Raw genomic sequence first — 57,671 nt, forward strand, 5'->3', positions numbered from 1 at the left:
AGTGGGGCATCACCAAGCCAGCGTTTGATGAGCTGTGGAACTACCTGCCGTTCGCGGTCGGTTTCCCGGATGCCAACGTATTCCTCTACGCCATTCCCACGGCCGTGATCGCCTATGTGATTGCCTTCGGCGACATCGTGGTGGGCCAGTCTCTGATGAACCGGGTTGACCACCTGCGTAAAGATGAAGACATCGACAACAGCATCGACCGGGTGCACCTGGTAACCGCCATCCGCAATGGTGGCCACGCTTTCTTTGCGCCATACCCGGGCCTCGCCGGGCCGATCTGGACGGCCGTCACAGCCACCATGGCCGAGCGTTACAAGTACGGTCGAAATGCCATGGACTCTATCTACAGTGGCGGTGGCACTTTCTGGATTACCGGCTTCATCGCCCTGTTTGTGCTGCCCCTGGTCAGTTTCTTCCAGCCCGTGCTGCCTATCGCCCTGTCACTGACCCTGCTGTTGACCGGCTATATCTGTCTGATGGTGGGGCTGGAGCAGCTGGAGAATAACACCGAGCGTGGCATTGCCGGCACTATGGGTGTGGTCCTGGCGGTCTACGGAGCAGGCTGGGGCCTGGCCACCGGTGCTGTCCTCTATTTTCTGATTGAACGTACCAAATTGCTTGGCTTTACGGCCGACCCGGAAGCGCCGGGCGTGAAAGCCGCAGAAGAGCACTAAACCTGCGTCTTCCGGCTCTGCACCGGGAGACGCTGACCCCCTGTGTGTCCTTGGGAGGCCTCGTGCCTCCCTTTTTTATGCCTTCTATTTTTTCTCGAAGTCCGGACGTTGACAGAATGTCATTTCGTGACAATTTGTCCAATTTTTCCTTCTGAAGTATTCCTTCCGCCTGGTTTCCGGGTTTAAACTGCTCTGACTGATGAATTTTTGTCCGCTGTTCATTGCTGATAACAACACTACAAAAACAGGAGGCAGTCATGACCATCAGCTCCACACCCGAGGGTGTGTCCGTTGAGCCGAGGCATCTGCGGTTCGATGTCAGTGAAGACCTGAAAACGCTCTGGCATGGTAACGACGCCTTTCGGACAGCGTTTTTCAACGCGCTCTCCCTGCAGTTTCCAGACGGCGAACAGCAGTTCATTAACGCGGTGCGCCTTTATCGGGATCAGATTGAGGATCCCAAGCTGAAAGCGGAGATTCGCGGCTTTATTGGTCAGGAAGCTCTGCACAGCCGTGAGCACAAGGACTACAACGAAGCCCTGAAGGCCAGGGGGTACGATATTGATGCCCTGGACCGGCGGTTCCAGAAACACATGGAGTGGGTGGGCAACCTGCCGCCGAGCCGCCAGCTGGCGGGTACCTGTGGTGCCGAGCATTACACCGCGGTTCTGGCCAACGCCATACTGAGCCATCCCGAGTGGATGGAGGGAGCCACGCCGGCCATGGCGAAACTCTGGCGCTGGCATGCCATTGAAGAAACCGAACACAAATCCGTGGCCTTCGATGTTTATCGGGAATGTGTTGGCAACGAACGGCTGCGCCGGATTGTCTTCCTCTTCGTGACCTGGAATTTCTTCAAGTACACCTTTCTCAACACCTGCAGCCTGCTGAAGGCCGATGGCAAGCTCTGGAGCCTGCGCACCTGGATTGGCGGGCTCAATTTCCTCTGGGGCAAGCCCGGCGTGCTTCGCAAGTGCCTGCCGGAATTCCTGGCCTATTTCCGTAAAGGCTTTCATCCCTGGCAGCAGGACAACCGCGAGCTACTCGAACGAAATCTTCGTGAGCTGGATATGACATCGGCTGCACGATAAAGCCGGGTTGCTGAAATTCTGACCGCGGTGTGTAAAACTGTGCGGCATAAAGAATAACGACAATAAAGGGGGCTTCCGGTCGAGAAGCTGCCCGGAGCTGGAGGCCCACCATGCGAGTTGGTTTGATCGTCGATTCTGCGTGCGACTTACCCTATGAATTCAGCCGCAAGCACGACCTGTTCATCCTCCCGGTAACCGCTGTAATCGACGGCCAGACCTACATAGACGAACACGACCCGGTTCGGACCCAGGAGTTTTACCAGAGTGGTCTGCTACAAAAAGGTCATCAGGCTGAAACCCGTGCCTTCACCGCCGAACAGATCCACGATCTGTTCATGGAGAAAATCGTCACCCAGTTTGATGTCGCGATCTGCGAGACCGTCACAAAAACCCGAAGCCTGATTTTCCAGAATGCCACCGAAGCCATGAACAGTGTTCTGGCGAATTATGAAGGGGCGCGGCAGGCCGCCGGGCGCGATGGCCGCTTTTTTATGCGGGTGATCGACAGCAAGCAGATCTTCGCCGGCCAGGGCCTGCTGGCTGCTCACACCCTCAAACTGATTGACCAGAAGGTTTCCAAGAACGCCCTGCGCCATGAGGTTGAAACCTTCAGCGACAAGATCTACACCTGCGTGATTCCGCGGGATTTGCATTACATCCGTGAGCGGGCAAGGCGTCGTGGTGACAAGAGTGTGTCGGCATTGGTGGCTTTTCTTGGCAAGGCACTGAACATTACCCCGGTAATCTTCGGACAGGGGGCTGAAGGCCAGCCGGCGGCCAAAACCCGAAGTTTCGATGTGGCGGTGGAAAAGGTGATGAACTATGCCGCTGCCCGTGTGGAAGCCGGGCTCCTGACGCCCTACGTGAGTCTTTCCTGTGGCCTGACCTGGACCGAGATTGAGGATCTGCCCGGGCTCAACCGTCTGCGGGATGCCTGCGAGCGCAACGGTGTCGAACTTCTGCTGTCCCAGATGGGTATTACCAGTAGTATCTACGTTGGCCCCGGCAGTCTGTGTCTGGCTCTCGCCGCGGAACCTCACAGTTTCAACGATTTTCAGTGATGTTCGAACAGAGTTCGCGGCTGAACCGGACTGGCCCGGCCGCAGCCTCCCGCCTGTAGTTTTGGCAAACCTGCCAGCCTGTACTTCGTGTTAGCCTCTGGTCAGTGTGTTTCATTTCAACAACAGGACAACTGACGCCATGACCCAAGGCAAAACGGATCTCGCCAACCAGCTGCTGGAACAGCACGTCAAGCATGAACTGGCCTCCCTCAAGGGCGCGAAGCTGCGCAAATTTCTGGAGCAGGAGCTGGATGAGCTATGGGGCTATGCCGGTGAGATTACCCTGAACCGGATCACATCCGAAGAGCAGGTGATGGGCGTTATCCAGCGCATTGTTATGGATATGGAGCTGGATGCAGGTATTCCCGAGCTGGCCGCCGAAATGGCAACCGAGGTGCTCAATGCCGATGTGCAGTCACAGACCACCCTGGGCGAAATCATCACCCGCGAACAGGCCACCGGCTTTCTGGAGGAGGTTCTTGAACTCCGGCAGCAACGGGAGCGGGTGATCAGCGAAATCATGGCACACCCGGTTTATCAGGAGCTGGTGTCCAATGTGGTATACCACGGGTTGGTGAATTACCTTTACGAGGATAACCTGATCACCAAGTCTGTTCCGGGCGTCGGTTCAATGATGAAGTTCGGTAAGCGCATGGCCAACAGGGCCGTTCCGGGGCTGGATGAAACCTTTGAACGCCGCCTCAAGGCCTGGCTGTCTGACAGCCTTCCCGGCCTGATTAGCCGCAGTGAGCAGTTCCTGCATAGCGCCCTCTCAGACGAAGAGCTCCGGGATAGCGTGATGGCGGCCTGGGTGTCACTGGAGGACCGCACGATCTCCGAGCTGCACGAGGGGCTCGGCGACGTCGAGCTGCAGGAGTTTGTCGTGCTCGGTTATGAGTTCTGGTTGCAGTTCCGGAAGACTCCTTACTTCGAGGGCTGCGCGAGGGCAGTGGTCTCTCACCTGTTCGACAAATATGGCGAACGTCCGCTCACAGATCTGTTGGGCGATATGGGCGTAAGCCGTGAAGTTGTCATGGCGGAGATCGACGCCTACGCAATTCCGGTTATAGACGTATTGCGTGAAGAGGGCTATGTTGAGGCCTTGATTCGCCGGCGACTTGCACCGTTCTACAAATCCGCCGCCGCGCGCAAGATTCTCCAACAGGAGGCCTGAACTCATCCTTGGCAGTCGGGGCTCTGAAGGGTTTCGTTGAAGAGTTTTTGAGGGGATGATTTTGATATCGGATCTGTTCTGGGCCTATCTCATGGCCATAACCCTGCTTACTATCACACCGGGTGTGGATACCCTGCTGGTGATGCGCAATACCGGCCGGGGTGGTTTGCGGGATGGCTGTGTCACCAGCGTTGGTATCTGTAGCGGGCTGTTCATCCATGCCACGCTCTCGGCTCTGGGCATTTCTCTTCTTCTGGTGGAAACCGCCTGGGCGTTTTCCGCCCTCAAGTGGGCGGGCGCCTGCTACCTGGTGTGGTTGGGTGTCGGTTCACTGCGCCAGGCCCTTCGCCGGGGTAACGCACCCGAGGTCAAAGAGGAAAAGGTTGCTCGCAGGAAGGTCACCATGCTGGCGTCGTTCCGTGAGGGGCTGTTGTCCAACGTTCTGAATCCGAAGACAGCGCTGTTCTATATGGCCCTGCTACCACAGTTTGTGGATCCTGCCGGCAACGCCTTTCAGCAGTCTCTGATGTTGGCAGGCGTTCATTTTCTGCTGGCCATGCTGTGGCAGTGCGGCCTGGCCTGGGTGGTCGTCACCTTCCGGAGTCTTGGCATGAACGCGCGGACGAAGCGGATGCTCAACGGGCTGACCGGCGGGTTCTTCGTGGCCATGGGTGCCAAGCTGGCCAGTACCTGAGGCCACCCGGTTACCTTCAGGCAAAGAAAAAGGGAAGCCGCAGCTTCCCTTTTCTGATCCCAGCTCTGAAGTCTTACTTTTCCAGATACTGCAGCTTGTTCGGCTTGCCATCCCATTCTTCGGCGTCTGGCAGCGGATCTTTCTTTTCGGTGATGTTCGGCCATTTCGCGGCCAGCTCGGCATTCAGCTCCACAAACTGGACCTGGTCGGCAGGCAGCTCGTCTTCCGAGAAAATGGCTTCGGCCGGGCACTCTGGCTCGCACAGGGCGCAGTCGATACATTCGTCCGGGTCGATTACCAGAAAGTTCGGTCCTTCGTAGAAGCAGTCTACCGGACAGACTTCCACGCAGTCTGTGTATTTACACTTGATGCAGTTATCAGTAACGATAAACGCCATAGTCAGATCCCTGGTCCAGTGGTCGGTCAGTCTCATCAGGAGCGCCGTCTGGCGCCGCCGTTATATTTTAGTGCGCGATATTGTAGGGAGCGACCCGCACAGCCGCAAGCGTTCGACTGCTATAACCTTATTACACAGATCAATTCTTAGCTATTTCTTCATCAGCGCCTTCAGCTCGTAAAGCTGGTTCATGGCTTCCCGGGGGGTAAGCCCGTCGAGGTCCATCTCTTTAAGGGCCTCTTCCACGGCGCTGGGCTCAAGGCTTGCGAACATGTCGCCCTGATAGACGGTTTCATTAACCTGGGGCGCGGGTTTGGCCCGGGGGGAATCTTTGTCCCGGGTTCCGGCCGTGGCTGCGGGCGCAGCAGGTGATGCACTGCCCTCAAGATGTGACAGCTGGGTCTTGGCGTTACGGATCACATCCTGGGGTACGCCTGCCAGTTTGGCCACTTGAAGCCCGTAGCTCTGGCTTGCCGGGCCATCGTGCACGTTATGCAGGAACACGATGCTGTCGTCGTGCTCGGTGGCCGTGAGGTGCACGTTAACGGCATGCTGCAGCTCATCGGCCAGTTGAGTCAGCTCGAAATAGTGGGTGGCAAACAGGGTGTAGCAGCGGATCTCCCGGGCCAGGTGCTCGGCTGTGGCCCAGGCCAGGGACAGGCCATCAAAGGTGCTGGTGCCGCGACCCACCTCGTCCATCAGTACCAGGCTGTGTTCGGTGGCGTTGTGCAGGATGTTGGCGGTTTCGGTCATTTCCACCATGAAGGTGGAGCGGCCGCCGGCAATGTCGTCCGAGGAGCCCATACGGGTGAAAATGCGGTCCACGGGGCCGACAACCGCCCGGTTGGCGGGCACGAAGCTGCCAGTGTAGGCAAGCAGAGCAATCAGTGCGGCCTGGCGCATGTAGGTGGACTTACCGCCCATGTTGGGGCCGGTGATCACCAGCATGCGGCGCTGGGTGTCCATTAACAGATCATTGGGTACGAAGGGCTCATCCAGCAACTGTTCAACGACCGGATGGCGGCCCTCCTCGATGTCAAAACCCGGGGATTCGCTGAATTCCGGCGCCGAAAAGCGCAGAGAAGTGGCCCGTTCTGCAAAGTTGCTGAGCACATCCAGCTCGGCCAGTGCCTGAGCGGCATCTTGAAGGGGCGCCAGCTGGCCCGCTACGGTTTCCAGCACTTCGTCATACAGGCCTTTTTCCCGGGCCAGCGCCCGGCTTTTGGCGCTCAGTGCCTTGTCTTCGAACTCTTTCAGTTCCGGTGTAATGAACCGCTCGGCATTTTTCAGGGTTTGCCGGCGAATGTAATCTACCGGCGCCTGGTCCGACTGGGCCCGGCTGATTTCGATGTAATAGCCGTGGACCCGGTTGTAACCCACCTTCAGGGTGCTGATGCCGGTGCGGTCGCGCTCCCGGGTTTCTACGTCCAGCAGGTACTGGCCGGCGTTCTCGCTTATGTTGCGCAGTTCGTCCAACTCTTCGTCGAAGCCTTCCCGGATAACGCCGCCATCGCGGATCACCACCGGAGGATTGTCGATGATGGACCGCTCCAGCAGGTCGGCCAGTTCCGGGTATTCGCCAATGATGGTGGCCAGTTTGACGACATGATGGGAGTTGACCGGTTTCAGGGCTTCCTGCAGGTCTGGCAGGGCCTGGAAAGCATCGCGTAGGCGTGCCAGGTCTCGAGGGCGCGCTGACCGAAGGGCGACGCGGGCCAGTACACGCTCAATGTCGCCAACGGTTTTCAGAAGGTCATGTACTGGCTCGTAGTGAAACCCGTCCAGGAGCGCCGAAACCGCCTGTTGGCGTTGACGGACAATCTCCACGTCGCGCAGCGGGCGGTTCAGCCAGCGGCGAAGCTCTCGGCCACCCATGGCCGTGGCGGAGCGGTCCATGACCCAGGCCAGGGTGTACTGGTGGCCGCCCATCAGGTTCGTGTCGATTTCCAGATTGCGTCGGCTGGCGGCATCCAGGATCACCGCCTCATCCCGGCGTTCGCGGGTCAGCTTGCGAATATGGGGCAGGGCGGTGCGCTGGGTTTCTTTGGCATACTGGAGCAGACAGCCGGCGGCGCAGACGGCCAGATTGAGGTCTTCGCAGCCAAAACCGGTCAGATCCCTCACCTGGAGTTGCTGGGTGATCACCCGGCGTGCCGTATCAGATTCGAACAACCAGGGGCCCTGACGGCGAATGCCTGTGAAGCCCTCCAGAATGTCTTCGTAGGGAAAATCCTCGCTGATCAGAATTTCCGCAGGGCGCAGGCGTTGGAGCTCCCCCTGCAGGGCTTCCAGATTTTCCAGTTCTGAAACGGCAAAACGGCCGCTGGAAATATCGAGCGAGGCAAAACCGAACTGCTCCCGGTGGTTATAGATGGCAACCAGCAGGTTGTCCCTGCGATCCTCCAGGTAGGCATCGTCACTCAGAGTACCCGGTGTGACGATCCGTACCACCTGGCGCTCAACCGGTCCCTTGCTGGTGGCCGGGTCACCGATCTGTTCGCAGATGGCGATGGATTGACCTGCCCGAACCAGCCGGGCAATGTAACCCTCAGAGGAATGGTACGGGATACCGGCCATGGGGATCGGGTTGCCCCCGGACTGGCCCCGGGCCGTGAGGGTGATGTCCATTAGCTCGGCCGCTTTCTTGGCGTCTTCGTAAAACAGCTCGTAGAAATCCCCCATGCGGTAGAACACCAGTTCATTGGGGTGTTGGCCCTTGATCTTCAGGTATTGCTGCATCATCGGGGTGTGCTTGGAAAGATCGGTCTGAGCTGCTGACATGAACGGGTCCGGTAGCCTTGCTTTGGATGAAGGCGTGAATTGTAAGAAAATAACCGCCGCGATGAAATGAAGGAGGTCATTATGCTGGCCAGCGATCAGGAATTGGAAGAGGCAGGCAATCGCCTGGGTGAACGTCTGCTGCGAACCGGTCGTACGGTGGCTACGGCAGAGAGTTGTACCGGCGGCTGGGTTGCCAAGGTGCTGACCGACCGGGCGGGGTCCTCGGCCTATGTGCTTGGCGGGTTGGTAACCTACAGCAACGAAGCCAAGCAGGGTTTGCTGGGCGTGACCCGAAAATCCCTGGATGAACACGGAGCGGTCAGCGAACCGGTGGTGCGGGAGATGGTCGCTGGCGCCCTGGTGGCAACAGATGCTGACGTTGCCGTAGCCATCAGTGGTGTGGCCGGGCCCGGCGGTGGCAGTGAAGACAAGCCTGTGGGCACCGTCTGGTTTGCCTGGGGCAGCAGCCCGGCCTCCACCGTGGCCGTGGTGAAACACTTTGAGGGCGACCGTGATCAGGTTCGCCGGCAAGCCGTTCTCTTTGCCCTTCAAGGGGTTAGCGATTTCGTGGGCGAAGTCTGACGGCTTTCACATCCGGAGGGGTTGGTCTCCTTTGCGGGTTATGTTTTAATACTGTTCAAATATACAGGGAATTGGCTGGTCAAGCTGTACGGATTCCCGATCCACTATTTCGCTGCCGTCCTCTTTTGAGGCCGGCGGCCCGGGCGACAGAGGGTTTGCACTGATGGAAGACAACCGCAAGAAAGCATTAAGCGCAGCACTTGGGCAGATCGAGCGCCAGTTTGGCAAGGGCGCTGTCATGAAAATGGGCGATCAGCCCCGCGAAGCCATCCCTGCGGTATCCACCGGTTCCCTGGGCCTGGACGTTGCCCTGGGTATTGGTGGTCTTCCTTACGGTCGAATCTGTGAAATCTACGGTCCGGAGAGTTCCGGTAAAACCACGCTTACCCTGCAGGTGATTGCCGAGGCACAGAAGGCGGGCAAAACCTGCGCGTTTGTCGATGCCGAGCACGCCCTCGACCCGGTGTATGCCGAGAAGCTGGGCGTGAATGTGGATGATCTGCTGGTTTCCCAGCCGGACACCGGTGAACAGGCCCTGGAAATCGCCGATATGCTGGTGCGTTCCAATGCGGTTGACGTGATCATCGTTGACTCCGTGGCGGCCCTGACGCCGAAAGCGGAGATCGAGGGTGAAATGGGCGACAGCCACGTTGGCCTCCAGGCGCGTTTGATGTCCCAGGCGCTGCGGAAACTGACGGGTAACGTCAAGCATGCCAACTGCCTGATGATCTTCATCAACCAGATCCGTATGAAGATCGGCGTCATGTTCGGCTCGCCGGAAACCACCACCGGCGGTAACGCCCTGAAATTCTATTCCTCCGTTCGCCTTGATATCCGCCGCATCGGTTCCGTGAAAGATGGCGATGAGGTGGTGGGTAACGAGACCCGCGTGAAAGTGGTCAAGAACAAGGTGTCCCCGCCGTTCAAGCAGGCCGAGTTCCAGATTATGTACGGCAAGGGCATCTACCACATGGCCGAAGTGCTCGACATGGGCGTCAAGGAAGGCTTCGTGGACAAGTCCGGTGCGTGGTACGCCTACAACGGCGACAAGATCGGCCAGGGCAAGGCGAACGCCTGCAAGTTCCTGGAAGAAAACATGGACATTGCCAATGAGATTGAAGCCAAGGTCCGCGAAAAGCTGATGCCCAAGCCGGTCTCAAAGAAAGAGGCTGAAGAGGCGCCCGCAGAAGCGAACGGCGAGCTGCTCTAAACCTTCCTCAGCGATGTCAGGGGCGGCAGGTGTAGATCCAGACCTGCCGCGCCATCGCTGCCTTTGGCTTTCCTTTTGGATATCAGTCTTTTTTCCAGCTCTCTTCTGAAGTGGCCCGGTTCGGCACCGATATCGGTTTCCAGGCGCCTGAGGTAATCTGCGCCGCCGGCCTGCTCCAGTTGGCTTCTGATCCACCTCCTGTATTTCATTTGACGATAGAGAGTCTGCAGTTTTTTGCTGTTGGGAAAACGCATCGATTTCTCCTCCTTTGACTGTCCAGTCCATAGTAAGCAGGAGTCTTTGCAGGGTATCCGTTCAGATGGTTTAAATGTTCTCGTAACAGATCTCTTAATTTCGTCTCTGTGCTGCTCAATTAGTGATCATCTGTGCTTGCTGCCCGTTCCTCTGGTTTGAGGTGGTGCCACAATGAATTCATACTCTGTGAGTACTCGGTTTCTTTGCTCTTCAGATACACATCAGAGTCGGTATGGAAGCAAAAAAGAGATTATTGATCGTCGCTCATGTCCCTTCCCCGAATACTCTCAAGCTCAGGGAAGCGGCTGAGCAGGGCGCCCGCCATGAAGACATCGAAAGCGTCGAAGTCAAGGTAATGGCACCTCTGGACGCGGGGCCTGAAGACATTCTGGCCTGCGACGCTATCATTCTGGGCACCACTGAAAATCTCGGGTATATGAGTGGGGCCCTGAAGGACTTCTTCGACCGCAGCTACTACCCCTGCCTCGAGAAAACCCAGGGGTTGCCCTTTGCTTATTACATCCGGGCCGGCCATGACGGCACGGGCACCAATCGGGCAATTGAAAGCATTACGACCGGTCTGCGCTGGAAGCTGATACAGGAGCCTCTGATCTGTAGGGGTGAGTACCGCGATGAGTTTGAAGATCAGTGTCGTGAGTTAGGGATGTACGTCGCTGCCAGCCTTGACGCGGGGTTGGTGTGAGCCCGTAGCCCGATCAGCTGGCAAACCGGTTGTAGAAGCCTTCGATGCGGGAGAGAGCATTGTCGACGGTGCGCGAATAGCCTTTTTTGTCCCGGCAATAGCTGAACTGGACGCTGACGCGATACCCCGCCTGGTAAGGTTGACACTCCACCACCCGGGCGCAAACCCGCGATTCGCTGATGTATTTGCCGTCGAAATCCATGAACAGGCGGGCCCCGGGTTCCACCGGTCTGGGGCAGAGAACAGCCATACCGTAGCGGTTGAGGTCCAGGCAGGTTACTGGCGTGGGCTGCTTGCCCCGACCAAAGAAGCCACGCTCCCGGAGCTGAACCTTCAGGCAGGAGGCGGGGTAACGATCCTTGATTCTGCGTTCGGCGGAATCACTGGTCATACGCTGGCGTCCGTTGCGTGCATTGTATTTATGGTTGGGAGATGAAGTGTAGTTCCGGAACGGCTGGTTGAAAAATGAACGGCTACGGATTTGTGAACTGCCTAACAAATTCCTGCGCGCTGTGCGCAACTCCAGAAATCTTCGTGCCGAACGCGACAGAGCCGACCGCAGAATCTACAATGACCGGCCAATGTGTTAACCGTTACAGGACCAAACCTTGAAGTCACTGTCTCTGCACCAGCTTTACAAAGCCTGTGTTCTGAAAGATCTGCCGTTCAAAACTACCAAGCAACTGGAGCCTCTTGCTGAAATCGTCGGCCAGAACCGCGCCCAGGAAGCCGTGCGTTTTGCCCTGGCAATGCCCCATGGCGGCTACAACGTCTATGCCGTTGGCCGAAATGGCCTGGGCAAGCGCACCATGATGTTGCGCTACCTTGAGCACCATGTGGACACGGATCAGCAGAGCCATGACTGGTGCTATGTGGCCAACTTCGAGGAGCCGCGTATTCCAAAGCTGTTGCAGTTGCCGGCGGGAAAAGGCACCCAGCTCAAGCAGGATATGGAAAAGCTGATGAGTCGCCTGGTGAAGGTGATTCCTCAGACCTTTGACAGCGACAGTTTCCTTGAGCGCTCGGAACAGTTGAAGAACGAATACGGCAAAAAGCAGGAAGATGAGCTCGAGAAAGTGGCAGCCCAGGCGCGACGCAAAAAGGTCAGCCTGACGGTCACCACGCCGGGTGGTTACCGGCTGGTGGCCATGAACGGTGACGAGCCCCATACCGCAGAATCGTTCCAGGCTCTTACTGATGAGCAACGTGACAAATTTGAAGACGCGATCAACAAGCTTGAGAAAAAGCTTCGCCAGGCCCTGCGCAAACTGGCGGACTGGGAGCAGGAGTATGCCGATAAGCAACAGGCGCTGAACCAGGAAACTCTCGAGAGTATTTCTGGCCACCAGATTGATGAGTTGATCGAGAAGTACAAGGACCTGCCGGATGTGGTCGCCTACTTTGAGGCGGTTCGCGCCGACCTGGTGGAGAACCTGGAGATATTCCTCGATGACAATGAGGAGCAGGCTGCCATTGCCTACGCCTCGCTCGACAAGAAAATGCCGCGCCGTTATCTGGTTAATGTACTGGTGCACCAGAAGACGAACGAGGTGCCCGTGGTGGTGGAAGACAACCCCACCTACCACAACCTGTTTGGCTACGTCGAAAACGTTACCTACAAGGGCACGGTGTTCACGGATTTCTCCCTGATTCGCCCCGGCAGCCTGCACCGGGCCAACGGCGGCTATTTGCTGATGGATGCTATCAAGGTTCTGGAACAGTCCTTCGTGTGGGACGGCCTCAAGCGTGCCCTGCGGTCGAAGTCCATACAGATAAATTCCCTGGAACGGGAACTCACGCTGTCCGGCACTATCTCAATTGAACCTGAGTCGGTTCCCTTGGACGTCAAGATTGTTTTGTTCGGTGATCGTGAAACCTGGATGTTGCTGCAGGAATACGATTCCGAGTTTGCCGAACTGTTCCGGGTCACAGCGGATTTCGAGAACGAGATGTACCGTTCCGATGACAGTCAACTGCTCTATGCCAAGTTCATTGCCAGCCTGGTGAGTGAGAAGAAACTGCTGCACTGCACCAATAAGGCGGTTGCCCGGGTCATTGAGCACAGCGCCCGAATGGCCGACCATCAGGATCGGTTGTCCCTGCATGCGGCCGATATTGCCAATTTGCTGCGGGAATCCGATTTCTGGGCCCGGCAGGCTGGTGCGAAGCTGATTCAGGATCTGCATGTGGAACGAGCGCTGGAAAGTGCGAAGTACCGTAGTAGTCGGATAAGGGATCAGTTCTACGATTCCATCCGTGATGGCTCGACGCTCGTAACTACCAGTGGCAAGTGTGTTGGCCAGGTCAATGCGCTGTCGGTACTGTCCACGGGCGGGTTCGAATTCGGCCTTTCCAACCGTGTCACGGCTACCTGCTATTATGGAGATGGCGCGGTGATGGATATAGAACGTGATGTGAAGCTCGGCGGCAATATACACTCCAAGGGCGTGATGATTCTGAGCTCGTGGCTCGCCTCCCATTTTGCGGTTAACGATCCAATGCATCTGTCGGCCAGCCTGACTTTCGAGCAGAACTATGGAGAGGTTGATGGTGACAGTGCCTCTCTGGCGGAGTTGTGTGCCCTGGTGTCTTCCCTGTCCGGTATTCCGGTGCGCCAGGATCTTGCGATTACAGGGTCCGTCAACCAGTTCGGGGAGGTTCAGCCCATCGGCGGTGTGAATGAAAAAGTAGAAGGCTTTTTCAGTACCTGTCAGCTCAAGGGCGGTCTATCGGGCACTCAGGGTGTCATTGTGCCAGCCACCAATGTGCAGAACCTGATGCTCGACAGTGAAGTGGTGCAGGCAGTGCGCGCGGGGCAGTTCTCGGTGTACGCGGTTGCCCGCGTTGAAGAGGCCATTACCCTCCTGCTTGGCAAGCCGGCGGGCAAGGCCGATGACAAAGGCAGGTACCCGAAGCAGAGCGTTTTTGGCATTATCCAGCAACGACTTGAAAAAATGCGGGAACACGAGCGCCAGGAACACGCCCGTGACGACCATAAAGACCCGTCAATTCACTGACCGGCGATGATAAGAAAACGGACAGGAGAGAACACACCCATGACTGATATCCAGCAAACCGTGTACGTTGTAGAGGACGATGAAGCAGTCCGCGATTCCCTGGAGCTGCTGCTGAAATCCGACGGCAAGCCGGTCAAGACCTATGAGAGTGCCACTGCTTTCCTGAAGGATTATTCCGACAAGATGGCAGGCTGCATTGTGCTGGATATCCGCATGCCCGGCATGGATGGTATGGAGCTCCAGAAAAAACTGAACGAAAAGCACTCCATTCTGCCAATCATCTTTGTGACCGGCCACGGTGACGTGCCAATGGCTGTCGATGCCATGAAAGAGGGCGCCGTGGACTTCATCCAGAAGCCATACCGCGAGGAGGCGCTGCTGGAGAAAATCGAGGCGGCTCTCAAGCAGGATCTTGAGCAGCGGAAGTCCCTGGATGAGAAACAGGAGATCATCCGCCGCATCAAGAGCCTGACACCCCGGGAACACGAGATCATGGACCGGATGATTGCCGGCCAGGCCAACAAGGTGATTGCCATTGAGCTGGAGATCAGCCAGCGCACGGTAGAGATCCACCGTTCCCGTGTTATGCACAAGATGGGTACCCATTCCCTGGCACATCTCGTTCGTATGGTCCTGTCCGTAAAGGACCTTATCGACGCGGGGTGATCCCGGCGGCATCATACGGTTACTTTTTTAACCGGCCCGACATTTATGACTGAAGCTGTCAGCGAGAACTCGGAGGTGACGGTTCTGCTCGTGGACGACAACCCGCAGAACCTCAAAGTCCTCTATGAGACCCTGAAAGACAAAGGTTATCGGCTGCTCATTGCCAACGAAGGCGAAAAAGCCCTCGACCTTGCCCACCGCCATCAGCCCGAAGTGATTCTCCTGGATATCATGATGCCAGAGATGGATGGCTATGAAGTCTGCGAACGCCTCAAGGCCGACCCCCAGACGGCAGACTGTGCCGTTGTTTTCCTGTCGGCGCTCGATGACCTGCAGGCGAAGGTAAAAGGCTTCTCTCTCGGAGGCGCCGACTACATTTCCAAACCTTTCCAGTCCCAGGAAGTGATCGCACGGGTGAAAACCCACGCCAGTGTGATTCGCCTCGAAAGGGAGCTGCAGGCGCGCAATCGCGAGCTGCAGAGTGATCAGGCCCGGATTCTCAATTCCATCAGCGAAGGCATCTACGGCCTTGATGAGAACGGCGTTATCGAATTTGCCAATCCGGCGGCGGCATCGATTGTTGGCTGTCCGGTGGAGGAATTGATTGGCCGTAATTTCTTTGAAACCCACTTCGCCACGGCCGAAGACAATCCTGACAGCCTCCCGGTAAAGGCTACCTGTAAGCAGGGTGTGGCCGAGAGTCAGAGGGATATCCGAATGCTGCGGGCCGATGGAACCGGCTTTCCCGCAGAGTACCGCTCGACCCCGAAACTGGATTCCGACGAGCTCCACGGTGCCGTTGTCGTTTTCCGCGATATCACCCCTGAACTGGACAACGAAAAGGCGCTGGAGGATGCAAGGCAGCTGGTTCAGGAGCAGCGTGATCAGCTGGCTCATACCTCCCGGCTGACTACCATGGGTGAGATGGCCGCCGGTGTTGCCCATGAGGTGAACCAGCCGCTGACAGCTATTACCAATTATGCCCGCGTTGCCAAGCGGATGATGGCAAAGGAAAACGCGGACATGGGTCTGCTTCAGGAGACTCTGGACAAGATTGAGGCGCAGTCCCATCGGGCCAGTGAAATTATTCGACGGATCCGTCGGTTCATGAAAAAGCCGGCCACGGGGAAGGAAGTGCTGTCGGTATCTGCATTGCTGGAAGATACCCGTCAGTTTGCAGAAGTGGATATGCGCAACAACAAGGGTGCCATTGAGCTGTCGGTGCCTGAGGACATGCCGGACGTTCTGGCAGACCCCGTTCAGGTGCAGCAGGTGGCGCTCAACCTGATTCGCAATGCCTTGGAGGCCACCAGCAGCATTGATTCCAGTGCGCCCGTCGAAGTAAGTGCAAGTGTGCAGGGTGACACCTGTGTGCGAATCCAGGTGCGTGACCATGGCACCGGACTCTCGGAAGACGCTGAAGAGAAGCTGTTCCTGCCGTTCTTCACCACCAAGGACGAAGGGATGGGGATAGGCCTCTCAACCTGCCGTTCCCTGATACAGGCCCAGGGTGGCGATATCGGTTTCGAGCGCCCGGACGATGGCGGCGCCTGTTTCTACTTTACTCTACCCGTTGCCGGCGCCCAGGGGGCATCCTGCGCGCCGGAGGGTGATGCTTCCCAAGGCTAGAGCCAGTCGATGCGCCCTGTCAGATGGGGTGCATCGCCTTTGGCGTTCAATACCTGATAGTCCCAGCCTTCTTCGCCCGTTTGCCAATTGAGCTGGGCTGTGCCGGGCAGAAACAGCGGTTTCTTGAACTGGCAGCTGACGCTCAGAGCGCCGCTTTTCCAGCCTTCCTGTTGCTCCAGTAGTGCCAGTGCGTGGGCCTTGGTCCACATGCCATGGGCGATTGCCCTCGGAAAACCGAATGCCCTGGCGCTCAGGGCGTGCATGTGGATCGGATTGCTGTCACCGGATACACGGGCATATTGCCGGCCAATGGACTCGGGTACTTTCATGTTCTCGGTGTTCGGATAACGCTCTAGCTCCGGCGGCGCCTTCTTTCCGGAAGACTTGCTCTCAGCGTCCGGTTGCCGGAACAGCGTCGTACTGGCTTCTTCCCAGATCAGTCTGCCCGCCGAGTGCGCCTGGGTAATCAGATCGAACTCCACACCCCTGTCGCTTTTCACGGTATTGCCGAGGCTCACCAGCAGGTCAAGGTTCTCTCCGGTGCCGATTGGCCGGTGCTGGGTAATCGTGTTTCGCAGGTGTACCAACCCAAGCAGCGGCAGGGGAAAGCTTTTTTCGGTGAGCAGCTTCAGGTGCAGGGGGAAAGCCAGCACGTGAGGCCAGGTGACGGGCAGATGACTGTTGGCCTTGAAGCCGCAGACCTGCTGGTAGCGCTTGAGGTTCCTGCCGGCGGTACTGACACCGAGCAAGCTCGCCGAGAGTTCCGGGATGCTGATACTGCTACCGGTTTGCTTCTGCTTTGGCAGCAGTGTTCTGCCATACATCGGTAATAGGGCGGGCGGCGTGTTGTGGTAGACGAGAGTCTCTGACATTGGTTTTCTCCTTCACAGCCCGGACCGTGAATCCCGGCATTGCCTGGTTAGAAAGCTTTGTCGCAAAGGGTATGCTTTTTTTTACATTTTGGTACAACTCGGCGTCTGTGGCCTGATATGCTCTAATATAAGACGATTGTCTAACAGGGTGCGATTCATAGGCCCCTGGAGTCTGAAAAACTTCTGGAGTCTGGCAAATCCCTCCAGATCGGGCATTGACCCGGCGTGCCGCGATGGCTGTCGGGAAGGTCACAGCAGTAAACCAATAAAAAGCGGAATCTTATGCAGGAACTTCGTGACGCGGGAGTGATGTTGCGCCTGATTTATGAGGCGATGAAAAAGAAGGGAATCGATACCGATGCCATCTTCACTCGCCTGGGTGTGGATGAGAACTACGTTTATACCGAGCAGCTTCGAACTCCCCACAGCGCCCAGATGTATTTCTGGCAGGCAGTTGAGGACGTTTCCGGGGATCCCGATGTGGGCCTGCACCTTGGACAGTTACTGCCTGCGTACAAGGGACAGGTGCTGGAATATCTTTTTCTTAGCAGCCCCACCTTTGGTGAGGGGCTGCGCCGGGCCCAGAACTATCAGCGTCTGCTGAGTGACGCGGCAAACACCGATTTTTTCATTGAGGGTGACGATGCCTGCATGGTGCTGGATGCGGCGTCTGATGATGTCCGTCGCCTGAGGCATTTCAATGAATGCTTTGTGCTTGGATTGATTACCTTTTTCCGGTCTATCACCGATGGCAATTTCTACCCATCACGCATCGAGTTCGAGCATGAACGTTCTGAGGGCCAGGACCACGTGCGCGAGGTGCTCGGATGTGATGTCACTTTCGGCGCGCCGGAAAATCGGCTTTATTTTCCGGCAAAGCTGCTATCCCATGCCTCACCTCATGCAGAGCCGGAGCTGCTGGATTTGCATGAGCGATTCGCGAGCGAACAGGTCGCCCGACTGGAGAAAAAGGATATCGTTGGTCAGGTGGAACGGATTGTGGCAGAGCTCCTCGATAGCGGAGAGGTCACCCTGGATGCCGTGGCTGAGCGGCTTGGTATCAAACCGCGGACTCTGCGAACCCGGCTTACGGAAGCCGAGACCAGTTTCAATCAGGTGCTGGCGGATTTTCGCTATCGTCTGGCCCGTCAGCTTCTGGCAACGACCGACGAATCCATTGATGAAATTGTCTACCTCACCGGCTTTTCCGAGCCCAGTACCTTCTATCGCGCATTCAAGCGTTGGTCCGGTATGACGCCGATTGAATACCGCAAAACCGCCCAGGGCAAGGATGCCATGGTCGATGCCATGTAACAGGGTGCTTTTTCTGAAATATTTTGAGAAAAAGCGTTGACATGACAGGGCGCCTCTTTATAATGCGCCCTCGTTGTCACAGAGCATTCACTCCGCTGGATGCAAAGCCTTCCAGAGGCCATTTGTGATGACCCGCACGGAGCGGTAGTTCAGTTGGTTAGAATACCGGCCTGTCACGCCGGGGGTCGCGGGTTCGAGTCCCGTCCGCTCCGCCATTTTTCCCTCGTTTAACCTTGTCCTTCGAAGATTCTCTTCAGCTAATACGATTGTCCACAGGCTTCCACTGTCATCGTTTTGTCATCGACAGCTTCTAGGCTGTTCCTGAAAATTCAAAAACAGGAACGCGACGATGCTGGATTACGAAGAAGAGTTGATCGAGAGCCAGTTTGAGGAGTGCGAGGACGATGACGACTGGGACGATGCAACGGAGCTCTAGCCGGGCATTGGACGCAGCTTCGGTCTCAGAGATGCTTGATCTGCTTTCTGTGCTCCCCGGGGCTTAGATCGAACCAGCGCCGGTAGGCCTTGTGAAAGGCCGCAGGGTTGGCAAACCCCAAAAGCCATGCAATTTCCGCCAGTGACGTGTCCGTCTCGCGAATATAGTCTCTCGCCAACTGCTTCCTTGTTTCATCCACCAGTTCCCTGAACCCGGTACCCTCGGCTGCAAGTTGTCTCTGAAGCGTCCATGGCGCAACCCCCAGTTTCATGGCAATGGTCTCCAGGCTCGGTGTCTCGCCCTGGAATAGTGGTGTAAGGAGGTTTTTTACCCGGTCTCCCGTTGTCCATCCCCGTCGGATCTGCTGCAGTTCCCGTTCGCACAGCTCCGTCAGCTTCTCATGCATCGCCGGTTGGGCCTGTTGGCTCGGGCTTTCCCAGATCTCCTGTCGTACTGTAATGCTGTTCTTGGTTGCTCCGAACTGCACCGGGCAGCGAAACCAGCTTTCGAACAAGTCATCCTGGCCTGTGGACCGGTATTCGATGGTGACTCTTTCCAGAACGTCATAGCGGCTGGTTACGGTTCGCAGGAACTGGGTCCAGGCCGCGAGAACAGAATCCACCACGAAATAGTTGAAGTCGTTGTAGGGCCGAATCGAGTAGAACTGTACCTGCCTCGCATCCGGCCGAACCAACGGCACACCGCGGCTGTTGCGGCTGGTTAGCAGGGCGTAGCGAATCAACGTGCTGATTGCCGCCCCGGCAGTGTTGGCGGTTTCTCCGGCAAGCCCGGCAATACCGGCGTCAACAGGGCGGGATAATGCTCCCATTCTCAACCCGAGGACCGGGTTGCCAGTCTCGGTGATCGCCGCGTGCCCCAGGCGCATGAAACGGGGAATACTGATGCGCGCTTCCGGCGACGTCAGTGTCTGATGGTCAAGCTGGAAACGGGATGCCAGTTCTGCACTATTCCCACCTTCGGCTTCGGCTGCCCGCATCAACGCAGATACATACAGGACACTGATGTCTCCAAGAGAATTTCGGCTTTTTTGCGAGGAAGCTTGCTGGGTGTTCATTGAAGCCTTTGTCGGACATGTTATTTGAAGATAATAAAATGTTATCCAGGGATATTGTCGATAGCAAGGAGCGCGGGTAGTTTAAGGCTCAACAATGAAGGAGCCGCCGCTGCGGTGGCCCCGTCGAAGATCACGATGAGGAGACCGAACATGACCGCGAGCACGACTCCAGGCGTTGCCAAATACCCGAACCTGCTTGAGCCGCTCGATCTGGGCTTCACCAGGCTGCGTAACCGCACCCTGATGGGGTCCATGCATACCGGGCTGGAGGAAGCCAAAAATGGCTTTGAGCGCCTGGCGGCCTTCTATGCAGAGCGTGCCCGTGGCGGCGCCGGCCTCATCGTTACCGGCGGTATTGCTCCGAACGTGGAGGGCGGGGTGTTCCAGCACGCTGCCAAGATGACCACCGAAGAAGAATCGGATAAGCACCGGATCATCACCGACGCTGTGCATGAAGCCGATGGCAAGATCTGCATGCAGATCCTTCACGCGGGCCGGTACGCCTATTCTCCGGAACTGGTTGCGCCGTCTGCGATCCAGGCACCAATCAATCCGTTCAAGCCAAAGGAGCTGGACGAGGCGGGCATCGAAAAGCAGATTCAGGATTACGCGGATTGTGCCGCGCTGGCACAGCGTGCGGGCTATGACGGTGTTGAGGTCATGGGTTCTGAGGGGTACTTCATCAACCAGTTTATCGTTTCCCACACCAACCACCGGACGGACCGGTGGGGTGGCAGTTACGAAAATCGTATCCGTCTGCCGATCGAAATCGTGCGTCGGGTTCGTGAGCGGGTGGGAGAGAACTTTATCCTGATCTACCGCCTGTCCATGCTGGATCTGATTGAGGACGGCAGTACCTGGGAAGAAGTTGTGCATCTGGCCAAGGAAATCGAGAAGGCGGGTGCAACCATCATCAATACCGGCATCGGCTGGCATGAGGCCCGGGTGCCCACCATTGCCACGTCGGTTCCCCGCGGGGCCTTTACCAAGGTGACGGCGCGCCTGAAAGGGGAAGTGAGCATTCCGCTGGTCACCACCAACCGGATCAACATGCCGGATGTGGCCGAAAAGATTCTGGCCGAAGGCGATGCCGACATGGTGTCCATGGCCCGGCCGTTCCTGGCAGACGCCGACCTGGTTCTGAAGGCGGCAGAAGATCGCGCCGACGAGATCAACACCTGCATCGGTTGTAACCAGGCGTGTCTTGATCACACGTTCAGCGGCAAGCTGACGTCCTGTCTGGTGAATCCCCGCGCCTGTCACGAGACCGAGCTGACCTACGTGAAGACCGCCAATCCAAAAAGCATTGCTGTGGTTGGTGCCGGTCCTGCTGGCCTGGCCTTTGCCACGGTGGCTGCCGAGCGGGGCCACAAGGTGACTCTGTTTGATGCGGGCAGTGAGATTGGTGGCCAGTTCAATGTCGCCAAACTGATTCCGGGCAAGGAAGAGTTCTACGAAACCCTGCGTTATTTCCGGGTGATGCTCGACAAGCATCAGGTGGATGTGCGCCTGAACACCCGGGTCAGCGCCGAGGATCTCAAGGCCGGCGGCTTTGATGAGGTGATCCTGGCGACCGGTGTGAAACCGCGTACTCCGGAAATCGAAGGAATCGACCATCCGAAAGTGATCGGTTATCTCGATGCCCTGCTGGAGCGCAAGCCGGTTGGCGAGAAAGTGGCAGTGATCGGAGCAGGTGGTATCGGTTTCGATGTCTCCGAGTTTATTGTCCACAAGGGCACCTCAGCCGCCATCGACACAGAACACTTCATGCGGGAGTGGGGCGTAGATCTGAGCGTCGAGCACCGGGGTGGCATTCAGGGCGTGGAGCCCCAAGTGCCGGAGCCTGCACGCGAAGTCTATCTGCTGCAGCGTAAAGCATCGAAAGTTGGCAAGAACCTGGGTAAGACTACCGGGTGGATTCACCGCACTTCCCTGAAGAACCGCCAGGTTCAAATGGTGCCGGGTGTGACCTATCGCAAAATCGACGATGAAGGGCTGCACATAACGGTCACGCCGAAAGGTGCGGAGCAGGGCGAGGATCGTGTGCTGCCAGTAGACACCATTATTGTCTGTGCGGGCCAGGAGCCGCTGCGTGAACTGCAGAGCGATCTCGAAGCTGCCGGCCTGCCGGTGCACCTGATTGGGGGTTCGGATGTGGCCGCTGAACTGGATGCCAAGCGGGCGATCAATCAGGGTAGTCGTCTGGCGGCAGAGCTCTAGGCGCAAACATGATCACAAATCGTTGCACTTTTCTCCTGTGCAGAAACGATTGTCTGGCTAGACTAATAGCTTTGAGTCTGACTGCTTGTCTCTTCTATTCTATTCTGGTTAGGGAGGGCCAGAGTAGAAGGGGCCGGCATCACGATCAGATGGAACATCTTTCGGGATTCTGTCGTGTGGTGTCGAATCGTTGATTTGTGGAGAGCGTGCAATGGTGTCTGCCGACCAGGCAACCGATGGTTATTCGGCGGTATTTTTTGTGGAGGGGAGTCAGGTGGCCCGGGAGATGCGGGCCAGTGAATTCGGGGCCTTCCTGGATGGCTACGTTGGGCTTTCCGATCTCGCCGAAACCGATGTGCGGGCTGTTCTGGTTGAGCTGAGTGCCGATCTTCGGGTTCAGGCACTGGTGTTCTTTCGCATCTGGTTTGATGAGGAGGGCCGGGCCGACAGTCACTGGAACGTGCCTATCGAGGAGCTGGCCAGAATAGGTGCGAAGGGGCCGGATATGGGCGGTGGCGCGATCCGGCTGGTTTGCAGGAGCCAATGCCCCGACCCCAAATTCAAGGAAGATCTCTGGGACCCGGACATGACGCCCGGGAACAATCATTTCCAGGCCATTCGCAAGGCCGTTGAGGCCAACAGCCTCAAGTTCCGGAAAGTGGAGCCGGTTCAGGAAGAGCATATTCCGGTTCTGAGCGAGCAGGCCGAGGATTCGACTGAGCGCGAAGAGGCCGCGGCAGCGGCGGATCGATCCCGGTTGGCGCAGCTGATCCGGGAGCAGCGCCTGCGGATCAAGACCCTCCAGAGTGTTCACCGCGATGCCCTCTCAGACATGCAGCGGGAGCATCGGCTGGAAATCCAGGGGTTGCGTAGTGACATTGCCGATCTCGAGCAAAAATACGAGCGCCAGCGGCTGAGTAACGAGCAGCTCAAGAAGCGTCTGTCGGAACGGAACGAGCAATACCTCGCCATGCAGGAGCAGATGGCCGCAGTTGGTGAGGAAAAGCAGCGTGAGGATTCAAACGCGGGTGCCGAGCTGTTGCTGCTCAGGGAACAGCTCGAACGGCGCCAGCGGGAGCTTGAGCTCAGGGATGACAAGATCGTGGCTCTTGAGCAGGAAAACCACGAACTGCGCAATCGCGAACCGCCAGAGGACTCCATCATGGACCATCTGAAGCGCCAGTCGGTGTTTCTGGTGGCCTACCAGCCGGGCGTCGGACATCTGACGCTGCCCTTCAAAGACATTGAAACCTACTTCAGTAATCCCACCGCCTATGCGGCAGAACGTTGTGGCATGAATGAGCCCGCTTATCGGGAATGGCTGGAACACTACGAAAACCCTGTCTGCATGCATGAAGACGAGGATGGCAAACGTTGTGGTGAGCCCATTCTTCGGGTCAGTCAGCCGGCGGAATTCCGCCCGGGCACCGATGACCGGTGTGAGAAACACCAGGCCTGAGGCCGGAACTTTTTCAGAATCGGTGTGACTTTCGTTAAACTGTACTCCGATTGTCACCGGGGTAACGGTTTCGTTTGTCCCCGCCGCATCCCGACACCACAGGATACTTCATGGATCAGTTCAGGAACATTGGTGTGATTGGTCGTATGGGCAGCGTGAAAGTGGTTGAATCACTGCGCCAGCTCAAACAGTACCTGATTGCCAACAACTACCACGTCATTCTCGAGGAAGACACAGCCAGCATGTTGCCCGGGCATGGCCTGCAGGTGGCGAGCAAGAAACTGTTGGGGGAGATCTGTGATCTGGTGATCGTCGTCGGCGGTGATGGCAGTCTTCTGGGCGCCGCCCGTGAGCTGGCCAAGTCGAAGATTCCCCTGCTCGGGGTAAACCGTGGCAGGCTCGGCTTTCTCACCGACATTTCCCCTTCGGACCTTGAGGAGCGACTCGGCAAGGTCCTTGAAGGCGAGTACATGGAAGAGACCCGGTTTCTGCTGGATGGCAACGTGGAGCGCAACGGTCAGCCCCTGGGGTTTGGTACGGCCCTGAACGATGTCGTGCTGCATCCCGGTAAATCCACCCGGATGATCGGTTTCGATCTGTTCATTGATGGCCATTTTGTCTATAGCCAGCGCTCCGACGGCCTGATTGTCTCCACGCCGACCGGGTCTACGGCTTACTCGCTTTCCGCCGGTGGCCCGATTATGCACCCCAAGCTGGATGCCATTGTTCTGGTGCCCATGTTTCCCCACACTCTCAGTAGCCGGCCGATCGTTGTCGATGGCAAGAGTGAGATCAAACTGGTGATCGGCGAGACCAATGAAACCTATCCGCAAATCAGCTTTGACGGCCAGATGAACATTGCCTGTGCGCCGGGGGATATCATTCGCATCACCAAAAAGCCGTTCAAGATCCGGTTGATTCACCCTACCGACCATAATTTCTATGCCACCTGCCGTGACAAGCTTGGCTGGGCTAGTGAAATATCAGCGAGTTGATCATGGCTGCAACAAAACCGACCGCAAACCGCGGTTATGACATCATTGGCGACATCCATGGCTGTGCGAATACCCTCGCCAGATTGCTGGACCAGATGGGGTATCGCAAGATCAACGGTGTGTACCAGCACCCTCGTCGCCAGGCGATCTTCATCGGCGATATCATTGATCGTGGCCCGCGGATCCGCGAGGCGCTGCACCTGGTGCGGGATATGGTGGAACATGGTTCGGCCCGCATTGTCATGGGCAACCATGAGTACAACGCTCTTGGTTACTGCACCCGGGCCCGTCCCGGCAGCGGCAAAACCTTTTTGCGTGAACACAACGCCCGCCATGACCGTCTGATCCGGGAGACGCTGGAGCAGTTCGAGGCATACCCGTACGAGTGGAACGAGTTTCTCGAGTGGTTCTACACCATTCCGCTGTTTATCGACGACGAGGATTTCCGCGTTGTACACGCGTGCTGGGATGGCGATCTGATCGAAAAATTCAAGCAGGCGCAGGGGAGCGCCTGCATTGATGAGGATTTCCTGCACGCTTCTGCCGCGATTGAGTCCTTTGCCGGGCAGGTCATGGATACCGTGCTTCGCGGGACAGATCTCAGGCTCCCGGAGGGTATGGCCATCACCGGCCGCGATGGTTACGTGCGTGAGTTTTTCCGAACCAAGTTCTGGGCCGATGATCCGCATACCTATGCCGATGTCGTGTTCCAGCCAGATCCACTGCCACCGGAAGTGGCAAGCAGGGTACTGACCGATGACGAGCGCAAACAATTGATCAGCTACCCATTGGATGCACCACCAGTATTCGTGGGCCATTACTGGATGGAGGGCGAGCCGGCGCCGCTCAAGCCCAACGTTGCCTGCATCGACTACAGTGCCGTGAAGTACGGGCGGTTGGTGGCTTACCGGATGGATGGTGAGCGGGCACTTTCCCGGGACAAATTTGTCTGGGTAGATGTGGAGAGGCCGGAGCAGCCGGATTATCCAACCAGCGAAGACAGCGTTGCGCGATAAACCGTGCATCTCAGCTGAACCATTTCCCGAGGCGGAGTAAGCGGTGTACCGAGTCAAGCAGTTGGATACCACAGTGAACCTGGCCAGCTTCAGCCGTTGGCTTAACGGACAGGGTGTTACCCACCGCATTACCGAAGAAGGGGGATTCCAGGTGCTTTGGCTGGAAGACCCGGCTCACGCTGAACCCGTGCTTTCCGCTCTGGACCGCTTCATGGCAGAACCCGAAATCAGGGAAGCTGTGGATCGCCAGAACCGGTCGCCGGTGTTTGTTGGCGGGCGTTGGCAACCTTCACCCCGGCATGCGCCGCTGGTGTTGGGGATCATTGTGTTTGCTGTAGTTATGGTCTGGCTCACGGCCATGGGCCAGAATGAACTGGCGGCCGGCCTGATGATGATCGATCCCCGGGATTATGACTGGAGCACCCTTGCCGGTCGCATTGACGCGTTAACTGCCACACTGGCCAGTGGCCAGATCTGGCGGCTGTTGACTCCGGACTTTCTGCACTTCAGCTGGACCCACATCATTTTCAATTCGGTCATGCTCTGGTTTCTGGGCAGTCAGATCGAATGGTTCGATGGGCGGGCGCGCCTGATCAGCCTGTTCGTGATTACCAGCCTGATCTCGAACGGCTTGCAGTATTTCGTGTCCGGGCCACTTTTCGGTGGGCTATCCGGGGTGGTTTATGGGATTCTGGGCTACTGCTGGCTTAGTCAGCGATCTGCGCCACGGTTCCAGTTTCCGCCGGCACTGGTTACCTTCGCCGTAGCATGGATGGTGATCGGGTTTACGCCGCTTCCCGAAATAATCGGGCTCGGGCGTATGGCCAATGAAGCGCATCTGGGTGGATTTATTGCCGGGCTGGCCCTGGCGGTGCTTTTGCCCGTAAGACGCAGGCGGGGCGCATAAAAAAGCCCCGCCAGAGGCGGGGCATTAAAAGAGCTTTTAGCTCCTGATGAGAGAGACCAAATGATACGACCGTCGTCATTTGGTGAATTAATGATAATCATTATCGTTTGATTCTGTCAAACGGTTCCGCCACATTTTTAATGAACGTTTTTTCAGGAGAGCGGGATGACTTACGAAGAACTGATCGAGCGACTGGATCCGAATGTTTACCGGAGTCTCCGGCAGTCAATCGAACTTGGCAAATGGCCCGACGGCCGCAAGCTGACACCCGAGCAGCGGGAAATCAGCCTCGAGGCGGTGATCTACTACGAAAACCTGCACAACATTCCTGAAGAGGAGCGCACCGGCTATCTGGACAGGGGCAGCAAGGCCGGCACCGCCTGTGATCCTTCAGTTCAGCGCCAGCAGGGTAACGGCAACGTTGATCCGGACCAGTTTGTTGAGGTCAAGTCTTGAGCGAATTGATTGATGTGACCGGCCGGCTGCGCAAAATGCCGGCGGAGGCGGGCGATCCGGTGGCGTACTCCATTGCCGTGGGCGACACTCGCATTCCCTTGAACGATCTGATTGGGCGCCCGTTGCGTCTGGATTTCGATGGGGTGATTCGCTGCATTCACTGCGACCGGAAAACCAACAAAAGTTTCAACCAGGGCTTCTGTTATCCCTGTTTCCGGAAACTGGCAGCGTGTGACAGTTGCATCATGAGCCCGGAGAAGTGCCACTATCATCTTGGCACCTGCCGTGAGCCGGAGTGGGGTGAAACCCATTGCATGGTTGAACACGTGGTCTACCTCGCTAACTCGTCCGGCCTGAAAGTGGGCATTACCCGGGCCTCTCAGGTGCCGACGCGCTGGATTGACCAGGGGGCGGTGGACGCCATACCGATGGTTCGAGTTGCGACGCGGTACATCGCCGGGCTGGTGGAAGTTGCCTGCAAAACCCATGTAGCCGACCGGACCAACTGGCGGGCCATGCTCAAGGGCGATGTGCCCGAGCTGGATCTGATTGAAGAGCGTCAGCGCATGCTCGGGCTGATCGCCGAGGACCTTGAGGCGCTCCGGCAGACCCACGGTCAGGATTCTATCCGGGAAGTTGACGAGCAAGGCCTTGGCCTCAGCTATCCCGTCCAGGTCTGGCCAGAAAAGATCAAAACCCATAACCTCGACAAAACGCCGGAAGTGGAAGGCGTTCTGGAGGGTATCAAGGGGCAGTACCTTATTCTGGATACCGGTGTGATCAACATTCGGAAGTTCACCGGTTATGAAGTCCGTTTCCGGGTCATGGAAGGCTGAAAGCGCCTCGCCCGGCCAATCTTTCCATGTCTGCGGCCGCTGAAACTCTGCGCCCGCAGGCCGCGAACTCTGGAGAAAACCAATGCGTACCAGCCAGCCACAGACCATTTACCTGAGTGATTACAAGGTACCTGCGTATCTGGTCGATACTGTAGACCTGCGCTTCGAGCTTTTCGAGGATGGCGCACGGGTGCATAGCACCCTCGAACTTCGTCGTAACCCGGAATCGGAAGAGACGGCTGCGCCTCTGGAACTCGATGGTGACAGCCTTACCCTCGAATCCGTCGCTCTGAACGGCGCTGAGCTGGCTGCAGGGGATTACGAGGACAGGGGCGACCAGCTGGTGGTTCGCTCGGTGCCGGAGCAGTTCACTTTGACGGTCGTTACATGGATCGAGCCGCAGAACAATACCCGTCTGGAAGGTCTGTACAAATCCTCGGGCATGTTTTGCACCCAGTGCGAGGCTGAAGGATTCCGCTGCATCACCTTTTTCCCGGACCGTCCGGACGTGATGGCCCGTTTCCGTACCCGTATCGAAGCCAACAAGGATGCCTATCCGGTACTTCTCTCCAATGGCAACGATGTGGAAAAAGGCGAGCTGGAAAACGGCCGGCACTTTGTCACCTGGGAAGACCCGTTCCCCAAGCCGTGCTACCTCTTTGCCCTGGTGGCTGGCGACCTGGTGGAAAAACGGGATACCTTTGCCACGTGCTCGGGCCGCGACATTGATCTGCGTATGTACGTGGAGCCCCGAAACGCCGAGAAGTGTGATCACGCCATGGATTCCCTGAAGCGGTCCATGCGCTGGGATGAGGAAGTCTATGGTCGTGAGTATGACCTCGATATCTTCATGATTGTGGCGGTGGATGACTTCAACATGGGCGCCATGGAGAACAAGGGGCTCAACATCTTCAACTCCTCCTGCGTGCTGGCCAGCCAGGAAACCGCCACTGACATGGCGTTCCAGCGTATTGAAGCCATCGTTGCCCACGAGTATTTCCACAACTGGTCGGGTAACCGGGTTACCTGCCGCGACTGGTTCCAGCTCAGCCTGAAAGAAGGCTTCACGGTATTCCGGGATTCCCAGTTCTCTGCAGATATGGGCTCACCGACAGTCAAACGGATTGAGGATGTGACGCTGCTGCGTACTGCCCAGTTTGCTGAAGACGGAGGCCCCATGGCGCATCCGGTTCGGCCGGCTTCGTACATGGAAATCTCCAACTTCTACACCTTGACCATCTACGAAAAAGGCGCAGAAGTTGTTCGCATGATCCACACCCTGTTGGGGCCGGACATGTTCCGCAAGGGCAGCGATCTTTATTTTGAGCGTCATGATGGTCAGGCGGTAACGACCGATGATTTTGTTAAAGCCATGGAAGATGCTTCCGGTCGTGACCTGAGCCAGTTCCGTCTCTGGTATGAGCAGGCCGGTACGCCGGTGCTGAGCGTATCGGATGAGTATGACGCCGGGAAGGGTGTGTATCGTCTGACCATCGAACAGAGCATTCCGGATACCCCGGGGCAGACCAACAAAAAACCGCAGCATATTCCGTTCGCGCTGGGTCTGCTTGGAGAGGATGGACAGTCCCTGCCGCTTCAACTCGAATCGGGCGAGGCGGATGCACCGACGGAGCGGGTACTTGAACTCACCGAAGCCGTCCACACCTTCGAATTCCATGGCATCGAATCCAGGCCGGTTCCGTCCTTGTTGCGTCATTTTTCTGCACCGGTTCGTGTACGTTACCCCTGGACACGGGAACAGCTGCTCTTCCTGATGAGTCACGACCCGGACGGATTCAATCGCTGGGATGCGGGCCAGAGGCTGGCAGTGGATGTTATCCAGTCCCTGGTTGGTGCGCCCGACAATGCGGAAATCGAACCGAGACTGGTGGAGGCCTATCGAAAGCTGGTTTCCGACACCGATCTGGATCAGGCCCTGGTGGCAAAAATGCTGCAGCTTCCCTCTGAGGCCTACCTGATTGAACTGTCGGATAATGCCGATGTGCCGGCTATCCATCAGGTCCGTGACGCGGTACTCCGGCACCTGGCCGGTGCCCTGAAAGGCGAGCTGATTAGCTGCTACCAGCGTCACCAGGGTAGTGGCCCATACGAGGTGACGCCGGACGCCATTGCCCGCCGTAGCTTGCGCAATACCGCACTGGCCTGGTTGTTGATGATTGATGACGAGGAAGGGCGGGGTTTTGCGATAAGCCAGTTGAACGCTGCTGATAATATGACTGATCGCATGGGTGCCTTGCGGGCCCTCGTCAATTCAGGTTTTGAGGCTGATCGCCAAAAGGCGCTGGATGACTTCTACGATCAGTTCCAGAACGACCCTCAGGTTGTTGAGCAGTGGTTCTCTGTGCAGGCAGCCAGTGATCAGGCCGGACAGTTGTCCGACATCCATAAGCTGCTGGAGCATCCCGCGTTCGACTGGAAAAATCCCAACAAGATTCGGTCTGTCGTCGGTGCGTTTGCGGGCCAGAATCTTGCAGCCTTCCACAACCCGGATGGATCCGGTTACCAGTTCCTTGCCGACCAGGTTTGTCGGCTTGACGACAGCAACCCGCAGATTGCCGCTCGTCTGGTGACCCCGCTGACCCGTTGGAGAAAGTTCGCGCCCTCATACAGCGCCAGGATGAAATCGGCGCTTGAGCGTATTCGTGATAAATCCGGGTTGTCCAGGGATGTCTATGAAGTGGTGCACAAGAGCCTTGCGGACTGAAGTCAGATACAAAATCGCACTTTCGGTCGATAGACTTTAGTCTGGGATCGGGTAATCTGGAGTAAGGTCTGTAATTCCATCAGACGACAATAAAAAAGCCTCCGCAGAGGCTTCCAGACGCACTTAAGGTTTCACCATGATGTATAACAAAAATGCGATTCTCGGCGGCCTGCTGGCTCTCTCCGTGGCATCAGCGCCTGCGTGGGCAGCGGTTTCCGCCAGTGAAGCGGCCCGTCTGGGCCAGGAGTTGACACCCTTTGGCTCGCCCAAGGCCGGCAACAGTGCCGGCACCATCCCGGCGTGGACCGGAGGGCTGACAGAACCACCTGCCGGCTATGAGGGCAGTGGGCAGCACCATATCAATCCGTTCCCCGATGATGAGGTCCTGTTTACCATCACGCCTGCCAACATGGATCAGTACGAGGAATACCTCACTGACGGCGTAAAGGCGATGCTGGAAACCTACCCGACCACATTCCGGGTGCCGGTATACCAGACCCGTCGTACCCACGCAGTTCCCGACTGGGTGGCTGAGAATACCCGCGAAAACGCGGTAAACGCAGAAATCGTTGGTCAGGGCGAAGGCCTGGATGGCGCCTTCGGCGGCTACCCCTTCCCGATCCTGCACGGCAATGACGAGCAGAAAGCGTGGCAGGCTGTCTGGAACCATCTGACCCGCTGGCGCGGTGTGAATGTCACCCGGCGCTCCAGTGAGGTGGCTGTCCAGACCAACGGCGACTATTCGCTGGTTACCTCCCAGCAGGAAGCGTTTTTCAACTATTACAACCCGGAAGGCGGTGAGGAAGATCTGGATAACGTGATCTTCTACTATCTGTCGTTCACCCAGTCACCACCCCGTCTCGCCGGTGGTGCCATTCTGATTCACGAGACCCTTAACCAGATCATCAACCCACGGAATGGCTGGGGTTACAACGCCGGGCAGCGCCGTGTCCGTCGGGCACCGAACCTGGGGTACGATTCCCCGATCGCCGCGTCTGACAACCTGCGTACCGCAGACGATACCGATATATTCAACGGTGCCCTGGATCGCTACAACTGGAATTACGAAGGCAAACGGGAAATTTACATCCCCTACAATAATTACCGGATTGGTGAAAAGGGCCTTCCGTACGAGGAAATCCTGGGAATCTCGCATTTGAATCCGGACCTCACCCGCTGGGAGCTTCATCGTGTTCACGTGGTTGAGGCCACACTGAAAGATGGTGAGCGCCACATCTACGGTAAGCGCCGGTTCTATATTGACGAGGACAGCTGGAACACGGTTCTGCTGGATCAATACGATGGCCGTGGTGAACTCTGGCGTGTAACCATGGGGCTGCCGAAAAATTATTATGAACTTCCGGGTGTGTGGACGGTTCTTGACGTCTATCATGACCTTCAGGCCCGTCGTTATCATGTACTCGGACTGGACACAGAAGAGGCTAACACCCGCGTGTTCACCAACGAAGTTCCGAATACGCGCTACTTCTCGCCGGCCTCCCTGCGCCGCAGGAGTGTTCGCTAACGCCCTGTTGGCGGAGGGATGCGTCCCCGCCCACAGGAAGTGGCGACCCGACATACCGGCAACCGTAAGGTGCCGGTATGTTTACAGTTATTCCCGGCTTTGCCGGTCAGAGACACAGTTCAATACAACATAATAGGCAATCTGAATGGCTAAAAGGTTGATGTGCAAGACTCTGGGCGCTGCCTGCCTTGGACTTTCCATGGTCTGGTCTGCCCCTGCAGCGTTTGCGCTTGCAGATATCATCGAAACCCCGGCCCGGCCGACGGATCTGGCCCCGGAAAATCTTCTCACTGACGCGACTCGGGTAGGGGATCGCATCGTGGCCGTCGGAGAGCGCGGTCATATCATCTATTCGGATGATGAGGGGAAAACCTGGGTTCAGGGTGAAGTTCCTGTTTCTGTGACCCTGACGGCAATCGATTTTGGTTCCGACACTCATGGCTGGGCGGTGGGTCACAGCGGTGTGGTCCTCCATACCACCGACGCAGGGGCCACCTGGAGCCTTCAGATTGATGGTATTCGTGCCATGGAGCTGGCCATCGAGAGCCGGGAAGAGCAGATTGCCGCCATGGAAGAGCGCATCGAAGAAGCGCCCGAAGACGAAAAGGAAGATCTCGAATGGGCACTGGACGATCTCTACTTCGCCCTTGAGAACATTCAGGCGGACATGGATATCGGTCCGGTCAACCCGCTACTGGATGTCTGGTTTGAAAACGAGAACCGCGGTTTTGTGGTGGGCGCCTACGGTATGTTCCTGCGCACCATGGACGGTGGTGAGACCTGGAAAGACTGGGCACCAAGAATTGATAACCGGCAGAACTTCCACCTCAACGGCATTACCCGGATAACCGGCGGTGCCCTGGTGGTGGTTGGTGAAGCTGGTCAGATACATGTTTCTGTAGACGGTGGTGAAACCTTTGAGCGCCGGGAGGCGCCTTATGAAGGCTCCCTGTTCGGTGTTATTGGCACGGGCCAGGTGAACGAGATTCTCGCCTTTGGCCTCCGGGGCAATATGCTGTTTTCTTCGGATCTGGGTAAGAGCTGGCGGATGGTTCCCAACTCGGCAGAGGCTACACTCAATGACGGCGTCGTTTCTGAAGATGGCCGCATTACCCTTGTGGGGAATAGTGGTGCGGTACTGATGAGTACCAATGGCGCAGAAACCTTCCGCGACCATTTTCGCAGTGATCGCGAGGGCGTCATGAGCGCGGTACCCATTTCAGGAACAAATCTGCTGATCGTCGGCGAAGGTGGCGCAAAGATAACAGACGCCCGTGGAAGAAACCTTCAATAACGCCCTGATGTGGCAACAACCGAACGAATAATAGAGGGGCTTTTGAATGTCCAACCCTAAGCATGACAAGGGCGAGCACTACCTGACCACGCCCAAGGCCGAACCCTTTCTCGAAAGGCTGCTCTTCAATAACCGGCCAATCATTCTTGTCTTCTTCGCCATTCTGACGCTGTTTCTCGGTTACAACGCCGTCAAGATTCAGCCCGACGCCAGTTTTGAGCGCATGATTCCGCTTGAGCATCCGTACATCGTCAACATGCTTGAGCACCGGGATGATCTGGAAAACCTCGGTAACTTTGTTCGTATCGCCGTCGAAGCGAAAGAAGGCGATATCTTCACCGAAGAGTACATGGAAACCCTGAAGCAGATCACCGACGAGGTTTTCTACCTCAACGGCGTCGATCGTTCGGGTCTAAAATCCCTCTGGACGTCGAACGTTCGCTGGGTTGAGGTGACTGAGCAGGGCTTTCAGGGTGGTACGGTAATACCGGACGGCTATGACGGCTCCCGGGACAGCCTTGAGCAGCTTCGCCAGAATGTTCTTCGCTCAAACGAAGTCGGGCGCCTGATCTCCGATAACTTCAAGTCAACGATCGTTTATGCGCCGTTGTATGAGAAGAATCCGGAAACCGGTGAGGCTCTGGACTACGGTGAATTCTCCCGTCAGCTTGAGGAAAAAATTCGGGAAAAGTACGAAGAGCAGAACCCGAATATCGAAATTCATATCGTCGGTTTCGCCAAGAAGGTCGGCGATCTGATTGAAGGTATTGGTTCCATCGCCTGGTTCGCCGGTATTACCATCCTGCTGACCACGCTCTTGCTGTTCTGGTACTCCCGGGCGATTGCCGGGACCCTGGTTCCCGTCTTTACCTCGATTATTGCGGTTTTCCTCCAGCTTGGAACTCTGCGACTGCTGGGGTACGGTCTTGACCCATACTCCGTTCTCGTGCCTTTCCTGGTGTTCGCCATCGGTATCAGTCACGGTGTTCAGATTGTAAACGCCATGGCCGTCGAAGCCGCCAAGGGCTTTGATGCGGTGACCGCCGCGCGCCTGGCGTTCCGTGCCCTCTATATCCCGGGCATGCTGGCTTTGATTTCCGACGCCTTCGGCTTCCTGACCCTGTTCTTTATCGAAATCGACGTTATCAGGGACCTTGCGATTGCTGCGGGTATCGGTGTGGCATACGTGATCCTCACCAACCTGGTGTTGCACGTTTTGATTATGTCCTACGTCGGAATTTCGCAAGGCGGCATCCGTCACGTGCAGAATCACGGTGAAAAGCAGGATCGGAAGTGGCGCGTAATGTCCTACTTCTCGCATCCCGGCGTGGCACCTATCTCATTGCTGATTGCCGTGATTGGTCTTGGGCTCGGTCTTTATTACAAGCAGGACCTCAAGATCGGTGATCTGGATCAGGGTGCTCCCGAGCTGAGAGCGGACTCCCGCTACAACAAGGATAACGCCTACATTATCAACAATTACTCAACCAGTGCGGATGTGCTGGTGGTGATGGTCAAAACACCCGAGGAACAGTGCACCCAGTATAACGTGCTGCGGGCCATGGACGCTCTGCAGTGGGAGCTGCAGAACACCCCGGGCGTGCAGTCTTCAGCATCCCTGGCGGATGTGTCGAAGATGGTGACCAAAGCCCTGAACGAGGGCAATTGGAAGTGGTACGAGATTTCTCGTAACCAGACGATCATCAATGCGTCCATTCGTGAAGCTCCTGCCGGTCTGATCAATACCGACTGTAGCCTCACTCCGGTTCTGGTTTTCCTTGAAGATCACAAGGCTGAGACCCTGGAAACCGTTGTTGAGCGGGTCGAACAGTTTGCCGAGAAGAACAGCAACGAGGAGCACAGGTTCCTGCTGGCGGCGGGTAATGCCGGTGTTGAGGCCGCGACCAATGAGGTTATTTCCGGCGCCAAGGACAAGATGCTGATTCTTGTCTACAGCGTGGTGAGTTTGCTGTGCTTCGTGACCTTCCGTTCGGTCCGCGCGGTGCTGTGTATCGTGATACCTCTGGGGCTGACCTCCATTCTCTGTGAGGCGATCATGGCGGTGTCCGGAATCGGCATCAAAGTGGCGACCCTGCCGGTTATTGCCCTGGGGGTAGGTATCGGTGTCGACTACGGCATCTATATCTACAGCAAGCTGGAGAAATATCTGCTTGAGGGCAAAACCCTTCAAGAGGCCTACTACGAGACCTTGCGCTCCACGGGTAAGGCGGTCATGTTTACCGGTGTGACGCTTGGCCTGGGTGTTGTCACCTGGATTTTCTCGCCGATCAAGTTCCAGGCAGACATGGGCTTCCTGCTGTTCTTCATGTTCCTGTGGAATATGGTGGGAGCCATCTGGCTGTTGCCGGCTCTGGCCCGGTTCCTGCTGCGGCCGGACCAGATGCTTGCCAAGGCCCGAGCTGCGAAATAACATTCGCAATTATCAGCAAAAAAGCCCGCACCGCGGGCTTTTTTGTTGTCTTGTCAATCGTTTAGCGAGCTAATCCATACTTTATTTATGGTGTGAAGTGGTCTATGTTTTACGGTGTTCGTACTTCTTGCCCGCCCCGAGGCGGGCGCTTCATTACAATGAACAGAAAAAAGGAAGAACTCACATGACACTGAAACTGAAAGCCTCCGCATTTGCTGTCGCTGCCGCAGTCAGCCTGGGTGCTGCTTCCACCTCCGTTTCCGCGCAGGAGCAGCGCTTTGTGACTATCGGCACCGGTGGTGTAACCGGTGTTTATTATCCGGCCGGCGGTGCGATCTGTCGTCTGGTGAACATGGACCGTAAAGAACATGGTATCCGCTGCTCCGTCGAGAGCACCGGTGGCTCCGTCTACAACCTGAACGCCATCCGCCAGGGCGAGCTGGATTTGGCCGTGGCCCAATCCGACTGGCAGTATCACGCCTATAACGGCACCAGTCAGTTCAAGGACGACGGCGCCAACAAGGAGCTTCGCGCGGTCTTTTCCCTGCACCCAGAGCCGTTCACCGTTGTTGCCAGCAAAGGGTCAGGCATCAAGACCTTTGAAGACCTGGAAGGCAAGCGGGTTTCTGTCGGTAACCCGGGTTCCGGCCAGCGGGCCACTGCCGAGGTTCTGATGGAAGAAATGGGTTGGGGCATGGACAAGTTTGCCCTCGCCGCTGAAATCAAGGCCGCAGAGCAGTCACAGGCCCTCTGCGACGGCAACATCGACGCTTTCTTCTACACCGTCGGGCACCCTTCCGGCGCCATCAAGGAAGCCACCACCTCCTGTGACAGCGTGATCGTCAACGTTGATAACGAAGCGACTCAGACGCTGATCGAAGAGAATCCGTATTACCGCAAAGCGGTCATCCCGGGTGGCATGTACCGCGGCTCAGACGAAGACACCACCACCTTCGGTGTGGCGGCAACCTTCGTTTCTTCCACCGATGTACCGGAAGACGTGGTGTACGCTGTGGTCAAGGCGGTGTTCGAAAACTTCGACAGCTTCAAGCGTCTGCACCCTGCCTTCGCCAATCTGAACAAGGAAGAAATGGTCTCTGATGCCCTGAGTGCGCCGCTGCATCCGGGTGCTGCCAAGTACTACAAGGAAGCCGGTCTGATCGACTGATCTGACCTACAACCGGACCGGCGGGCCCAGGCCCGCCGGGTTTCCCTCCAGAGAATAACCTTTCACGCTACAGGAACAAGTTATGGCAACGAGCGATCCGTCGAACGGAGGTAGCGCTGGCGGCGGCAATGTAGAGGAAATCCTGCAGACCGAAACCGGGGGTAGGGCAGCCACCGGCTATGCAGCCGTTATTCTGTTTATTGTTCCCCTGGTGTGGTCGCTGTTTCAGCTCTGGATTGCATCACCGCTCCCGTTTATTCTGGATTTTGGCATTTTCAATTCGACGGAAGCCCGTTCGATTCACCTGGCATTTGCCGTTTTCCTGGCCTTCGCGTCTTTTCCGATGATCCGCGGTCGTCATGTTAACGCGGTCCCGATTTACGACTGGATCCTGGCCATTGTGGCGGCGTTTTGCGCGTCCTATCTTTACGTTTTCTATGAAGAACTGGCTACCCGCCCGGGCGCGCCGATCACCCAGGATCTCTGGGTTGCTCTGATTGGTCTGGTGCTGCTGCTGGAAGCCACCCGGCGTTCGCTTGGCCTGCCATTGACCATCGTGGCCGCGGTCTTCATTACTTATTCTATCGCCGGCCCTTACATGCCGGATGTGATTGCCCATAAGGGCGTCAGTCTGAGCAAGCTCGCATCCCATCAATGGCTGGGCACAGAAGGCGTATTTGGTGTGGCGCTCGGGGTGTCCACCAGTTTTGTCTTTCTGTTTGTTCTTTTCGGCGCTCTGTTGGAGCGGGCCGGCGCTGGCAACTATTTCATCAAGGTGGCCTACGCCATGCTCGGCCATATGCGAGGCGGCCCGGCCAAGGCCGCAGTTGTGTCCAGTGGCCTGAGCGGTGTGATCTCCGGTTCCTCCATTGCCAACGTGGTGACCACCGGCACCTTCACCATTCCGTTGATGAAGCGGGTGGGTTTTCCGGCCACCAAGGCCGGTGCCGTGGAAGTGGCCGCTTCGACGAACGGCCAGCTGACCCCGCCAATCATGGGCGCTGCCGCGTTCCTGATGGTTGAGTATGTAGGTATCTCCTACCTCGAGGTCATCAAACACGCGATCCTGCCGGCGATGATTTCCTATGTCGCCCTCATCTATATCGTGCACCTGGAAGCCTGCAAACTGAACATGCAGGGCATCGAGCGGCTGAACAAGCCCACCCTGGCACAGAGAATGTTGAACTGGGTGGTGGTCTTGCTCGGCCTGATCGTGCTCACCCTGGCCGTGTACTACGGAATAGGCTGGACCAAGACACTGTTCGGCGACGCCGCGATGTGGGTGCTGGCACCGCTGCTGCTGATTGTTTACATCGCACTCGTGGGCTACGCGACCCGGTTCCCGGAGCTGGAGGAGGACGACCCGAACAAGGATATGGGCGAGCTGCCCCCCGTGGGGCCAACGGTCAAGACCGGCCTTTATTTCCTGCTTCCGGTCGTGGTTCTGGTGTGGTGCCTCACGGTTGAGCGTTTCTCGCCCCAGCTGTCTGCGTTCTGGGCCACTCTGTTCATGATTTTCATCGTGGTCACGCAGCGCCCTCTGAAAGCCTTCTTTCGTAAGCGTGGCGATTTTGCCCGCCGGACCAAAGACGGCTTCTTTGATCTGGCCCATTCGCTGGCGACTGGCGCCCGCAACATGGTCGGCATAGGTGTTGCGACCGCCACCGCAGGCATTGTAGTAGGTACCGTCACTCTAACGGGCATTGGCCTTGTGATGACTGCCTTCGTGGAGTTCCTGTCTGGCGGCAATCTGCTGCTGATGCTGATCTTCACTGCCATCATCAGTCTGATCCTTGGTATGGGCTTGCCGACTACCGCCAACTACATTGTGGTCTCGACTCTGATGGCGCCGGTGATCGTCACCCTGGGCGCCCAGAACGGGCTGATCGTTCCGCTGATTGCGGTGCACCTGTTCGTGTTCTACTTCGGCATACTCGCCGACGATACGCCACCGGTGGGTCTTGCCGCCTACGCGGCGGCGGCCATCTCGGGTGCCGACCCGATACGGACCGGTGTGCAGGGTTTTACCTACGATATCCGAACCGCAATCCTGCCGTTCATGTTCATCTTCAACACCCAGTTGTTGCTGATCGGCCTGACGGGGTGGTTCGACCTGCTGGTGACTATCTTCAGTGCGGTCACGGCTATGCTGGTGTTCTCGGCGGCCACCCAGGGTTACTGGTTCACGAAGAGCTATAAGTGGGAAACGGTGCTGCTCCTGCTGATCACCTTCACCATGTTCCGCCCCGGTTTCTGGTGGGACATGGTTTACCCGCCGACCGAAGACCGGCCGGGTGCGCAGGTCATGGAGTATGTTGAAGATGTTCCGGCGGACCAGCCGATCATCCTCAAGGCATCTGGCATGAACATCGACGGCGATGAGGTGACCACCTATGTGCGGCTACCGATTCCAGCAGGTGAGACACCGGAGCAGCGACTGATGGAGGCCGGCCTGGAGCTGAGCCCTGATGGCGACAAGATGGCAGTGGACTTCGTCGGGTTTGGTAGCCCGGCGGAAGAAGTCGGCATCCAGTTTGGCTGGACCATCGATGCCGTCCAGGTTGAGCTGGACCGACCGCCCAAGGAGCTGATGTTCATCCCCGCATTGGCCTTGCTCGGGCTTCTGGCATTTGGTCAGTTGCGTCGGCGGGCCAGGGAGGAGGCTGCCGGCCAAGCGGCCTGACAGAGCCCTGGATGCGAGAAACCCGGCATTAACCTGCCGGGTTTTTTTCTGTTAGACTTCGCCTCGAATCGGCCCGCGGTTTGTATCGCGTCGCGCCGTCACCATGTGGTCTCTGGTATAGATCACCGCTGAGTAACCAACAGGAGCTTTTCATGCCCGTCGTAACCCTGCCCGATGGCAGCCATCGCAGTTTTGCCGAACCCGTAACCGTTCATGACGTTGCCGCCGATATCGGCGCTGGTCTTGCCAAGGCCGCCCTTGCCGGAAAGGTGGATGGCCAGCTCGTGGACACCAGCTATCGCATTGAGAATGATGCCGACCTCGCGATTGTCACAGAGCGTGACGAGGAGGGCGTTGATATCATTCGCCATTCCACGGCGCACTTGATGGCCATGGCTGTCCAGGAACTGTTTCCAGGGGCCCAGGTTACCATCGGCCCGGTGATCGACAACGGCTTCTACTACGACTTCAAGTACGACCGCCCGTTCACCAATGAGGATCTGGCGCGGATCGAGAAGCGCATGGAAGAGCTCGCCAAGCAGGACCTTCCGGTGTCTCGCTCCATCATGTCCCGTGATGAGGCGATCAAGCTCTTTGAAGATATGGGTGAAGAGTACAAGGTCCGTATCATCCAGGATATTCCGGGCGACGAAGACCTCTCGTTCTACAGCCAGGGCGACTTTATCGACCTGTGCCGTGGTCCTCACGTCCCGAGCACCGGCAAGCTGAAAGCTTTCAAGCTGACGAAAGTAGCTGGCGCTTACTGGCGTGGCGACACCAGCAACGAACAGCTCCAGCGTGTGTATGGCACAGCATGGGGCAACAAGAAGGATCTCAAGGCCTATCTGCATCGCCTCGAGGAAGCCGAGAAGCGCGACCACCGCAAGGTCGGTAAGAAGCTCGGCCTTTTCCATATGCAGGAAGAAGCGCCTGGCATGGTGTTCTGGCATCCTGATGGCTGGTCGCTCTACCAGGAAGTCGAGCAATACATGCGCCGCAAACAGCAGGAGCATGGGTACAAGGAAATCAAGACGCCCCAGGTGGTGTCGCGAACCCTGTGGGAGAAATCAGGGCACTGGGACAAGTTCAAGGACGACATGTTCACCACCGAGTCGGAAAAACACGATTATGCCATCAAGCCCATGAACTGTCCGTGCCACGTGCAGGTCTTCAACCAGGGGCTGAAAAGCTACAAGGACCTCCCGCTGAGACTGGCAGAATTCGGTTCCTGTCACCGCAACGAGGCTTCCGGGGCGCTGCACGGGCTGATGCGCGTTCGCGGCTTTACCCAGGATGATGCCCATATCTTCTGTGAAGAAGATTCGATCCAGCAGGAAGTGTCGGCATTTATCGAGATGCTGCACGAGATCTACACGGATTTCGGGTTTACCGAAATTCTTTACAAACTCTCAACCCGTCCGGAAAAGCGGGTAGGCTCTGATGAGGTCTGGGACAAGGCGGAAGCCGCCCTGGAAGAAGCGCTGAATCGCGAAGGGGTAGACTGGGAATTGCTGCCGGGCGAGGGCGCCTTCTACGGACCCAAGATCGAGTTCTCACTTAAAGACTGTATCGGACGGGTGTGGCAGTGTGGCACCATTCAGGTGGACTTTTCGATGCCGGGTCGTTTGGGAGCGCAGTATGTTGCCGACAACTCCGAGCGGAAAACCCCGGTTATGCTGCACCGGGCGGTGCTAGGTTCCTTCGAGCGTTTCATTGGTATTCTGATCGAGGAATACGAAGGGGCATTCCCGACCTGGCTCGCGCCGACTCAGGTAGCAATCCTCAATATTACCGATAATCAGCGTGATTATTGTCAGAATCTGGCGAAAAAGTGGGATTCTTTGGGGTATAGGGTTAATGCTGACTTGAGAAACGAGAAGATCGGCTTTAAAATCCGCGAGCATACTCTTAACAAGGTTCCCTATCTTGTCGTCGTAGGTGACAAGGAAATCGAGAATAACGCGGTTGCCGTACGTACCCGCAAAGGTGAGGATCTGGGAACCCTATCGCTTGAAGCGTTTGAACAGCTGTTGGCTGATGAAATTCAACGTAAAGGCAGAACCAAGACGGAGATCTGATTATTAAACAGCGAACGAATCGGGGTGGGCGTACTCCAAAAGCGCCTATCAATGAGAATATTGACGCAACTGAAGTCCGCCTGATCGATGCCGAAGGCAACCAGGTCGGAATTGTGCCAATTGAGGAAGCTCTGAAGCAGGCCGAAGAGGCCACCCTTGATCTGGTGCAGGTTACGGATTCCGATCCGATCGTCTGTAAGATAATGGACTACGGCAAGAAGATCTTCGAAGAGAAGAAAGCCAAGGCGGCTGCCAAGAAGAAACAGAAGCAGACGCAGGTCAAAGAGCTTAAGTTCCGTCCCGGAACTGAAGAAGGGGATTATCAGGTCAAACTACGCAACCTGATACGTTTCCTTGAAAACGGGGACCGCGGCAAAATCACGATCCGTTTCCGTGGCCGTGAGATGGCACACCAAGAAATTGGTATGCAGCTCATGCAGCGTATTGAATCGGATGTGGAAGAGCTTGCCCAGGTAGAGATGCGGCCGAAAATGGAAGGCCGGCAGATGACCATGGTAGTGGCGCCCCGCAAGAAGAAGTGAACCTGATCGGGTGCTTGTCCCCCGCGCATGCGGGGGATTTGTCGTTCAGGGACACATCATTGTTTATTTAAAAATAGAATGCGGAGTTTTAAAAAATGCCGAAGATGAAAACCAAAAGTGGAGCCACCAAGCGGTTCAAGAAAACCGCCACCGGCTTCAAGCACAAGCAGTCCTTCACCAGCCACATCCTGACCAAGAAGAGCCCGAAGCGTAAGCGTCAGCTGCGCGGCACCAAGCTCATCGCCAAGTCGGATGTTGCATCTATCAAGCGTATGACCGCGTGCTGATCCAGCCGCGAGAATCATTCCTTAGAAAGTACAGGTAGAAGGATTAAAGTATGGCTCGTGTAAAACGTGGTGTGGTCGCACGCCGTCGTCACAAAAAGATTCTCAATCAGGCCAAAGGTTACTACGGCGCTCGTAGCCGGGTATTCCGTGTAGCCAAGCAAGCGGTTATCAAGGCCGGTCAGTACGCTTATCGTGACCGTCGTAACCGCAAGCGTGCTTTCCGCGCTCTGTGGATTGCCCGTATCAATGCTGGTGCCCGCGCTAACGGACTGTCATACAGCCGTCTGATCGCTGGTCTGAAAAAGGCTAACGTTGAAATCGATCGTAAGGTTCTGGCCGATCTGGCCATGAACGAGCAGCAGGCGTTCGCCGCTGTTGTTGAGAAGGCCAAAGCGTCCCTGTGATCGCTTAGCTCTTTCATCGATTGCTGATCGATATGGGCGCCTCATGAATTCATGACGGCGCCTCCTGATAGGGGAAGGGCACGCTCTTCCCCTATTTTTGTTTCTGAAGTTACGTTTTCAAGCACTCCCATTTCTGGTTTGGAGCAGGGTCAATGGAAAACCTGGAGCAACTGGTTCAGGACGGTCTGGCGGCAGTTGAAAGCGCCGACAGCCTGCAGGCACTTGATCAAATTCGTGTTGAGTATCTTGGCAAGAAGGGTGTGATTACCCAGCAGGCGAAAACTCTGGGCAAGCTTTCTGCCGATGAGCGCCCTGCCGCCGGCCAGAAAATCAATGAAGCCAAGGGACAGGTCGAAGAAGCCATTAATGCCCGGCGAATCGATCTTGAACGGGCTGCCATCGAGCAAAAACTCGCCAGTGAATCCATTGATGTGACGTTGCCCGGGCGCGGCCAGGATCTTGGTGGTTTGCACCCGGTGACTCGCACCCTGCAACGAATTGAGCATTTCTTTGCCCGGGCTGGCTACACCGTCGAGCAAGGGCCCGAAATTGAAGATGATTACCACAACTTCGAGGCCCTCAACATTCCGGGTCATCATCCGGCCCGTGCCATGCACGACACGTTCTATTTCAACCCGGGCACGCTGCTGAGAACCCACACCTCGCCGGTACAGATTCGCACCATGGAGGCGGGCAAGCCGCCGTTCCGGATGATCTGTCCGGGCCGGGTTTACCGCTGTGATTCGGACATGACGCATACCCCCATGTTCCACCAGGTGGAGGGGTTGCTGGTCGAAAAGAACGTCAGTTTTGCGGATCTCAAGAGCACCGTTGAAGAGTTTCTCCGGGTGTTCTTTGAACGGGACCTGCAGGTTCGTTTCCGGCCCTCCTATTTCCCGTTTACCGAGCCCTCTGCAGAGGTGGATATTGAGTGGGGCCGCGAAGCGGATGGCAGCATCAAGTGGCTGGAGGTCATGGGTTGCGGAATGGTGCATCCCAAGGTGTTTGAATATTGCGGAATCGATGCCGAGGAATACCGTGGCTTTGCATTCGGTCTGGGTGTCGAGCGCCTGGCCATGCTCCGCTATGGCGTGAACGATCTGCGTATGTTCTTCGAGAACGATCTGCGCTTTCTGCGACAGTTCCGTTAACCGGCAAGAACACGGCATCCAATCAAACTGGCATAACCGCATCAGGACAAGGCAATAACCATGAAATTCAGTGAACAGTGGCTGCGCGAGTGGGTTAATCCGCAAATCGGTACCCAGGAATTAATGGACCAGATCACCATGGCCGGTCTGGAAGTGGACGGTTTCGAGCCCGTAGCCGGTCAATTCAGCGGCGTAATTGTTGGCGAAGTCCAGTCTGTCGGGCCACATCCTGACGCAGATAAGCTGCGGGTTTGTCAGGTCAGTGACGGTACGTCCGAAGTTCAGGTGGTCTGTGGCGCTCCCAATGTTCGTGAAGGTATGAAGGTGCCTTTTGCGGTGGTTGGTGCGACTCTGCCCGGCGATTTCAAAATCAAGAAGGCCAAACTTCGCGGCCAGCCTTCCGAGGGCATGCTTTGTTCCGAGTCAGAGCTCGGGCTTTCCGATAATCACGATGGCCTGATGGAACTGCCTGCGGACGCTCCGGTGGGCCAGGACGTAGCGGATTATCTGAAGCTGAATGATGTCACCATTGATGTGGATCTGACTCCGAATCGCGCCGACTGTCTGTCTATCAAGGGCATCGCGCGGGAAGTGGGTGTTCTGAACAGCATGCTGGTCAACAGCCCGGCGATCGAGCCCGTGGAATCTGTGCACTCTGAAGTGCCTGATATCCGGGTGGAAGCGCCGGCAGGTTGTCCCCGGTATCTTGGCCGTATTCTCCGCAATGTGAACCTGCAGGCGGAATCGCCCCTGTGGATGCAGGAAAAGCTTCGCCGTTCCGGGATTCGCTCCATTGATGCCGCTGTGGATGTTACCAACTACGTGATGCTGGAACTTGGCCAGCCCATGCACGCCTTTGATCGAGATGAAATCCAGGGCGGGATCGTTGTTCGGATGGCGCGAATTGGTGAAAAACTGGTTCTTCTGGATGGCCAGGAAGTCGAGCTCACCCAGGGTACCCTGGTGATTGCGGACCATGAGAAACCAATTGCTATTGCGGGCGTTATGGGCGGCGAGCATTCCGGAGTCAGCCCGAAGACCCGGGATTTGGTGCTGGAGTCCGCTTACTTTGATCCGATTACCCTGGCGGGCAAGGCCCGTCACTATGGCCTGCACACGGATGCTTCGCATCGGTTTGAGCGAGGTGTCGACTATAAACTGGCGCGGGACGCCATGGAGCGCGCAACGAGCTTGCTGATGGATATAGTGGGCGGTGAGCCTGGTGAGATTGTCGAAGTCGCCAGCGATGAGGATATTCCCGAGGATCGGGTCGTCGACCTGAGAGCACGTCGTCTCAACGATGTGTTGGGAATGGAAATTGACCGAACCACCGTTGAGGAAATTCTCACTCGCCTCGGGCTGCGGGTCGAAAAGCTCCTGAAAGACGGGTGGCGCGTCAGTGTGCCCAGCTTTCGCCCGGATATCTCGATTGAGGAAGATCTGATCGAGGAGGTCGGTCGGATTTATGGCTACAACAATCTGCCCGTAACCGAGCCTACTGGCTCACTCGGTCTGCGCCCGGAGGAGGAGGCTGTTCGCCCGGTATCGGCCATTCGCAACTTCTTCGTGGATCACGGTTACCAGGAAGCGGTGACCTACAGCTTTGTCGATCCGAAAGTTCAGCAACTGGTGGATCCTGATCGCCAGGGCATTGCGCTGGCCAATCCGATTTCTTCCGATCTGTCAGTGATGCGTACCAGCCTCTGGAGTGGCCTGCTGAAAACCGTCGCCTACAACCAGAACCGTCAGCAGCCGCGCATTCGTCTGTTCGAAACCGGACTGCGTTTTCTGCAGGAAGGCGAGCGGATTGATCAGCAGCCGATGCTGGCTGGCGTAGTAGTTGGCAACCAGTACCCTGAAAACTGGGCGAACGGTCGCAGAACCGCTGATTTCTTTGATGTAAAAGGGGAGTTGGAGAGTCTGTTCAGGTTGCTGGGCATTGAGGTTCAGTTTATCGGCAGCAAACACCCTGCGTTGCATCCGGGGCAGACCGCGGAGTTGATGCGTGACGGCGAGCATGTGGGCTGGCTGGGGACGCTGCATCCACAAGTTCAGAAAAATCTTGAACTTAATGGCACGATCCTGATGTTTGAGCTATTCTTGAATTCAATCGTTTCTGGATATGTGCCTAATTTCAAAGAAATTTCAAAATTCCCGGAAGTTCGTCGGGATTTGGCTATTATTATCGGAAGCGATGTGGCGTTTGCCGATGTGGAGCGTGTAGCGAAAAAGCATGCCGGTGAGCGGCTTACGGCGTTGCGTGCGTTCGATGTCTATGAAGGTGAGAGCCTGGGTGAGGGTAACCGAAGCCTTGCGTTGAGCCTGTTCTGGCAGCACTCCGAACGCACACTGAACGAAGATGAAGTGCATACGCTCTTCAACGGTGTGATTGACGCATTGAAAGAAGAGCTGGGGGCAACACTGAGGAGTTGAGAGATGGCGGCTTTGACGAAAGCGGAAATGGCAGAGCGGTTGTACGAGGAATTGGGCCTTAACAAACGCGAAGCCAAGGAAATGGTGGAAGCTTTTTTCGATGAGATCAGAGGCGCTCTCAGCCACAACGAGCAGGTGAAGTTGTCCGGTTTTGGTAACTTCGATCTGCGGGACAAGAAACAACGGCCGGGACGGAACCCAAAGACCGGTGAAGAGATTCCGATCAGCGCACGGCGAGTAGTTACGTTTCGCCCGGGACAAAAATTAAAGCAAAAAGTAGAAGCGTATGCTGGAACCCAGTCATAACAACGAACTTCCCGCGATTCCCGGGAAGCGCTATTTCACCATAGGTGAGGTGGCTGAGCTGTGTGCGGTGAAGGCACACGTCCTGCGTTATTGGGAGCAGGAATTTCCGCAGTTGTCGCCGGTGAAACGTCGCGGCAATCGTCGGTATTATCAGCGAGCGGATGTTATTACCATTCGCCAGATTCGAAGCCTGCTGTACGATCAGGGCTATACCATCGGTGGCGCCAAGCAGAAGCTGAGCAGCCACGAGGTGAAAGACGATACTTCCCAGTACAAACAGCTGATTCGTCAGATGATTACGGAACTGGAAGAAGTGCTGGAGGTTCTGAACGCGCCGGTAAAGTAGCGCTTCGGAAACTCTTTGGAAAAACCGGGACAGCGAGAGGCTTGCCCCGGTTTTTTTATGCCTGCACGGTTATTGTTTCTTGCAGGTCCTGATGCCCTGGGGATGTTCGATCGGCCTAAGGGCCAGTCGGCTGATTTCCGGCTTGGTGTCATGGAATCGTATGGACGCCGCCAGGAAACAAAAAGCCCGGACCTTTCGGCCCGGGCTTTTTATCGGAATCTGGTCGGGACGGTAGGATTTGAACCTACGACCCCTTGCACCCCATGCAAGTGCGCTACCAAGCTGCGCTACGCCCCGATTCGCTCTCTGCCACTGAAAGAAACTTGGGAGTATTCTCAGTGGCTTAGCGGGAGCGAAGTCTACACGAGCCCATGGAAAAAATAAACATCCGATGGCGATTTTGATAGCGGTTTTTTAGCGTAGTTTGGTTTCCCGCAGTTTAAGGATGAATTCGGGCGGTTCGAAAGTGTCAGCCCGGGCGGATTCCCAGTATTTATCGAACACGGTCAGGTCGGTTTTTCCTTCCAACAGAGCGCCCGGCTCAAGGAACGGGAAGAGGTCCATGTAGGAGTGGACTTCGGTTTTCGACACCCGCCGGACAACGTGTTCCGGACCGAGCTCGGAGGGGTGTTTGAGGCCTGAGGCCTCAAGCAGGTTCTGCAGCGCATCCAGGGTATTCTTGTGATAGTTGTACACCCTCTGGCTCTTGTGCTCCACGTCAAGCTTGTTACCGCGCCGGGGATCCTGTGTGGCCACCCCGCTGGGGCAGCGCCCGGTATGGCAATTGAGCGCCTGAATGCAACCCAGGGCAAACATATAGCCCCTTGCTGCGTTGCACCAGTCCGCGCCCAGCGCCAGGGTTCGCGCAATATTGAAGGCCGAGGTAATCTTGCCGGCCGCTCCAATGGCAATGTCTTCCCTGAGGTTGGTGCCTACCAGGGTGTTGTGAACCAGCAACAGCGCCTCTGTCATCGGCATGCCCAGCCGATTGATAAATTCCAGAGGAGCCGCGCCGGTGCCCCCTTCACCGCCATCAACGACGATAAAATCAGGTTTTCGCCCGGTTTCCAGCATGGCTTTGACGATGGCGAACCATTCCCAGGGGTGACCAATGGCAAGCTTGAATCCTACCGGCTTGCCGCCAGACAATTCACGTAGCCGGTCAATAAATTCCAGCATTTCTATTGGTGTGGAGAATGCCGAATGGCTGGCAGGAGAGACGCAATCCTCGCCAACAGAAACGCCTCGTGCTTCGGCGATCTCAGGCGTTACCTTCGCACCGGGAAGAATCCCGCCGTGACCCGGTTTGGCACCTTGGGATAGTTTGAGCTCAATCATTTTGACCTGATCAAGTGTGGCATTCTGGCGAAACATGTCTTCGTTGAACGAACCATCTTTGTGGCGGCACCCGAAATACCCGGAACCGATCTCCCAGACCAGATCGCCTCCCGGCTGGCGGTGGTAACGGGATATGGAGCCCTCGCCGGTATCGTGATAGAAGCCGCCCATCCTGGCGCCGGTATTCAGGCTGAGAATGGCATTGGCGGACAGAGAGCCGAAACTCATGGCGGAAATATTAAACACGCTGGCGTTGTATGGCTTGTCACAGTTTCTGCCGATCAGAATCCGGAAATCGCTGCCGCTCAGTCGAGTGGGAGCGAGCGAGTGGTTCATCCACTCGAATCCCTCTTCGTACATGCCGAGTTGGGAGCCAAAAGGGCGTTTGTCGAGAACATTCTTGGCCCGCTGATACACGATTGTGCGTTGTTCCCGAGAGAAGGGGCGTTCCTCGGTGTCGGACTGGATAAAGTACTGGCGGATTTCGGGGCCGACGGATTCGAGCAGGTATCGGAAGTTCGCCATGATGGGGTAGTTCCGGCTGACGGTGTGCTTTCGCTGAACAAGGTCATAGGTGCCAAGGGCAGCAAAAGCACCAAAGATCAACGTAAACGCATAACCTGCGCCGATAAACAGGACCAGTCCGAGGGAAACGAAAAAGCCGATAATACTCAGTACGTAGGCCGTGTAGCGAAGCGGAAAGGTCTTTGTTTTTTCCATGGCATCCTCTGGTTATTTCGGAAAACCGGCTCGAACGGCTCGGCAGGTAATGAAGAGTTTAGTATTACGAGGCAGCCTTCTGTGGCGATTGATCCTGATTCTGGCTGGTCTGTTATTGATCATGGTCTATGATAAATATCAAGGCTGCGATAAAGATTGTAATTTTGATGTTTTGAACTCAAAACATTATGATAACGCGCTTGTAATGTTTGAACTCCGATTCTGAATAAACGACTTATCAACTCAGGAGGCGCCATAACGTGGGCGAGGTAGTTAAAGACGAATATTCGACGGACTACGTGGCTGGCCAGGACAATATCACACCGTTCGGGCTGGATCTCCACGCACCGGTATTTCCGATTACGGCGATACTGGTTGTTGCGTTTGTGATAGGAACCCTGATGTTTCCCGGGCCAGCCAAAGAGCTGCTCGACGGGGCAAAGTGGGACATTATCGCAACGTTTGACTGGTTTTTCCTGATCAGTGCCAATATTTTCGTGGTGGTTTGCCTGGCATTGATTTTCCTGCCGATGGGCAAGATCCGAATTGGTGGTCAGGACTGCAAACCTGAATTTTCGACGCTTTCATGGTTCTGCATGCTTTTTGCGGCTGGTATGGGTATTGGTCTCATGTTCTGGGCCGTGGCCGAACCGGTGGCTTACTACACAGGGTGGTATGAGACGCCATTCAACGTGGAAGCGAACACAGGCGAAGCCCGTGATCTTGCCATGGGCGCGACGATGTACCACTGGGGTCTGCACCCTTGGGGCATCTATGCTGTAGTTGCTCTCTCCCTGGCATTTTTCGCCTTCAACAAGAACATGCCGCTGACTATCCGGTCCGCTTTCTTCCCGCTTCTGAGAGACAAAGTATGGGGTTGGCCAGGTCACATCATTGATGTTCTGGCGGTCGTGGCGACAATTTTCGGCCTTGCGACTTCTCTCGGTTTTGGTGCCCAGCAGGCGGCCTCCGGCCTCAATTATCTGTTCGGCACCGGCGCCGGAACCAACGTCCAGATGGCTATCATTGTCGGCGTTACAGCCCTGGCACTGGTCTCGGTGCTCCGGGGCCTCGACGGCGGCGTAAAGATCTTGAGTAACATCAACATGGGTGTCGCAGGCATTCTGTTGTTGTTTGTTATTTTCGCCGGTCCAACCATGACCATTCTGGAAACCCTTTGGGTGACGTCTTCCAACTATGTTGGCAACGCGCTGCAGCTGAGTAATCCGTTTGGCCGTGAAGATGAAGCCTGGTTCCAGGGCTGGACCGTGTTCTACTGGGCATGGTGGATTTCCTGGTCACCGTTCGTAGGTATGTTTATTGCCCGCGTGTCCAAGGGACGTACCGTTCGCGAGTTTGTGACAGCAGTGCTGATTGTTCCGACCGTTATCACGGTCGTTTGGATGAGTTCTTTCGGTGGTGCCGCTATCGAACAGATCCAGCAGGGTATTGGTGAACTGGCTGAGAAAGGTCTGACCGAGGTTTCCCTTGCTACCTTCCAGATGTTTGCGAATCTGCCGCTGACCGGAATCCTGTCGTTTGTCGGTATCGTTCTGGTGCTGGTGTTCTTCGTGACGTCCTCAGACTCCGGTTCGCTGGTAATAGACAGTATTACTGCCGGTGGTAAGACTGATGCTCCTACTGCTCAGCGTGTGTTCTGGGTGGTTGCCGAGGGCGCCATTGCTGCCGCCCTGATCTTTGGTGGCGGTGAAGATGCACTGGGGGCTATCCAGGCAACAGCCATCAGTGCCGGTCTGCCGTTTACAGTCGTTCTCCTGATCATGACCTGGGGGCTACTCAAGGGCCTCAGTCACGAGCGTCAGCTCCTGATCGCCAGGGGTGAGCTCACTTGAGGATGCTCTGAGAAATAAAAAACCGGGGTTTCGACCCCGGTTTTTTTGTGCCTGATGAAATGTCAGGAGCTGGCGAAAGCTTCCATGGCGAACCGTGAGCGCTCCAGCGGTGTGAAATGAGGGCGTTTGAGAGATTCGATCTCCCGCAGGCGGGGCAAAAGGCCACGGCCATTTGCCATCTGGATTGCCAGTCCCGGCCGGGCGTTCAGCTCAAGCAGTAGTGGGCCTTCGTTGGCGTCGACCACCAGATCAACCCCCATGTAACCGAGCCCGGTTGCCTCGTAGCAGCGGGAAGCCATTTCCAGCATCTCTCCCCAGGCTTCAATCTGGATGTTCTCCAGCGCCAGGCCCGTGTCCGGGTGCAGGGTAATAGGGCGGTTGAACTGAACGGCGTTCAGACCTCGACCAGAGCCAATATCCAGACCAACCCCCACAGCGCCCTGATGCAGGTTTGCCTTGCCGTCAGATGCCGTTGTGGCCAGTCTCAGCATGGCCATCACCGGGTAACCCTGAAAAACGATAATCCGGATGTCGGGCACACCCTGATGAGAATACTTCGCCAGAGATGGGGCGGACTCAACCAGGTTTTCCACAATCGCCACATCCGGAGTGCCAGCAAGGGAATACAGCCCGGCCAGGATGTTGGTCAGATGACGCTCAAGGAATGCAGAATCGACACGCGAACCGGACGCCTTGATGTAGTCATCGCCGTCCCGACCTGTGATGACGGTAATGCCCTTGCCGCCAGAGCCTTTTGCCGGTTTGATGGCAAAGCCTGCAAGATCCTCTGCCATTTCCCGAAAGTGAGATATCTCATGCTGCTGACGCACAACCTGAAGCAACTTTGGGGTCTTGACGCCATATTCGGCAACCACCAGTTTGGTCTTCAGCTTGTTGTCGACCAGAGGGTAGGAGGATCGCTCATTGTACCGGGCAATGTAGTCCACATTGCGCCGGTTCATGTTCAGCATCCCCAGCCTCTTAAGTGATCGCGGCGAAATCCAGTCCATGTCAGTCGTACGCCTTCATTGGCGTGAAGCGCCTCAGCTCGCTCAGTTTGTAGCCAGTGTACTGCCCCATCAACAGGATCAGCCCGAGGATAACAAGGTGCAGTTCCGGGAAGTTGAAGGTGAGATGGCCTGCCAGTGGTGCGCTCATAAACAGATAGGCGCAGATGGCCACAAACAGGCTGCCTGCTCCCTGGACCATAACTTCGTGGGCGCCCTCTTCCTCCCAGAGGATGGACATGCGCTCAATGGTCCAGGCGATAATCACCATCGGGAAAAAGGTCACGGTCATGCCGGTGTTGAAACCCATCTGGTAGCCGATGATGCTCAGGCCGGCGGTAATAAAAATAACCAGAATGATCAGAGCTGAAATTCGCGACACCAGCAAAAGGTTGAGGCTGGACAGGTAGCCGCGCATCAACAGGCCTATGGATACCACAGAGAGGAAAGCGATCAGTCCCGGTACCAGTGTTGTCTGGACAAACGCCACGGCTATCAGCACCGGCATGAAGGTGCCAGAGGTGCGGATACCGATAACAATCCGCATGAAAGCGACCATAAGCGCACCCAGTGGTAGCAATAGCAGCATTCGGAACATGCTTTGCTCTTCTATGGGCAGCTCGTAAAAGCTCAGGATTCCGAGGCCGTTGGAGGCGGATTCCATGGTTGCCAGCTGCAGGGCAGGGACCGTTTGCCGAAGCATGGAAAAACTGACTTCTGAGTTTTCGCCACCAACCACATCAAGCAGTGAGGCAGCACCCTGGCGCCACAGCAGGAGATCGTCGGGGACGCCCTGTTCGGCTGTTTGGGGGTTGAAGGTCAGCCAGCGCTCGCCGTTGTAGATCTGCAGGTAAGGCATCAGTTGCTGTCGTCGCCGCGCATCTTCGAGCCGCAGCCCATCCGCTATTCTGGCGGCGATACCACTGTGGTTCAGCATATCGACCAGAAGCGGCAGGTAATTCTCGTCCGAGACCAGCAGGGTTGTGTTCTGTGTCCGGCTATCTGGCTGCATCAGCCGGATCAGCTCGCGGGTCATGCTTTCCGGGGTGCTTGAGCGGGCCTTCGCCTGGTCCAGAATTTCCTGGACGGCAGTTGCTTCGGGTTCTTCCCAGAAGACCCTTTGCGTTCTGGGTTCGCGCGCAGGAAGCTCCGGCCGAGCATCTGGATCCGGAATGAACTGGGCTTTGAAATACAGGGTCTGCGGACCGGAGACTTCCCGTTTGCTCCACTCCGCCCGGCGGCCACCGGAGTTGTCGATGATGGAAAAGCCGTAGCCAGGTGACGCTGCCTGCTCGGTCAGGATGCGGAAGCCCGGGGGCTGCTCGGGGATATTGAGGCTGGCTAGCACCGAGCCATCGCCTGCGTCGAAATCAATTCGGGCCTCGACCATCCAGACAGGCCGCTGCTCGCCGGTCAGCCAGGGGATGCCAAGTTCAACATGGCGCCAGACGGCGAGGGAGATGCCAGCAGAGATGAGCAGAAAAACGGCTATGTAAAAGGGCAGGCGCGAGCGGGTGGTCACGATTCGTTCCCGTTGCTGTTGCGGATGGATTCGGGCAACTCGGTTGCGTACTCCTTGCCGACATCGACCAGCATCACATCACGCAGAATATTGCGGCCGATCAGCACTTCGTAAGTCAGGTTGGTTCTGTCAGCAAGTGTAAACTCCGCCACCTGCTGGTGATCGCCAATAAAAAACTGGAGTTCAACAACCACGCGGCGTTCCGCTTCTTCGGCGCTGGCCTGGATAACCCGAACGCGGCGGGAAATCTCTTTTTCCAGGGTTACGAACCTGTCGGCGCCGGGAACGGGTACATCAAAGCGCACCCAGTTATTGCCGTCTCGCTCAAACCGAGTAATGTTCCGGGCGTTTATGGAAGAGGTTTCGGCACCGCTGTCAATTCGTGCCTTGTAGATCAGGCCCGGACCTGCGAGGTAGAAGTTTTCAACCTCTCCAACTATAACCTTACCCTTGAGGCGATCTGCACGCCCTTTCGAGTTGTCTACTGTCGGACACTGCTTCTGGGCCTGCACCGGCGGGCATTCGGGTTTTTCCACCTGGGTGGCAATCGCTTCCAGTATGGTTTGAGTCGATGAGCGGTTCTGGGCAATGGCTTGTTCGTGGCGAACTGCTGCATTTTCTTCCATGGTAACGAGTGTTGCGCGCTGACTCTTGATGGATCCCTGAAGGTCATTCATATCTGTTTTGGGAACCATGAAATAGCGGTCTGCCGAGCAGCCTGTCAGCAGAAGAATGCCTGCAAGTGTGGCGATGGGAAGCTTAGGCAGTCCAGCCCGATACCATTTAAAACCCATTAAGAACCCCTGAGCTGGGCAGCCTGTCACGCCCGATGTCGGGCTATCGTGACGGTCTGTGCGTGTGAAACCGGATAAACAGGAACGGAAGTATACAACATCCAACCTGTGTGGTTGATTTACAGATGGTTAAGGGGCGGTAGTGTTTACCGTGACAGGAAGTTTCCTTCACCAAGAACCGTTTCGGCCCGGAGATATTCCTGGATGACTGGCGAGCAATTGAGATAAAACAGCAGCAGCTCACGCTGCACATCCTGATCCTGGATTCTGGCTGCAAAACTGATCAGTTCCCGGATGTTCTCATCACTTTCAGTCTGGCCTGAGGGCGCCCCGAAGCTCTTTCCGTATCGGCTTTTCAGCAGGTTGGTAAGACGCTCCAGATGAAACTCACCGGTGTGGGTGATGTGCGGCAGGATCCTGAATCCTTCCCTGTTCTCCTTTGAGCTTGTGCCGAATAAGCCTGACTGGCCCTCCTGGCCGGAGCAGTCATTATGCAGAAACTCCGCTTCCAGTTTTCGCCACAGTTCTTTCAGCATGATCTGTTATCCGTTTCTGATCCGGTTCCGGCCCGCCATGCGGTTACAAAAAGGTAATAACCGCTTGGCGAGTGAACATTTTACCCTTTTAGACGATATTACGTTGGCCGTCCAGAGGCAGATGCCCGGGCTTTAAAATATTGCCAAACAGTCGTGGTCCTTATTGGCGGCGCCAGACTGATTGACGGTGCCCCGGGCAAAAGGTTCCTCTCGTGGGTTAGACTGGTCTGCAACAAAACCAATGCCGACCGTTAAATCGAACACAGAATCTCAACAGGAGTAGTAACAGGTGCCTGAAGCCATCATGGAGCTGATGTTGTCTCGACCAGATCTCGTGGCGGGATTGATGGTTGTGTTGATTCTCCTGGTCATTCTGAAAGGACTTTGGAGCAAGAAGAGTCGGCTTGAGCAGGACGTTGAGCAGTGGCGGCAGCACGCCGCAAGCCTCGAAAACCGACTGGCCGGGCTTGAGTCGGATCTGGAGAGCCGGAAAGAGCGCCAGGCCCAGCTGGAGAGTGAGCGCCACAACCTGCAGGCAAAGGTGGATGAGCTTTCCGAGGCGCTGGGCGAGGCCCGGGTTGCGCTCCGGGAGCAGGAAGTAACGATTGATAAGGAGCGTCGGTCCGCCAATGAAAAGCTGGAGCTGCTTGAACGCAATCGTGACGCTTTGAAGCAGGAGTTCGAGAACCTGGCCAACAGGATTTTCGAGCAGAAAAGCGAGCGTTTCAGCCAGCAGACCCGAACCAGTCTTGATACCCTCCTAAATCCGTTCAGGGACCAGTTGCAGGACTTCCGCAAGCGGGTTGAGGACGTTTATACCACCGAAACCCGTGACCGGCAGGCCCTGCGCAGTGAGATCAAATCACTGCAGGACCTGAACCGACAGATTACCGAGGAAGCGTCCAATCTGACCCGGGCCCTGAAAGGCGACAACAAGATTCAGGGCAACTGGGGCGAGCTGATCCTCGAGCGGGTACTGGAAAAGTCCGGTCTGCGTAAGGGGGTAGAGTATGATACCCAGGGCAGTTATCGAGACAGCGACAATCAGCTCTATCGTCCGGATGTCATTGTCCATTTGCCGGACAGTCGTAATCTGATCATTGATTCCAAGGTCTCACTGGTGGCCTACCAGCAGTGGGTGACAGAAGACGAAGACTCTGTGGTCAAAGAAGAAGCTCTCAAGAACCACGTTGAGGCCGTGAGGAATCACATTCGCACCCTCAGTGAAAAGGATTACAGCCAGCTCCACGGACTCCACTCCCCGGATTTCGTGCTGCTGTTCATGCCGATAGAACCGGCTTTTGTGGCAGCATTTCAGCAGGACGAGAACCTTTTCGCAGAAGCCTTTGAACGAAAGATTATTGTGGTAACACCAACCACGCTACTGGCCACACTGCGAACCATCGAGAATATATGGCGCTACGAGCGCCAGAGCCAGAACGCGCGGCAAATCGCTGAGCGGGCTGGTGCCGTTTATGACAAACTCAGGGTGTTTGTTGAGGCCATGGAGCGTTTGGGCACACAGCTGCATACCGCCCAGGGAACCTATGATTCGGCCATGAACACTCTGACTCGCGGCCGCGGCAATCTGATCTCTCAGGCGAACCGTTTTGTGGAACTGGGCGTTCGGGTGAAAAAGGAATTGCCGAAAGGGATAATGGATCAGGCTGAAGTAGACGACACAGAAGATTTCCAGCCTCCCGGAGACAACGACCTGCCTGATTCAGAGGAACAGGCGATTGGTGCAGATAACGAGCAGGAGTAAATACCATGGCAGTATCATTTGGAAAAGGTCGCTGTTTTGCCCTGGGAGCCGTATTTGCTTCCGTTGTCCTGGCAGCACCCGCGCTGGCGTTGGCACCAGAACACGAAACCCGGCGGTTGATGCTGGCTACCGAGGAGGCCGTTGGCGCCAAAAACTGGGGCGAGGCTGCTGAGTATCTGAACCGCTTGCAGCAACTTGAAGGAGAGAAACCAGCCGATTACTTCTTCTACCGCGGCCGGGTGATGCTGCAGTCTTCCCACCTGAACGAAGCCCAGTCTGCTCTTGAAACCTATGTTAGCCGGGCCGGAGCCGACGGCTCCCACTATCAGGAGTCCCTGCAACTGATCACTTCGATTGAGAAGACCAGAAAGCAGAACGCGCTGGCGCCTCAGGCAGCCGGTGAGAGTGAGCAGGTTGCGGTTATTGAGCCGGCCGGTGAGGGCCAAATAGAGTCCTTGCGCAAGCTGTACCTGGCAGATTCAGACCAGGAGGCGTTGACGCTTCATATTAACAGCCTGCTCGAGTTGGCCGGCTGGCGACGTGACCAGGCGGTGGTCCGGCTGGACCGGCCGGCAGATGTCGAGTATCGCGTCGGCACCCAGGGAGACCAGGTACAGATTCAGGAAATTCGACGGGCCGAGGATGGCCGGATACTGCGCAGTACGGAGCAGATGTCGGTTTTCGGCATTAACCCCAGGGTTGAATGGCGTTGCGAGGCCGCGGTCTCTACCTGTTGGGTCTACGACCCAAGAGATGGTTCCCGCCTGCTACAACTGGCCGAAAACCGGGAACGGGCCCAGGAAATCGCGGAGACGCTCGGGCAGCTGATCCGTGCGCTCCAGGCCCCTTCGGGGTCCTGATTCAATCGGAGGGGTCGCCGCGCTCGCCTTCCCGGTAGGCGCCCGGCGTCACCCCTGTCCACTTCTTGAAGGCCCGGTGGAAGGTTGATGGCTCGGTGAAACCGACCTTGGCAGCGATGTCGTTAATGGGAAGTTCCTGTCGGCTCAGATAATAGATTGCCATATCCCGCCGTAACAGATCCTTGATTTCCTGGAATGAGGTATTTTCCTGTTTCAGCCTGCGCCGCAGTGTCTGCGGGCTGGTGTGCAGTTCCGCAGCAATCCATTCGAAATCCGGTAACGGCTTCGATAGATCCCTCCCGATCAATGCCCGGATGCGTCCCGTGAAGGTGTTACTTTCGTCCGGCCGGGATAGCAGGTCCGCCGGGGAGGTC

At 56.5% G+C, this 57,671-nt stretch carries 47 protein-coding genes, 2 tRNA genes and 1 pseudogene (1 of these 50 running past the window's edge); 37 read left to right on the plus strand and 13 right to left on the minus strand.

Going from position 1 to position 57,671, the window contains the following annotated elements:
- From QZ534_RS05260 to QZ534_RS05280, 5 genes and pseudogenes are all read left to right on the plus strand, one after another.
- Positions 1-683, plus strand: a pseudogene (locus tag QZ534_RS05260) (xanthine/uracil/vitamin C permease); the annotation flags it as partial.
- A gap of 257 nt (positions 684-940) precedes the next feature.
- Positions 941-1,774: a metal-dependent hydrolase gene (locus tag QZ534_RS05265; protein WP_296932207.1), complete on the plus strand. Its 834-nt coding sequence runs from the start codon at positions 941-943 to the stop codon at positions 1,772-1,774.
- A gap of 110 nt (positions 1,775-1,884) precedes the next feature.
- Positions 1,885-2,835, plus strand: coding sequence for a DegV family protein (locus QZ534_RS05270; RefSeq protein WP_296932210.1), 951 nt, complete (start codon positions 1,885-1,887; stop codon positions 2,833-2,835).
- Between the two features lie 139 nt (positions 2,836-2,974).
- Positions 2,975-4,009 (plus strand): hypothetical protein, encoded by a 1,035-nt coding sequence (locus QZ534_RS05275; protein WP_296932213.1) that lies wholly within the window; start codon positions 2,975-2,977, stop codon positions 4,007-4,009.
- Between the two features lie 55 nt (positions 4,010-4,064).
- On the plus strand, positions 4,065-4,703 hold the full coding sequence (locus tag QZ534_RS05280) for a LysE family translocator (RefSeq protein WP_296932216.1): 639 nt from the start codon (positions 4,065-4,067) through the stop codon (positions 4,701-4,703).
- A gap of 73 nt (positions 4,704-4,776) precedes the next feature.
- Here QZ534_RS05280 and fdxA read toward each other — a convergent pair whose 3' ends face one another.
- Entirely contained in the window at positions 4,777-5,100 is a 324-nt protein-coding gene (fdxA, locus tag QZ534_RS05285; protein ID WP_088828887.1) for a ferredoxin FdxA, read from the minus strand.
- Between the two features lie 150 nt (positions 5,101-5,250).
- Entirely contained in the window at positions 5,251-7,881 is a 2,631-nt protein-coding gene (gene mutS, locus QZ534_RS05290) for a DNA mismatch repair protein MutS (RefSeq protein ID WP_296932219.1), read from the minus strand.
- 81 nt (positions 7,882-7,962) lie between these two features.
- Here mutS and pncC point away from each other — a divergent pair, with 81 nt between their 5' ends.
- Together pncC and recA are read left to right on the plus strand one after the other, a co-directional pair.
- Complete coding sequence (pncC, locus tag QZ534_RS05295; RefSeq protein WP_296932222.1) at positions 7,963-8,463, plus strand: nicotinamide-nucleotide amidase; 501 nt, start codon at positions 7,963-7,965, stop codon at positions 8,461-8,463.
- Between the two features lie 163 nt (positions 8,464-8,626).
- The gene (recA, locus tag QZ534_RS05300) at positions 8,627-9,673 is read left to right on the plus strand and encodes a recombinase RecA (RefSeq protein WP_296932224.1); all 1,047 of its coding nucleotides are present in this window, start codon (positions 8,627-8,629) and stop codon (positions 9,671-9,673) included.
- Here recA and QZ534_RS05305 read toward each other — a convergent pair.
- On the minus strand, positions 9,670-9,927 hold the full coding sequence (locus QZ534_RS05305) for a hypothetical protein (protein ID WP_296932227.1): 258 nt from the start codon (positions 9,925-9,927) through the stop codon (positions 9,670-9,672). The genes recA and QZ534_RS05305 overlap by 4 nt on opposite strands.
- Before the next feature lie 233 nt (positions 9,928-10,160).
- Between QZ534_RS05305 and QZ534_RS05310 the strand changes: the two genes are divergently transcribed.
- On the plus strand, positions 10,161-10,631 hold the full coding sequence (locus QZ534_RS05310; protein WP_296932230.1) for a flavodoxin family protein: 471 nt from the start codon (positions 10,161-10,163) through the stop codon (positions 10,629-10,631).
- Positions 10,632-10,644: 13 nt separating this feature from the next.
- Here the strand turns inward: QZ534_RS05310 and QZ534_RS05315 are convergent, their stop codons facing one another.
- The gene (locus tag QZ534_RS05315; RefSeq protein ID WP_296932232.1) at positions 10,645-11,022 is read right to left on the minus strand and encodes a PilZ domain-containing protein; all 378 of its coding nucleotides are present in this window, start codon (positions 11,020-11,022) and stop codon (positions 10,645-10,647) included.
- A gap of 217 nt (positions 11,023-11,239) precedes the next feature.
- Here QZ534_RS05315 and QZ534_RS05320 point away from each other — a divergent pair, with 217 nt between their 5' ends.
- The 3 genes from QZ534_RS05320 to QZ534_RS05330 are packed head-to-tail and all read left to right on the plus strand — an operon-like array spanning position 11,240 to position 15,943.
- Complete coding sequence (locus QZ534_RS05320) at positions 11,240-13,648, plus strand: ATP-binding protein (protein ID WP_296932235.1); 2,409 nt, start codon at positions 11,240-11,242, stop codon at positions 13,646-13,648.
- Positions 13,649-13,687: 39 nt separating this feature from the next.
- On the plus strand, positions 13,688-14,314 hold the full coding sequence (fixJ, locus tag QZ534_RS05325; RefSeq protein WP_008170525.1) for a response regulator FixJ: 627 nt from the start codon (positions 13,688-13,690) through the stop codon (positions 14,312-14,314).
- Positions 14,315-14,359: 45 nt separating this feature from the next.
- A complete protein-coding gene (locus QZ534_RS05330; RefSeq protein ID WP_296932238.1) occupies positions 14,360-15,943 on the plus strand; it encodes a response regulator in 1,584 nt (527 codons plus the stop codon).
- Here QZ534_RS05330 and QZ534_RS05335 read toward each other — a convergent pair.
- A complete protein-coding gene (locus tag QZ534_RS05335; RefSeq protein ID WP_296932241.1) occupies positions 15,940-16,815 on the minus strand; it encodes a MaoC/PaaZ C-terminal domain-containing protein in 876 nt (291 codons plus the stop codon). The genes QZ534_RS05330 and QZ534_RS05335 overlap by 4 nt on opposite strands.
- Positions 16,816-17,097: 282 nt before the next feature.
- On the opposite strand from QZ534_RS05335, the gene QZ534_RS05340 reads away from it, so the two are divergent.
- Positions 17,098-18,129: an AraC family transcriptional regulator gene (locus QZ534_RS05340; RefSeq protein WP_296932244.1), complete on the plus strand. Its 1,032-nt coding sequence runs from the start codon at positions 17,098-17,100 to the stop codon at positions 18,127-18,129.
- A 138-nt stretch (positions 18,130-18,267) separates the two neighbouring features.
- Positions 18,268-18,344, plus strand: a tRNA-Asp gene (locus QZ534_RS05345).
- 246 nt (positions 18,345-18,590) lie between these two features.
- Here the strand turns inward: QZ534_RS05345 and QZ534_RS05350 are convergent.
- Positions 18,591-19,640 (minus strand): AraC family transcriptional regulator, encoded by a 1,050-nt coding sequence (locus QZ534_RS05350; protein ID WP_296932247.1) that lies wholly within the window; start codon positions 19,638-19,640, stop codon positions 18,591-18,593.
- Positions 19,641-19,790: 150 nt separating this feature from the next.
- Between QZ534_RS05350 and QZ534_RS05355 the strand changes: the two genes are divergently transcribed.
- The 21 genes from QZ534_RS05355 to QZ534_RS05455 all read left to right on the plus strand — a co-directional run bounded on the left by QZ534_RS05355 (position 19,791) and on the right by QZ534_RS05455 (position 46,902).
- Positions 19,791-21,860: an NADPH-dependent 2,4-dienoyl-CoA reductase gene (locus QZ534_RS05355; RefSeq protein WP_296932251.1), complete on the plus strand. Its 2,070-nt coding sequence runs from the start codon at positions 19,791-19,793 to the stop codon at positions 21,858-21,860.
- A 211-nt stretch (positions 21,861-22,071) separates the two neighbouring features.
- The gene (locus QZ534_RS05360; protein ID WP_296932253.1) at positions 22,072-23,319 is read left to right on the plus strand and encodes a DNA repair protein; all 1,248 of its coding nucleotides are present in this window, start codon (positions 22,072-22,074) and stop codon (positions 23,317-23,319) included.
- A 110-nt stretch (positions 23,320-23,429) separates the two neighbouring features.
- Entirely contained in the window at positions 23,430-24,314 is an 885-nt protein-coding gene (locus QZ534_RS05365; RefSeq protein ID WP_064227361.1) for an NAD(+) kinase, read from the plus strand.
- Between the two features lie 2 nt (positions 24,315-24,316).
- The gene (locus QZ534_RS05370) at positions 24,317-25,330 is read left to right on the plus strand and encodes a metallophosphoesterase (RefSeq protein ID WP_296932257.1); all 1,014 of its coding nucleotides are present in this window, start codon (positions 24,317-24,319) and stop codon (positions 25,328-25,330) included.
- Between the two features lie 43 nt (positions 25,331-25,373).
- The gene (locus QZ534_RS05375; protein ID WP_296932260.1) at positions 25,374-26,237 is read left to right on the plus strand and encodes a rhomboid family intramembrane serine protease; all 864 of its coding nucleotides are present in this window, start codon (positions 25,374-25,376) and stop codon (positions 26,235-26,237) included.
- A 165-nt stretch (positions 26,238-26,402) separates the two neighbouring features.
- Positions 26,403-26,693 carry a DUF1315 family protein gene (locus QZ534_RS05380; RefSeq protein WP_296932262.1) on the plus strand — a complete coding sequence of 97 codons (291 nt, stop codon included), beginning with the start codon at positions 26,403-26,405 and terminating at the stop codon, positions 26,691-26,693.
- Positions 26,690-27,529, plus strand: a complete 840-nt coding sequence (locus QZ534_RS05385; RefSeq protein WP_296932264.1) for a DUF2797 domain-containing protein — start codon at positions 26,690-26,692, stop codon at positions 27,527-27,529. Before QZ534_RS05380 ends, QZ534_RS05385 begins: the two co-directional genes overlap by 4 nt.
- 82 nt (positions 27,530-27,611) lie before the next feature.
- Positions 27,612-30,254, plus strand: coding sequence for an aminopeptidase N (gene pepN, locus QZ534_RS05390; RefSeq protein WP_296932266.1), 2,643 nt, complete (start codon positions 27,612-27,614; stop codon positions 30,252-30,254).
- A 136-nt stretch (positions 30,255-30,390) separates the two neighbouring features.
- Positions 30,391-31,779, plus strand: coding sequence for a DUF1329 domain-containing protein (locus QZ534_RS05395; RefSeq protein ID WP_296932269.1), 1,389 nt, complete (start codon positions 30,391-30,393; stop codon positions 31,777-31,779).
- A 145-nt stretch (positions 31,780-31,924) separates the two neighbouring features.
- On the plus strand, positions 31,925-33,073 hold the full coding sequence (locus QZ534_RS05400) for a YCF48-related protein (protein ID WP_296932272.1): 1,149 nt from the start codon (positions 31,925-31,927) through the stop codon (positions 33,071-33,073).
- 46 nt (positions 33,074-33,119) lie between these two features.
- Positions 33,120-35,504, plus strand: coding sequence for an MMPL family transporter (locus QZ534_RS05405; RefSeq protein WP_296932276.1), 2,385 nt, complete (start codon positions 33,120-33,122; stop codon positions 35,502-35,504).
- A gap of 184 nt (positions 35,505-35,688) precedes the next feature.
- Positions 35,689-36,672, plus strand: a complete 984-nt coding sequence (locus tag QZ534_RS05410) for a TAXI family TRAP transporter solute-binding subunit (protein ID WP_296932279.1) — start codon at positions 35,689-35,691, stop codon at positions 36,670-36,672.
- 82 nt (positions 36,673-36,754) lie between these two features.
- Complete coding sequence (locus QZ534_RS05415; RefSeq protein ID WP_296932281.1) at positions 36,755-39,355, plus strand: TRAP transporter permease; 2,601 nt, start codon at positions 36,755-36,757, stop codon at positions 39,353-39,355.
- 152 nt (positions 39,356-39,507) lie between these two features.
- The gene (thrS, locus tag QZ534_RS05420; RefSeq protein ID WP_296932282.1) at positions 39,508-41,433 is read left to right on the plus strand and encodes a threonine--tRNA ligase; all 1,926 of its coding nucleotides are present in this window, start codon (positions 39,508-39,510) and stop codon (positions 41,431-41,433) included.
- Positions 41,430-41,975: a translation initiation factor IF-3 gene (gene infC / locus QZ534_RS05425; protein ID WP_083231826.1), complete on the plus strand. Its 546-nt coding sequence runs from the start codon at positions 41,430-41,432 to the stop codon at positions 41,973-41,975. Before thrS ends, infC begins: the two co-directional genes overlap by 4 nt.
- Positions 41,976-42,070: 95 nt before the next feature.
- Positions 42,071-42,262, plus strand: a complete 192-nt coding sequence (gene rpmI / locus QZ534_RS05430) for a 50S ribosomal protein L35 (protein ID WP_007151842.1) — start codon at positions 42,071-42,073, stop codon at positions 42,260-42,262.
- 50 nt (positions 42,263-42,312) lie between these two features.
- Positions 42,313-42,666, plus strand: coding sequence for a 50S ribosomal protein L20 (rplT, locus tag QZ534_RS05435; RefSeq protein WP_008170485.1), 354 nt, complete (start codon positions 42,313-42,315; stop codon positions 42,664-42,666).
- A gap of 152 nt (positions 42,667-42,818) precedes the next feature.
- On the plus strand, positions 42,819-43,817 hold the full coding sequence (pheS, locus tag QZ534_RS05440; RefSeq protein ID WP_296932284.1) for a phenylalanine--tRNA ligase subunit alpha: 999 nt from the start codon (positions 42,819-42,821) through the stop codon (positions 43,815-43,817).
- A 60-nt stretch (positions 43,818-43,877) separates the two neighbouring features.
- Entirely contained in the window at positions 43,878-46,250 is a 2,373-nt protein-coding gene (gene pheT, locus QZ534_RS05445; protein ID WP_296932286.1) for a phenylalanine--tRNA ligase subunit beta, read from the plus strand.
- 3 nt (positions 46,251-46,253) lie between these two features.
- On the plus strand, positions 46,254-46,556 hold the full coding sequence (ihfA, locus tag QZ534_RS05450; RefSeq protein WP_007151838.1) for an integration host factor subunit alpha: 303 nt from the start codon (positions 46,254-46,256) through the stop codon (positions 46,554-46,556).
- Complete coding sequence (locus QZ534_RS05455) at positions 46,537-46,902, plus strand: MerR family transcriptional regulator (protein ID WP_296932289.1); 366 nt, start codon at positions 46,537-46,539, stop codon at positions 46,900-46,902. Before ihfA ends, QZ534_RS05455 begins: the two co-directional genes overlap by 20 nt.
- 220 nt (positions 46,903-47,122) lie before the next feature.
- Here the strand turns inward: QZ534_RS05455 and QZ534_RS05460 are convergent.
- Positions 47,123-47,199: transfer RNA gene (locus QZ534_RS05460), tRNA-Pro, on the minus strand.
- A gap of 117 nt (positions 47,200-47,316) precedes the next feature.
- Entirely contained in the window at positions 47,317-48,960 is a 1,644-nt protein-coding gene (locus QZ534_RS05465) for an FMN-binding glutamate synthase family protein (RefSeq protein WP_296932291.1), read from the minus strand.
- A gap of 260 nt (positions 48,961-49,220) precedes the next feature.
- Between QZ534_RS05465 and QZ534_RS05470 the strand changes: the two genes are divergently transcribed.
- Positions 49,221-50,813 carry a BCCT family transporter gene (locus QZ534_RS05470; RefSeq protein WP_296932294.1) on the plus strand — a complete coding sequence of 531 codons (1,593 nt, stop codon included), beginning with the start codon at positions 49,221-49,223 and terminating at the stop codon, positions 50,811-50,813.
- A gap of 62 nt (positions 50,814-50,875) precedes the next feature.
- On the opposite strand, the gene QZ534_RS05475 is transcribed toward QZ534_RS05470, so the two are convergent.
- The 4 genes from QZ534_RS05475 to QZ534_RS05490 all read right to left on the minus strand — a co-directional run bounded on the left by QZ534_RS05475 (position 50,876) and on the right by QZ534_RS05490 (position 54,672).
- On the minus strand, positions 50,876-51,823 hold the full coding sequence (locus QZ534_RS05475) for an alpha-L-glutamate ligase-like protein (protein WP_296932295.1): 948 nt from the start codon (positions 51,821-51,823) through the stop codon (positions 50,876-50,878).
- 1 nt (position 51,824) lies between these two features.
- Complete coding sequence (locus QZ534_RS05480; RefSeq protein WP_296932298.1) at positions 51,825-53,342, minus strand: inactive transglutaminase family protein; 1,518 nt, start codon at positions 53,340-53,342, stop codon at positions 51,825-51,827.
- Complete coding sequence (locus QZ534_RS05485) at positions 53,339-54,136, minus strand: RimK/LysX family protein (RefSeq protein ID WP_296932300.1); 798 nt, start codon at positions 54,134-54,136, stop codon at positions 53,339-53,341. Before QZ534_RS05485 ends, QZ534_RS05480 begins: the two co-directional genes overlap by 4 nt.
- Positions 54,137-54,282: 146 nt before the next feature.
- Positions 54,283-54,672 carry a hypothetical protein gene (locus QZ534_RS05490; protein ID WP_296932302.1) on the minus strand — a complete coding sequence of 130 codons (390 nt, stop codon included), beginning with the start codon at positions 54,670-54,672 and terminating at the stop codon, positions 54,283-54,285.
- Positions 54,673-54,961: 289 nt separating this feature from the next.
- Between QZ534_RS05490 and rmuC the strand changes: the two genes are divergently transcribed.
- Positions 54,962-56,437 (plus strand): DNA recombination protein RmuC, encoded by a 1,476-nt coding sequence (gene rmuC, locus QZ534_RS05495; RefSeq protein ID WP_296932304.1) that lies wholly within the window; start codon positions 54,962-54,964, stop codon positions 56,435-56,437.
- 5 nt (positions 56,438-56,442) lie between these two features.
- Entirely contained in the window at positions 56,443-57,297 is an 855-nt protein-coding gene (locus QZ534_RS05500; protein WP_296932306.1) for a hypothetical protein, read from the plus strand.
- 1 nt (position 57,298) lies between these two features.
- Here QZ534_RS05500 and QZ534_RS05505 read toward each other — a convergent pair whose 3' ends face one another.
- On the minus strand, positions 57,299-57,671 hold the 3' end of the coding sequence (locus QZ534_RS05505; protein WP_296932308.1) for an AraC family transcriptional regulator. The gene runs 647 nt beyond the window's last position; only the last 373 of its 1,020 coding nucleotides appear in the window; the start codon falls outside the window, past its right edge — the gene reads right to left on this strand; the stop codon is at positions 57,299-57,301.

Origin of the sequence: uncultured Marinobacter sp. (genome assembly GCF_913055835.1) — a bacterium.
In the GTDB taxonomy this organism is placed as follows: domain Bacteria; phylum Pseudomonadota; class Gammaproteobacteria; order Pseudomonadales; family Oleiphilaceae; genus Marinobacter.

What these genes read in the sequence shown, in the direction of transcription:
- QZ534_RS05265 (WP_296932207.1), top strand. Translation starts at nt 941, where the DNA reads ATGACCATCAGCTCCACACCCGAGGGTGTGTCCGTTGAGCCGAGGCAT.
- QZ534_RS05270 (WP_296932210.1), top strand. Translation starts at nt 1,885, where the DNA reads ATGCGAGTTGGTTTGATCGTCGATTCTGCGTGCGACTTACCCTATGAA.
- QZ534_RS05275 (WP_296932213.1), top strand. Translation starts at nt 2,975, where the DNA reads ATGACCCAAGGCAAAACGGATCTCGCCAACCAGCTGCTGGAACAGCAC.
- QZ534_RS05280 (WP_296932216.1), top strand. Translation starts at nt 4,065, where the DNA reads ATGATTTTGATATCGGATCTGTTCTGGGCCTATCTCATGGCCATAACC.
- fdxA (WP_088828887.1), bottom strand. Translation starts at nt 5,100, where the DNA reads ATGGCGTTTATCGTTACTGATAACTGCATCAAGTGTAAATACACAGAC.
- mutS (WP_296932219.1), bottom strand. Translation starts at nt 7,881, where the DNA reads ATGTCAGCAGCTCAGACCGATCTTTCCAAGCACACCCCGATGATGCAG.
- pncC (WP_296932222.1), top strand. Translation starts at nt 7,963, where the DNA reads ATGCTGGCCAGCGATCAGGAATTGGAAGAGGCAGGCAATCGCCTGGGT.
- recA (WP_296932224.1), top strand. Translation starts at nt 8,627, where the DNA reads ATGGAAGACAACCGCAAGAAAGCATTAAGCGCAGCACTTGGGCAGATC.
- QZ534_RS05305 (WP_296932227.1), bottom strand. Translation starts at nt 9,927, where the DNA reads ATGCGTTTTCCCAACAGCAAAAAACTGCAGACTCTCTATCGTCAAATG.
- QZ534_RS05310 (WP_296932230.1), top strand. Translation starts at nt 10,161, where the DNA reads ATGGAAGCAAAAAAGAGATTATTGATCGTCGCTCATGTCCCTTCCCCG.
- QZ534_RS05315 (WP_296932232.1), bottom strand. Translation starts at nt 11,022, where the DNA reads ATGACCAGTGATTCCGCCGAACGCAGAATCAAGGATCGTTACCCCGCC.
- fixJ (WP_008170525.1), top strand. Translation starts at nt 13,688, where the DNA reads ATGACTGATATCCAGCAAACCGTGTACGTTGTAGAGGACGATGAAGCA.
- QZ534_RS05330 (WP_296932238.1), top strand. Translation starts at nt 14,360, where the DNA reads ATGACTGAAGCTGTCAGCGAGAACTCGGAGGTGACGGTTCTGCTCGTG.
- QZ534_RS05335 (WP_296932241.1), bottom strand. Translation starts at nt 16,815, where the DNA reads ATGTCAGAGACTCTCGTCTACCACAACACGCCGCCCGCCCTATTACCG.
- QZ534_RS05340 (WP_296932244.1), top strand. Translation starts at nt 17,098, where the DNA reads ATGCAGGAACTTCGTGACGCGGGAGTGATGTTGCGCCTGATTTATGAG.
- QZ534_RS05350 (WP_296932247.1), bottom strand. Translation starts at nt 19,640, where the DNA reads ATGAACACCCAGCAAGCTTCCTCGCAAAAAAGCCGAAATTCTCTTGGA.
- QZ534_RS05355 (WP_296932251.1), top strand. Translation starts at nt 19,791, where the DNA reads ATGACCGCGAGCACGACTCCAGGCGTTGCCAAATACCCGAACCTGCTT.
- QZ534_RS05360 (WP_296932253.1), top strand. Translation starts at nt 22,072, where the DNA reads ATGGTGTCTGCCGACCAGGCAACCGATGGTTATTCGGCGGTATTTTTT.
- QZ534_RS05365 (WP_064227361.1), top strand. Translation starts at nt 23,430, where the DNA reads ATGGATCAGTTCAGGAACATTGGTGTGATTGGTCGTATGGGCAGCGTG.
- QZ534_RS05370 (WP_296932257.1), top strand. Translation starts at nt 24,317, where the DNA reads ATGGCTGCAACAAAACCGACCGCAAACCGCGGTTATGACATCATTGGC.
- QZ534_RS05380 (WP_296932262.1), top strand. Translation starts at nt 26,403, where the DNA reads ATGACTTACGAAGAACTGATCGAGCGACTGGATCCGAATGTTTACCGG.
- pepN (WP_296932266.1), top strand. Translation starts at nt 27,612, where the DNA reads ATGCGTACCAGCCAGCCACAGACCATTTACCTGAGTGATTACAAGGTA.
- QZ534_RS05395 (WP_296932269.1), top strand. Translation starts at nt 30,391, where the DNA reads ATGATGTATAACAAAAATGCGATTCTCGGCGGCCTGCTGGCTCTCTCC.
- QZ534_RS05400 (WP_296932272.1), top strand. Translation starts at nt 31,925, where the DNA reads ATGGCTAAAAGGTTGATGTGCAAGACTCTGGGCGCTGCCTGCCTTGGA.
- QZ534_RS05405 (WP_296932276.1), top strand. Translation starts at nt 33,120, where the DNA reads ATGTCCAACCCTAAGCATGACAAGGGCGAGCACTACCTGACCACGCCC.
- QZ534_RS05410 (WP_296932279.1), top strand. Translation starts at nt 35,689, where the DNA reads ATGACACTGAAACTGAAAGCCTCCGCATTTGCTGTCGCTGCCGCAGTC.
- QZ534_RS05415 (WP_296932281.1), top strand. Translation starts at nt 36,755, where the DNA reads ATGGCAACGAGCGATCCGTCGAACGGAGGTAGCGCTGGCGGCGGCAAT.
- thrS (WP_296932282.1), top strand. Translation starts at nt 39,508, where the DNA reads ATGCCCGTCGTAACCCTGCCCGATGGCAGCCATCGCAGTTTTGCCGAA.
- rpmI (WP_007151842.1), top strand. Translation starts at nt 42,071, where the DNA reads ATGCCGAAGATGAAAACCAAAAGTGGAGCCACCAAGCGGTTCAAGAAA.
- rplT (WP_008170485.1), top strand. Translation starts at nt 42,313, where the DNA reads ATGGCTCGTGTAAAACGTGGTGTGGTCGCACGCCGTCGTCACAAAAAG.
- pheS (WP_296932284.1), top strand. Translation starts at nt 42,819, where the DNA reads ATGGAAAACCTGGAGCAACTGGTTCAGGACGGTCTGGCGGCAGTTGAA.
- pheT (WP_296932286.1), top strand. Translation starts at nt 43,878, where the DNA reads ATGAAATTCAGTGAACAGTGGCTGCGCGAGTGGGTTAATCCGCAAATC.
- ihfA (WP_007151838.1), top strand. Translation starts at nt 46,254, where the DNA reads ATGGCGGCTTTGACGAAAGCGGAAATGGCAGAGCGGTTGTACGAGGAA.
- QZ534_RS05455 (WP_296932289.1), top strand. Translation starts at nt 46,537, where the DNA reads ATGCTGGAACCCAGTCATAACAACGAACTTCCCGCGATTCCCGGGAAG.
- QZ534_RS05465 (WP_296932291.1), bottom strand. Translation starts at nt 48,960, where the DNA reads ATGGAAAAAACAAAGACCTTTCCGCTTCGCTACACGGCCTACGTACTG.
- QZ534_RS05475 (WP_296932295.1), bottom strand. Translation starts at nt 51,823, where the DNA reads ATGGACTGGATTTCGCCGCGATCACTTAAGAGGCTGGGGATGCTGAAC.
- QZ534_RS05485 (WP_296932300.1), bottom strand. Translation starts at nt 54,136, where the DNA reads ATGGGTTTTAAATGGTATCGGGCTGGACTGCCTAAGCTTCCCATCGCC.
- QZ534_RS05490 (WP_296932302.1), bottom strand. Translation starts at nt 54,672, where the DNA reads ATGCTGAAAGAACTGTGGCGAAAACTGGAAGCGGAGTTTCTGCATAAT.
- QZ534_RS05500 (WP_296932306.1), top strand. Translation starts at nt 56,443, where the DNA reads ATGGCAGTATCATTTGGAAAAGGTCGCTGTTTTGCCCTGGGAGCCGTA.